Origin of the sequence: Myxococcus llanfairpwllgwyngyllgogerychwyrndrobwllllantysiliogogogochensis (genome assembly GCF_006636215.1) — a bacterium.
GTDB lineage: Bacteria > Myxococcota > Myxococcia > Myxococcales > Myxococcaceae > Myxococcus > Myxococcus llanfairpwllgwyngyllgogerychwyrndrobwllllantysiliogogogochensis.
Genome location: NZ_VIFM01000017.1, coordinates 1 through 57,671, shown reverse-complemented (window position 1 = coordinate 57,671; position 57,671 = coordinate 1). Strand labels below are relative to the sequence as shown.

At 67.9% G+C, this 57,671-nt stretch carries 42 protein-coding genes, 1 pseudogene and 1 riboswitch (1 of these 44 running past the window's edge); of the genes and pseudogenes, 20 read left to right on the top strand and 23 right to left on the bottom strand.

Annotation, left to right across the window (positions count from 1 at the left end; all coding sequences use genetic code 11):
• Positions 1-1,102: the 3' portion of a hypothetical protein gene (locus tag FJV41_RS06535; protein ID WP_141641544.1), read on the top strand. It extends 239 nt beyond the left edge of the window; 1,102 of the gene's 1,341 nt are visible here — the last part of the coding sequence; its start codon lies off the left edge, out of view; it ends in the stop codon at positions 1,100-1,102.
• Between the two features lie 62 nt (positions 1,103-1,164).
• On the opposite strand, the gene FJV41_RS06530 is transcribed toward FJV41_RS06535, so the two are convergent.
• Positions 1,165-1,704: a hypothetical protein gene (locus tag FJV41_RS06530; protein WP_141641543.1), complete on the bottom strand. Its 540-nt coding sequence runs from the start codon at positions 1,702-1,704 to the stop codon at positions 1,165-1,167.
• A 228-nt stretch (positions 1,705-1,932) separates the two neighbouring features.
• A riboswitch (S-adenosyl-L-homocysteine riboswitch) is annotated at positions 1,933-2,002 on the top strand.
• 87 nt (positions 2,003-2,089) lie between these two features.
• On the opposite strand from FJV41_RS06530, the gene ahcY reads away from it, so the two are divergent.
• From ahcY to FJV41_RS06510, 4 genes are all read left to right on the top strand, one after another.
• A complete protein-coding gene (ahcY, locus tag FJV41_RS06525; protein WP_141641542.1) occupies positions 2,090-3,520 on the top strand; it encodes an adenosylhomocysteinase in 1,431 nt (476 codons plus the stop codon).
• A 216-nt stretch (positions 3,521-3,736) separates the two neighbouring features.
• Positions 3,737-6,094, top strand: coding sequence for a patatin-like phospholipase family protein (locus FJV41_RS06520; protein ID WP_246137041.1), 2,358 nt, complete (start codon positions 3,737-3,739; stop codon positions 6,092-6,094).
• A 34-nt stretch (positions 6,095-6,128) separates the two neighbouring features.
• A complete protein-coding gene (locus FJV41_RS06515; RefSeq protein ID WP_141641540.1) occupies positions 6,129-7,337 on the top strand; it encodes an extracellular solute-binding protein in 1,209 nt (402 codons plus the stop codon).
• An 80-nt stretch (positions 7,338-7,417) separates the two neighbouring features.
• A complete protein-coding gene (locus FJV41_RS06510; protein WP_141641539.1) occupies positions 7,418-7,732 on the top strand; it encodes a hypothetical protein in 315 nt (104 codons plus the stop codon).
• 83 nt (positions 7,733-7,815) lie between these two features.
• Here FJV41_RS06510 and FJV41_RS06505 read toward each other — a convergent pair whose 3' ends face one another.
• Both FJV41_RS06505 and FJV41_RS06500 read right to left on the bottom strand, forming a co-directional pair.
• Positions 7,816-7,917 (bottom strand): hypothetical protein, encoded by a 102-nt coding sequence (locus tag FJV41_RS06505; protein ID WP_141641538.1) that lies wholly within the window; start codon positions 7,915-7,917, stop codon positions 7,816-7,818.
• A gap of 3 nt (positions 7,918-7,920) precedes the next feature.
• Positions 7,921-9,483: a hypothetical protein gene (locus FJV41_RS06500; protein ID WP_141641537.1), complete on the bottom strand. Its 1,563-nt coding sequence runs from the start codon at positions 9,481-9,483 to the stop codon at positions 7,921-7,923.
• Between the two features lie 333 nt (positions 9,484-9,816).
• Here FJV41_RS06500 and FJV41_RS06495 point away from each other — a divergent pair, with 333 nt between their 5' ends.
• From FJV41_RS06495 to FJV41_RS06480, 4 genes are all read left to right on the top strand, one after another.
• A complete protein-coding gene (locus tag FJV41_RS06495; protein ID WP_141641536.1) occupies positions 9,817-11,199 on the top strand; it encodes a hypothetical protein in 1,383 nt (460 codons plus the stop codon).
• A gap of 87 nt (positions 11,200-11,286) precedes the next feature.
• Positions 11,287-12,231 (top strand): type 1 glutamine amidotransferase domain-containing protein, encoded by a 945-nt coding sequence (locus FJV41_RS06490; RefSeq protein WP_246137040.1) that lies wholly within the window; start codon positions 11,287-11,289, stop codon positions 12,229-12,231.
• A 34-nt stretch (positions 12,232-12,265) separates the two neighbouring features.
• Positions 12,266-13,198 (top strand): helix-turn-helix transcriptional regulator, encoded by a 933-nt coding sequence (locus FJV41_RS06485; protein ID WP_246137039.1) that lies wholly within the window; start codon positions 12,266-12,268, stop codon positions 13,196-13,198.
• Positions 13,199-13,266: 68 nt separating this feature from the next.
• Positions 13,267-13,890 carry a hypothetical protein gene (locus FJV41_RS06480; protein ID WP_141641534.1) on the top strand — a complete coding sequence of 208 codons (624 nt, stop codon included), beginning with the start codon at positions 13,267-13,269 and terminating at the stop codon, positions 13,888-13,890.
• A gap of 604 nt (positions 13,891-14,494) precedes the next feature.
• Here FJV41_RS06480 and FJV41_RS06475 read toward each other — a convergent pair.
• Together FJV41_RS06475 and FJV41_RS06470 are read right to left on the bottom strand one after the other, a co-directional pair.
• Positions 14,495-15,808, bottom strand: coding sequence for a M91 family zinc metallopeptidase (locus tag FJV41_RS06475; protein WP_246137038.1), 1,314 nt, complete (start codon positions 15,806-15,808; stop codon positions 14,495-14,497).
• 70 nt (positions 15,809-15,878) lie between these two features.
• Positions 15,879-16,148 carry a hypothetical protein gene (locus tag FJV41_RS06470; RefSeq protein ID WP_141641532.1) on the bottom strand — a complete coding sequence of 90 codons (270 nt, stop codon included), beginning with the start codon at positions 16,146-16,148 and terminating at the stop codon, positions 15,879-15,881.
• 33 nt (positions 16,149-16,181) lie between these two features.
• Between FJV41_RS06470 and FJV41_RS52100 the strand changes: the two genes are divergently transcribed.
• Complete coding sequence (locus FJV41_RS52100; protein ID WP_181790444.1) at positions 16,182-16,322, top strand: hypothetical protein; 141 nt, start codon at positions 16,182-16,184, stop codon at positions 16,320-16,322.
• On the opposite strand, the gene FJV41_RS06465 is transcribed toward FJV41_RS52100, so the two are convergent.
• The 5 genes from FJV41_RS06465 to FJV41_RS06445 form a co-directional block, all read right to left on the bottom strand.
• On the bottom strand, positions 16,307-16,588 hold the full coding sequence (locus FJV41_RS06465; RefSeq protein ID WP_141641531.1) for a hypothetical protein: 282 nt from the start codon (positions 16,586-16,588) through the stop codon (positions 16,307-16,309). The genes FJV41_RS52100 and FJV41_RS06465 overlap by 16 nt on opposite strands.
• A gap of 159 nt (positions 16,589-16,747) precedes the next feature.
• On the bottom strand, positions 16,748-17,194 hold the full coding sequence (locus FJV41_RS06460) for a lipocalin-like domain-containing protein (RefSeq protein ID WP_141641530.1): 447 nt from the start codon (positions 17,192-17,194) through the stop codon (positions 16,748-16,750).
• Positions 17,195-17,250: 56 nt separating this feature from the next.
• Positions 17,251-18,093, bottom strand: a complete 843-nt coding sequence (locus tag FJV41_RS06455; RefSeq protein WP_141641529.1) for a hypothetical protein — start codon at positions 18,091-18,093, stop codon at positions 17,251-17,253.
• A 193-nt stretch (positions 18,094-18,286) separates the two neighbouring features.
• On the bottom strand, positions 18,287-19,546 hold the full coding sequence (locus tag FJV41_RS52095; RefSeq protein ID WP_181790442.1) for a PKD domain-containing protein: 1,260 nt from the start codon (positions 19,544-19,546) through the stop codon (positions 18,287-18,289).
• Between the two features lie 18 nt (positions 19,547-19,564).
• Positions 19,565-20,413, bottom strand: coding sequence for a hypothetical protein (locus tag FJV41_RS06445; protein WP_246137037.1), 849 nt, complete (start codon positions 20,411-20,413; stop codon positions 19,565-19,567).
• A 106-nt stretch (positions 20,414-20,519) separates the two neighbouring features.
• On the opposite strand from FJV41_RS06445, the gene FJV41_RS06440 reads away from it, so the two are divergent.
• From FJV41_RS06440 to FJV41_RS06425, 4 genes are all read left to right on the top strand, one after another.
• Positions 20,520-21,590 carry a hypothetical protein gene (locus FJV41_RS06440; protein ID WP_246137036.1) on the top strand — a complete coding sequence of 357 codons (1,071 nt, stop codon included), beginning with the start codon at positions 20,520-20,522 and terminating at the stop codon, positions 21,588-21,590.
• 82 nt (positions 21,591-21,672) lie between these two features.
• On the top strand, positions 21,673-22,032 hold the full coding sequence (locus FJV41_RS06435) for a hypothetical protein (protein WP_141641527.1): 360 nt from the start codon (positions 21,673-21,675) through the stop codon (positions 22,030-22,032).
• 135 nt (positions 22,033-22,167) lie between these two features.
• Entirely contained in the window at positions 22,168-23,181 is a 1,014-nt protein-coding gene (locus tag FJV41_RS06430; RefSeq protein WP_174489485.1) for a glycoside hydrolase family 16 protein, read from the top strand.
• Positions 23,182-23,408: 227 nt separating this feature from the next.
• Positions 23,409-25,022, top strand: a complete 1,614-nt coding sequence (locus tag FJV41_RS06425) for a cell division protein FtsK (protein WP_141641525.1) — start codon at positions 23,409-23,411, stop codon at positions 25,020-25,022.
• Positions 25,023-25,068: 46 nt separating this feature from the next.
• Here the strand turns inward: FJV41_RS06425 and FJV41_RS06420 are convergent, their stop codons facing one another.
• The 10 genes from FJV41_RS06420 to FJV41_RS06375 form a co-directional block, all read right to left on the bottom strand.
• Complete coding sequence (locus FJV41_RS06420; RefSeq protein WP_141641524.1) at positions 25,069-26,310, bottom strand: hypothetical protein; 1,242 nt, start codon at positions 26,308-26,310, stop codon at positions 25,069-25,071.
• A 96-nt stretch (positions 26,311-26,406) separates the two neighbouring features.
• Positions 26,407-29,877 (bottom strand): TolB-like translocation protein, encoded by a 3,471-nt coding sequence (locus FJV41_RS06415; RefSeq protein WP_141641523.1) that lies wholly within the window; start codon positions 29,875-29,877, stop codon positions 26,407-26,409.
• Positions 29,871-30,410 carry a DUF1318 domain-containing protein gene (locus tag FJV41_RS06410; protein ID WP_141641522.1) on the bottom strand — a complete coding sequence of 180 codons (540 nt, stop codon included), beginning with the start codon at positions 30,408-30,410 and terminating at the stop codon, positions 29,871-29,873. The genes FJV41_RS06415 and FJV41_RS06410 overlap by 7 nt, the downstream gene beginning before the upstream one ends.
• Positions 30,407-34,096 carry a translocation/assembly module TamB domain-containing protein gene (locus tag FJV41_RS06405; RefSeq protein WP_141641521.1) on the bottom strand — a complete coding sequence of 1,230 codons (3,690 nt, stop codon included), beginning with the start codon at positions 34,094-34,096 and terminating at the stop codon, positions 30,407-30,409. The genes FJV41_RS06410 and FJV41_RS06405 overlap by 4 nt, the downstream gene beginning before the upstream one ends.
• Before the next feature lie 188 nt (positions 34,097-34,284).
• Positions 34,285-34,914 (bottom strand): hypothetical protein, encoded by a 630-nt coding sequence (locus FJV41_RS06400; protein WP_141641520.1) that lies wholly within the window; start codon positions 34,912-34,914, stop codon positions 34,285-34,287.
• Positions 34,907-42,001 (bottom strand): polymorphic toxin-type HINT domain-containing protein, encoded by a 7,095-nt coding sequence (locus tag FJV41_RS06395; protein WP_141641519.1) that lies wholly within the window; start codon positions 41,999-42,001, stop codon positions 34,907-34,909. Before FJV41_RS06395 ends, FJV41_RS06400 begins: the two co-directional genes overlap by 8 nt.
• Positions 42,002-42,108: 107 nt before the next feature.
• Positions 42,109-43,182: a hypothetical protein gene (locus FJV41_RS06390; protein ID WP_141641518.1), complete on the bottom strand. Its 1,074-nt coding sequence runs from the start codon at positions 43,180-43,182 to the stop codon at positions 42,109-42,111.
• 140 nt (positions 43,183-43,322) lie between these two features.
• The gene (locus tag FJV41_RS06385; RefSeq protein ID WP_141641517.1) at positions 43,323-43,973 is read right to left on the bottom strand and encodes a hypothetical protein; all 651 of its coding nucleotides are present in this window, start codon (positions 43,971-43,973) and stop codon (positions 43,323-43,325) included.
• Between the two features lie 123 nt (positions 43,974-44,096).
• A complete protein-coding gene (locus FJV41_RS06380; protein WP_246137035.1) occupies positions 44,097-44,780 on the bottom strand; it encodes a hypothetical protein in 684 nt (227 codons plus the stop codon).
• A gap of 2 nt (positions 44,781-44,782) precedes the next feature.
• Complete coding sequence (locus FJV41_RS06375) at positions 44,783-45,307, bottom strand: RNA polymerase sigma factor (protein WP_141641515.1); 525 nt, start codon at positions 45,305-45,307, stop codon at positions 44,783-44,785.
• Between the two features lie 217 nt (positions 45,308-45,524).
• On the opposite strand from FJV41_RS06375, the gene FJV41_RS06370 reads away from it, so the two are divergent.
• The 5 genes from FJV41_RS06370 (at position 45,525) to FJV41_RS06350 (ending at position 52,302) form a co-directional block, all read left to right on the top strand.
• The gene (locus FJV41_RS06370) at positions 45,525-46,787 is read left to right on the top strand and encodes a DEAD/DEAH box helicase (protein ID WP_141641514.1); all 1,263 of its coding nucleotides are present in this window, start codon (positions 45,525-45,527) and stop codon (positions 46,785-46,787) included.
• A gap of 71 nt (positions 46,788-46,858) precedes the next feature.
• Positions 46,859-49,453, top strand: a complete 2,595-nt coding sequence (locus tag FJV41_RS06365; protein ID WP_141641513.1) for an exonuclease/endonuclease/phosphatase family protein — start codon at positions 46,859-46,861, stop codon at positions 49,451-49,453.
• Positions 49,450-50,289: a hypothetical protein gene (locus FJV41_RS06360; protein ID WP_141641512.1), complete on the top strand. Its 840-nt coding sequence runs from the start codon at positions 49,450-49,452 to the stop codon at positions 50,287-50,289. Before FJV41_RS06365 ends, FJV41_RS06360 begins: the two co-directional genes overlap by 4 nt.
• A 207-nt stretch (positions 50,290-50,496) precedes the next feature.
• Positions 50,497-51,450 (top strand): Ig-like domain-containing protein, encoded by a 954-nt coding sequence (locus FJV41_RS06355; RefSeq protein WP_246137034.1) that lies wholly within the window; start codon positions 50,497-50,499, stop codon positions 51,448-51,450.
• Between the two features lie 153 nt (positions 51,451-51,603).
• Complete coding sequence (locus FJV41_RS06350) at positions 51,604-52,302, top strand: hypothetical protein (protein WP_217446514.1); 699 nt, start codon at positions 51,604-51,606, stop codon at positions 52,300-52,302.
• Between the two features lie 33 nt (positions 52,303-52,335).
• On the opposite strand, the gene FJV41_RS06345 is transcribed toward FJV41_RS06350, so the two are convergent.
• Positions 52,336-53,979, bottom strand: a complete 1,644-nt coding sequence (locus FJV41_RS06345) for a serine hydrolase (protein WP_181790436.1) — start codon at positions 53,977-53,979, stop codon at positions 52,336-52,338.
• A 251-nt stretch (positions 53,980-54,230) separates the two neighbouring features.
• Positions 54,231-55,694, bottom strand: a complete 1,464-nt coding sequence (locus FJV41_RS06340; protein ID WP_141641509.1) for a hypothetical protein — start codon at positions 55,692-55,694, stop codon at positions 54,231-54,233.
• Between the two features lie 298 nt (positions 55,695-55,992).
• Here FJV41_RS06340 and FJV41_RS06335 point away from each other — a divergent pair, with 298 nt between their 5' ends.
• Positions 55,993-57,405, top strand: a complete 1,413-nt coding sequence (locus FJV41_RS06335) for an amidohydrolase family protein (RefSeq protein WP_141641508.1) — start codon at positions 55,993-55,995, stop codon at positions 57,403-57,405.
• A 74-nt stretch (positions 57,406-57,479) separates the two neighbouring features.
• Here FJV41_RS06335 and FJV41_RS53105 read toward each other — a convergent pair.
• A pseudogene (locus tag FJV41_RS53105) lies at positions 57,480-57,671 on the bottom strand (IS630 family transposase); the annotation flags it as partial.

The window sequence follows — 57,671 nt, the reverse complement described above, 5'->3', positions numbered from 1 at the left end:
GGACGCCGTGTTCGTGCGCGGGTTCGTGGACCGCGTCACCGTGGACGCAAGCCGCGCCTGTGGCGTCTACGCACGGCTCATCCGGATGGAGCCCGTTCGCGCCTTGAGTCTGCGCGTGGACCTTGGAGGCTCTGAAGCAGAGCTCTCCCTCGTCCTCGAGGAAATCCGTCGAGCCGGCCTCCCTCCGTCGCTGGAGCAGCTCACCATCGACCGGAAGAACTCCTGGGAGGACATCCATGACGATGCGCTCGAGCGTCGACGCCAGGACACGCGGACGCTCGGGCTCTCGTTGGACCTCCACGACTTCACCCGCCCCGACGCGGGGCTCGCGCTGCTGAGCATCGCGCTCACCTCCCCTGACACAGCGTCGCTCGAGTCACTCGGCATCAAGCTCACGGGCCTCGGGGCGAATCCGCTGGAAGAGCTCCTCGATGCCTTGGAGCGCGCGGGCCCTCGACCGTCGCTGCGTGAGTGGTCCCTGGAGTTCTCCAGTCCCAACGGGAAGGAGCGCATTCGCTGGGTCCAGCTGCACTCGCTCGCGCGCCTGCTGGCCCTGTACCCGAGGCTCCAGACCCTCGTGCTGCCCATGACGGAGCTTCACGCCGAGCACGTCGAGCATCCCGAGCTGCGTGAGCTCTCACTTCACTGGCTGGGGCACACACCCTGTGGCCCCTCGGACCTGTCGCAGTGGAAGCACGCGCCCGTTCCCAAGGGCACCGGGCTCCAGTTCCTGCGGGAGGCACGACTCCCGAAGCTCGAGCGACTGCACATCGATTTTCAGTACGAGTGGTACATCGCGTGGACCCCCGAGGACCTGGCGCCCCTCTTCGAGGCGAAGGGACTTGCCGCCCTCCGTCGGCTCGAGCTGCACAACTGCCACTTCGGCGATGTGTTGTGCCGCGAGCTGGTCCGCATCAAGCACGTCCAGTCGCTCGAGGTGCTCGACCTGACGGGAGCCATCCTGACCGACGAGGGCGCCGAAGCGCTCGCTCGCAACCGGGCCCACTTCCCGCACCTGACGCAGCTGGTCTGCGGTCCCTGGGGGCTCTCCGAGCCCGCCTGGAAGGACCTGGTGAAGCACTACCCCGTCGTCTCGCCCTGAAGCCCCGCGGGCCGCCAGGACCTCGTGTCGGTCCTGGAGCCCGTGAGGACGGCTGACGAGGGTCAGTCCCCCGTCGCCCGCACCGTGCCACCGCTCGCCCAGTGGTCCACGGCGGCGCGCGCGGCGGTCTTGTCGAGCAGCTCCTCGAGCAGCTTGGGGCGCGCGATTTCGTCCGGCTCGAAGACACCCAGCAGCGCCAGCTCCGGCTTGGCGTCGCCGTAGTGCTCCTCGCCCACGGTGAGGAAGCTCGGGGTGTAGCTCGCGCCAATCAGGCCGCTCACCAGCGGGGCGATCTTCAGCGACGCGCCGTGGGCATGCACCGGCCCGGCGGGAACGCCGTTGCCCTTGACGAGGCCAATGTCGTGCCCCAGGAACCGGACCTCGTACGCCCGCGAGTCATCCCAGTGGGGGACCTGCTCGATGACGAGCGTCAGGGTGCCCTCGGACTTGGGGCCGGCGTCCTGGTTCGCCTTCTGGATCTGCCCCTTCAGGGCCTCGAAGACCTCGGGAGCGAGGGCCGCCCAGCGGTCGCGCCGGGCATAGGCGGCCCGGATGTTCTCGTTGATGGCCTTCAGAGATGCTCCAGCGCTTTTCGACGGCATTGCGGCCCCTCGGGGTTGTTGGGAGGCGGCGATGGTGCCTCCCTGCTGGCGGCCCTGTCCAGAATCTCACGATTCCAGGAGGTCCACGCACCCACATGGAAGCGGGGTCCACCCCTTCAAGCCGCCTGGAGCCCTCCAGTGAAGGCGGCCGCGAGGAGGTCGCCGGCCTGCCCACCGGGGCGGCAATCTCCCTTTGAAATTCGCGGCGGCTTCTCGTAGTTTCCCCGCGACTTCGAGGAGTGTTGCGAGGCCTCTGGCCCCAGGCTCGAAGCGGAATACCCAACGGCACTCACCTGGACGCGTTGCTTGCGAGGGTGGGTCCGCTTTCAGCGGCTCGGCAGGTCCTCGCCAGCACGATTCGCAACCATCAGCAGGAGCCATTCTCATGACCGCCATTCCCCAGACCCAGAAGCAGGACCACGCCGTCGCCGACCTGTCGCTCGCCGCGTGGGGCCGCAAGGAAATCCGGATCGCCGAGAGCGAGATGCCCGCCCTCATGGCCATCCGCGAGGAGTACGCCAGGCAGCAGCCGCTCAAGGGCGCTCGCGTCACGGGCTCGTTGCACATGACCATCCAGACAGCGGTGCTGGTGGAGACGCTGCAGGCGCTGGGCGCCGAGGTGCGCTGGGCGTCGTGCAACATCTTCTCCACGCAGGACCACGCCGCCGCCGCGCTCGTCGCCGCGGGCACGCCCGTGTTCGCCCACAAGGGCGAGACGCTGAAGGAGTACTGGGACTTCACCCACCGCATCTTCGAGTTCGGGCCCGCGGGCAGCGACCACGAGGGTCCGAACATGATTCTGGACGACGGTGGTGACGCGACGCTGCTGATGCACCTGGGCAAGCGCGCGGAGAAGGACGCGAGCGTCCTCGCCTCGCCCCAGAGCGAGGAGGAGCGCGAGCTGTACGCCTCCATCAAGGCGAAGCTGGCCCAGGACTCGACCTGGTACTCGCGCAAGGCGGCGAAGATCCTCGGCGTCACCGAGGAGACGACGACGGGCGTGCACCGCCTCCAGGAGATGTCCGTGAAGGGCACCCTCCTGTTCCGCGCCATCAACGTCAACGACAGCGTGACGAAGAGCAAGTTCGACAACCTGTACGGCTGCCGCGAGTCGCTGGTGGACGGCATCAAGCGCGCCACGGACGTGATGGTGGCCGGGAAGATCGCCGTCGTCGCCGGCTACGGAGACGTGGGCAAGGGCTCCGCGCAGGCGCTGCGCGCGCTGTCCGCCCAGGTGTGGGTCACCGAAATCGACCCCATCTGCGCGCTCCAGGCCGCCATGGAAGGCTACCGCGTCGTCACCATGGACTACGCCGCGGACAAGGCGGACATCTTCGTCACCGCGACGGGCAACAAGAGCGTCATCACCCACGACCACATGGCGAAGATGAAGGACCAGGCCATCGTCTGCAACATCGGCCACTTCGACAATGAAATCGAGGTCGCCTCCCTGGAGAAGTACCAGTGGGAGGAGATCAAGCCGCAGGTGGACCACGTCATCTTCCCGAACAACAAGCGCATCATCCTGCTCGCCAAGGGCCGGTTGGTGAACCTGGGCTGCGGCACCGGTCACCCCAGCTACGTGATGTCCAGCTCGTTCGCGAACCAGACCATCGCGCAGATCGAGCTGTACTCGCACAGCGACAAGTACCAGGTGGGCAAGGTCTACGTGCTGCCCAAGCACCTGGATGAGAAGGTCGCCCGGCTGCAGCTGAAGAAGCTCAACGCGCAGCTCACCGAGCTGACCCCGGAGCAGGCCTCGTACATCGGCGTGGAGAAGAGCGGTCCGTACAAGCAGGACACCTACCGCTACTAATCCTCCGACCGGAGGACTCCTGCTGGAGCACGAACCCGTCCGGGTTTGAGCTCCAGCAGGCCGGTGTCCCGTCGAACACGTGCGCGGTCATGTGCCGCCGCGGGTTGAACGACCTCCGCTGGCGCAGCACCCCTTCGCGCCAGTGAAGTCGACGATGTGGCACCCCGTCAGGAAGCCAGATGCGCCCGGGACAGGGCGGGTCTACGTTGCCGGGCCATGGGTTCCGTCGCCGCCAGCGAGGCACGCGCCGCACCGGCCGTCGCCAGGCCCTCCCCGCCCATCCGCCCTTCCATGCGCTTCCCGCTCTCTTCGTCTCCGCTCGCCCTCGCGTGCGCGCTGCTCCTCGCTACCGCGCCGGCGAAGTCCCAGCCGATGGACCCGGAGGCCGCGCCCCCTTCGGCCGTCTCCCTCACCGTGAGCGGAGGCGTGTCCCTGGGTGTGTATGAAGCGGGCTTCCTGTACTACGCGCTCGCCTCGTCCCGGGGCAGTCAGCGCGTGGACCTCCGGCTGCTCACGGGCGCGTCCGCTGGCAGCCTGAACTCGCTGCTGGCGGTGCTGGCCGCCTGTGGCGTCGAGGCGCCCTCCCCCGAGAAGTCGCTGTTCTGGCGCACCTGGATTCCCATCGGGTTCGACCGCCTCTTCCTCCCGTCCTCGACGACGCCGCTCGGGATGTTCTCGCGGGAGTGGCTGGAGCGAGGAGCGGCCGGCATCGAAGAGGCCTGGAACCAGGGAGTCAGTCCCTCGTGCGACGTGGTGCTCGGCGTGTCCACCACGCGCGCGGAGCCTCGGGTCCTCTGGGCCGCGAATGGGCGCCTGTCGCTGCCACGCATCGAGGAGAAGTTCGCCATCCGCATCCAGGGCCGAGGCCCCGGAAAGGCCCCTCGCGCCACCAACTACACGACGCCCGGAAGTCGTCGCCTGGAGCCGCTGCTCGTCACCGATGCCCAGGGCGAAATCCCCTTCGAGCACCTGCGAAACCTCATCCTCGCCTCCATGTCGTTCCCGGTGGCATTCCCTCCGCACTCGCTGCCCACCTGCGAGTCGAACTCGTCCACCACCACGCCCGCGGTCTGCCCGCTGTCGGAGGCGAAGACCGCCCGGTTCATCGACGGAGGCATCTTCGACAATGCGCCGCTGCGGCTGGCCGTGGGGCTCGCGCGCGACGGGCTGCGGCCTGTCGACGGCAAGCTGAAGTGGCGCGATGTCCCCACGCCGGGGGTGCGCGACACCCCGAAGGGCATCGCCTTCGCGTTCGTCGACCCCGATGCCACCGAGTACCCCGTCCAGCTTCCCGCCGAGTCCCAGGCCGAGGCGGAGTCCCTGCCGGCCGAGTTGGCCGGGCTCGTCGCCGCCCTCGTGGACACGGCGCGCTCGAAAGAACTCTCGATGCTGCTCGAAGAAGAGCCCGAAATCGCCAGGCACCTCGTCGTGCCACGTCGGCACTTCCCCGCCGCGAGCGCGCCCCTCTTCGCCTTCCTGGGCTTCTTCGAGACCGAGTTCCGCACGTTCGACTTCTACCTGGGCATGTACGACGCCCGCAGGATGCTGGAGGACGTGAGCGCCGGCACGGCGCGCTTCGCGGACCCTCTTGGCGAGCCGACGGAAGAGCCCGGCGGGTGGGCGCCGTTCACCTGCATGCGCGCCGTCTATGACGGAGCCTCGGACGCCACGCGGGCGTGCCAGGGTGACGCCATGGCGGACTTCCGCGCGCTGCTGCAGGTGTCCCTGGACCAGCTCTACTTCGCGTGCAGCACCGCCCGGAAGCAAGCCGAGGGCACCACCTGGCGCAACCCGCACTGCGACCGCGCCATGGCGGGGCAGCCTCCGCCCCACGTCCCCGGCATCGCGCCGAGCCGTTGGCCGGACTGGAAGAAGGGCGCCACGGAGCCGGAGCTGGACTACTCGATGCGGCTGCTGGGTGCCTATGGGTTCCAGTTTCGCGACCTCGGCGTGGAGCCGGGGCGTGGAGACCTCGCCATCGTGCGCATCCGGGAGTCCATCGGGCGGGCCCTCCACCGGCTCACGTCCGCGCAGCCCGGCGCCGACAAGCAGGTGGTTGGCTTCGCGGGCAAGCTCGCCGCGGACAGCGTGGCCTTCGCCCCGCCGGACACCGTGCTGCATTTCACCATGGGCCCCACGCAGAGCGAGGTCGGCCTGAGCCTGGGGGCCTTCGCGTCGAGACTCCCCACGGGCCTCCGGTTCGCGAGCGCCGTCGGCTTCCGGGGCCTCGAGGACGTCTTCTCGTCGGGAGGAGGCGAGTCCTTCTCGGTGGCCCTCGTTGGAGGACTTGAGTACCGGCCCCGCACGGACCAGTCCTTCCTCGCGCAGAGCCGCTTCGGGCTGCGTGGCGGGTGGATGTTCAGCGCCAATGACAACTATGGGACCTCCGACTGCGAGGACCGCGGTGCCAGCCGGGTGACGGCCTGCTCGCGGCCCGTCGTCCAGGCCCTGGCGGGTATGGCCTTCCTGGAGCGGTTCCGCGTCCAGCTCGTCGGTGAGTGGTACCCGGGGTCCACGAACCGGAAGACGCTCTGGTCGATAGCCCCTGGCCTCGGTGTGGAAGTCGCGCTCTGATCTCTCCCTCACAGCGCCCAAAGGAAGCCACGCCATGCATTGGAGAGCCCTGCTCTGCCCTGTCGTCCTCGTCCTCGGTGCGTGCTCGGAATCACCCGACCCCACGCCCACCCCGCCTCGTCCGCTGAAGGCCGTCCTCTTCCCCTACATCCCAGACGCCGCCGGAGATGGCTTCGCGAGCCTCAAGCAGCGGCTCGAAGCCGACTTCGAGCGGGCGAACTCGGACATCGACCTGGACATCGTGTTCGACTCACAACTGGACCTCTATGACCTGGATGAAGGCGGCGCGCTGAACCAGCTCCTCGGCCCGGGCACGGGCGCCGCCCAGGTGGTGGAGGTGGACACGTTGATTCTCGGCTCGCTCGCGTCGAAGGGCTGGATTCAGCCAGTCCCCATGCAGCCGGGCGTCTCACATCCCGCCGCCGAGGAGGCCGTGCGCATCTCCGGTGAGGACTATGGCGTCCCCACCTATCTGTGCACCTACGTCGTCTATTCGCGCAGCCCCCAACTCCAGACGGCCACGGATGGAGCGTCGCTCGTCCAGATTCTGGGCGAGGTGTCCCCTGGCAAGCGCCCGCTCGCCGTGAACTTCGACGGGAGCTGGACGCTGCCCTCCTCGTACCTGGATGCCTGGGCGGACACGCACCCTGGCACCGCGCTCGCGAGCGCCATCACCCTGCCGCTGGACTCGCCCTCCGTGGCGTCCTTCAAGACGGTCGTCGACAGCTGCGCGCTCGAGCAGGGTGTCAATCCGTGTCTGGATGGCACCTACGACTCGAACACCGTGGCGGAAGAGGCCTTCGCGACGGAGCAGGCCAATGGCTTCATGGGCTACACCGAGCGGCTGTTCTTCATTCGCCAGGCCCGGCCCTCCCAGCCGCTCCCGCAGGTCATCTCCGTGCCGCTCGGCACCGGCTCGGCTCCGGCGGTCTTCGTGGACGCGCTGGTGCTCAACGCGAACTGCACCGGGACTTGCGCACAGGATGCCCACGCCTTCACCGAGTTCATGAGCGACCCCGAGGTTCGCCGCCTGATTGCCTTCAGCGAGGACGCTCCCGCAGGCACCTCTCCGCGCTACCTGCTCCAGGCCAACCGCGCCTTCTACCAGCAGGAGCCCGCGCGCTCCGACCCCATGTATCAGAAGTTCGAGCCGCTCCTCAGCGGGGCCCGGCCCTACCCCAACCAGGGCTTCCCGGAGAACAGGAAGGCGCTTCAGACAGCGTTGCTGGAAGACTTGCGGTAGCACGCGAAACGGGAGGAGAAGGTGCCCGTTTCACCTTCGCCTGTCGTATTCTCGTGGACCCCTTCTTCTCCGAGTCCCCCATGCGACTGACTGTTCTGAGCTTGCTCTGCCTCATGTTCACCCCTGGCTGCGGGTCCGACGTCCCGAAGTCCTCGCTCGCGGCCTGCTCGTTCACCGACAAGTGCGCGAGCGCCGAGGAGGTTTGCTACGTCAGCCAGGTCTGTGGCCCGCCCGCCTCGAACGGGGAGTCGCTGTGCCAGCAGGAGACGGGCGACCGCAAGTGTCACCGCCGCTGCCAGGACGATGACGCCTGCGGGTCTGGCGAGTCCTGCGAGACGGTCCGCTGGGTCCAGCGGACGGACATACTGACCGACACCACCCTCTGCATCAAATAGCAGGAGGCGCGACGTCTCACTTTTGGTGAGCGACAGAGGGGCTGAGGACTCAGGTCCCCAGCCCCTCAACTGCTCACGGCCACTCAGGGCTGGCCGAGGTTCGTCCAGGTGTTGGTGGCGGGGTTGTACCGCTCGATGGAGTCGTTGAGGTTCGTGGCGAGGAGGTAGCCGCTCCAGCGCCCCACCCCTCAGGGGCCGCAGGGCGATTGCATGTCCAATCCCATGTCCAGGTAGGCGCGGGCACCGCTGTTCCAGAACTTCTTCATGACGTGCTCCGCGTTGGGCATGGAGTGGCCCACTCCACACACATCCACCTTGATGGCCCCTGAGTTGGAATTGAAGTCAGCCTGGTCCAGGAAGTCCAGGTTGGGGTCCGTGGAGGACATGTGGCAGGTGCGGCAGTAGGGCTTCACGACGCCCCGATAGAGCCCCAGCCCCTTCTGCTTGGTGTTCTTCCAGTTCGGAGGCACGTAGGTGTCGTTGGCCACCGCCGTCACATCCCAGACGGGCTTGGGCTCGTAGGTGCCCTCGATGAACTCGCGGATGCCGTCGGTGGGCCCCGTCAGGGTCACCAGATGGTTGAGGCGCCGCAGGGCATCCGCCTGGGCCGCGTGGGTGAAACCCGCGGCCGTGGAGTAGCGGAAGCTGAAGACATCGAACGGGAGGAACTGCGCCTGTCCCACCACGGAGTTGGTGGCCGCGTTGTAGTTCGCCTTGATGCCATGGCAGGACAAACAGTTGCCGGGCACGAAGGTGTTGAACCCGGTGTTGTCGAGCTGCGCCGCGGGCGTCAGGAAGCCCGCGGCGTCGTAGACCATGAACTTCACGCTGTTGGGGGAGCCAGCCGGAGGCGTGAAGGTCATGGCCACGGTGGCGAACGAGTTCGTCCGGGCCACGGCGTCCTGAAGGGCGGACGCGGAGCTGCCGCCGAAGACCGGCTGGCCATTGAGCACCCCGTAGTTCTTCACATAGCAGGCAAGGCCCACCATGGACGGGGGGACGCCGAACGACTTGCAGTGCATCTCACGACCCAGCCCCAGGTCACCATCGTTGTAGTAGGTGGCCGTGACGTCGCCGCTGGCGAAGCCAAACGTGGCGCGAAAGGCATCCAGCGTCTCCGGCGCTTGGATCTGGTCGTAGTACTCCTCCGTCTCGGCGGTGCCCAGCCCGGGCGACTTGCGGCCCAGGAATTGGGGCCGCTCCGCGACAGGCCTGTCGACGGGATTGAGCCGCGTGGACACCAGCGCGGAGCGGTTGATGCCCAGGCCCTGGCACTCGGTGCCGATGGTCGACCAGGGCTGGGTGGCGTTCTGGGCGAAGCAGTCCGGGTAGGTGATGTCGTCGAACGTGTAGAGGACCGTCTGCCCATCCGGGTCCATGGCGATGGCGCGCACCTTCACCAGTCCTCCCGAGGGCCAGCGTGGCGCGAAGAGGAAGTTGGGGACGGGCGCGGCCGTGACACTCCAGTGGAAGAGCGGCTCGGGCCGGTTGACGTGGGTGGGCGTGGTGGTGGTGATGGCCGTGGCGAACTGCTGCCAGTGGGACTCCACCGCCGGGTCCAGGTCCGGGGCCCTCAAGACCTGGAGGGAGATGGGCGTGCTCGGCTCGGGGTAGTAGCCCTCGAACAGGAACGTCTCTCCAATCACCGAGTCCCCGGTGGTGGTTCCATTGTGAGGGCCCGTCATACAGCCCGAGGTGGCCAGCAGCGTCAGACAGGACAACACGAGGCGCCGGAACGAGAGCGGCGGCATGGTCGGAGCTCCTTCGCGGGAAGGCGCCCGAAATGGGGCACTTCCCCCCGAGGAGAACGGCCACCCTCCGAAAATCCCCTCACCCCGGCGGAGCGATTTCTCACGAAGGCGCCAGCGCGCCCCTCCACGTCCTGACTCGCGTACCTCCAGGACGCGTCCGCGTCCACGTCGAACGCGGCCTGCGGGGACACGGGGGTCTTGCCGACACCCCACGAGCGACACCGCTCGGAGCGTGGCCCTGGCGGACTCCCGGCACGGTGGCTGCAATCGAGGCTTCCGTGACGCACCCACCCGGGCACGGGGCTCCCCCACGCTCGACGATTGTGAGCCCGCATGATCATCAAGTGCAAAAGGTGTCATGAGAACACCTTCGTCTTCGAGTTCGAGAGCAAGAAGATGTGCAGGAGATGCATCCGCCTCGTCGCCCGGGGCCAACCCACGAAGGGCAAGTTCAAATACGCGGACAACAAGCTCGATCACCACAAGCAACGGGTCCAGAAGGTCGACATGCGGGTCAGCGGCATCTCGAAGACCCGGCACACGCTCCGGCGCACCCAGTCCGCCATGACGTTGTCAGAGGTCTCGGGGTCGGGCTCCGGGCAGGGGATGATTGAGGAGCCCACCACCGTCGACGACACGGCGCCGTATATCCCGCCCAGCGTCATGCGACTGCAATGCATGACGCTCTTCATCCCCTTCGACGCGGGGAACAACTTCTACAAAACCAATGCGAAGAAAGGGACCTTCCAGGCGGACTTCATCCCCCAGCGAGACAACCACTTCGCATCGACGTCGGCTCCGACGACCTCCAGGGCCCTCTCCTCCCTCAACACCAGTGTCTATCCCGGTCAGCAGGTCTTCGAGGCCAGGTCGACTCCCATGACGCCCACGCAGATCGAGGGCAGCTACGACAACATCGTCCTCAAGCACATCATGGCCTGCACGAACTCGTCGGAATGGAAGCGGGTCCATTCCGCCAGTCCCATCGACCTGCATGTCCAGTTGAGCAGGCTCTGTCCCGAGGTCATCTTCCTCTCGGAGGAGCTCAAGGACGCCCCATTCCCCAAGGTCCTTCAGCCCTGCCCGGAGCTCAGGTACCGGAAGATCGGCAGCATCAAGGACATCCTCGGTCCCGACGCCGGCGTCGACGCGAAGAACGAGATTGCCGCCTACGCCCTGGTGGACGAGAAGTTCATGTCACATGTCCTGTACGATGCGAAGGTCCTCTTCCGACAAGGCGTCAAACACAAGGAGAAGTGGCTCTGCGTCCAGAAGATCAGTCCCGAGTTCCAGGTCCATATCGATATCGCGGGCGTCCACCTGGATGCCGGATACACGGGCTTCACCTCCGACACCAAGAAGCAGCAGGCCCTCGCGGCGGTAGGCGAGTTCGCGCGCCAGAACGATATCGACGCGCTGCTGGGTGACCTGAACATGGACTCATTCGAGCTGAACGGAGGGTTCTTCCCGAATCAGTTCAACTTCACGACGCTCGCGGACAACACCGTCAAGCCCACCTACACCCTGTCGCATTCCAATACCAATTCGCAGAACAACTACATGGGTGGGTTGATCGCCAACACCGATCAGGTTGAAACCGAAGCCATGAACCTGAGAGGCGAAGACACGGTGTCGCTGTCCCGAACGCTGGATGGGAAGTTCTATTCAGACCACCCGGCCATCATGGCGAACTACTTCAAGTCCTTCCACGGCTGAGGCAGGCCGCGGATTGGCGCATTCGTTCAAGCCCGCTCGCGCTCGCGCTCCTACCCTGGCGATGAAGTTGTCACCAGGAGGACCCGCATGGCAGCGCCCGGCCCAATCCAGACTCCCGCCTTCCGCGTTGGAAGGACCTCGACGTGGTGGCTCGCAATCCTCTCGCTCGCGGTCGTCGGCGGGGCGTGTGGCTGCGCGACGACGCCCACGCGCCACCTCGTCTTCCCCTCCACCCCCCTCTCGCCAGCAGAGGTCCGCGCACCTGGGACGGTGCTGATGGTCCTCTCCGCCGCGTCCGAGCAGCAGCTCGCGGACGGCTCCAGGCGTCAGACGGGGGTGTTCTTGAACGAGTTCTACGAGCCCTATCGGGCGCTCGTCGACGCGGGCTACACGGTGGTGCTCGCGACGCCGGGGGGACGGACGCCCGCGTTCGACCCGGAGGGACAGAAGCCGTCGTACTGGAAGGAACGTCCCGAGGCGCTCGCTGAAGCGCAGGCCCTGGTGGCGAAACTTCCAGAACTGCTCGCACCGCTCCCGCTGTCCGAGGTCCGCACTCGCGCGGAGGCGTTTCAGGCCATCCTCGTGCCGGGAGGACAGGGCGTCATGGTGGACCTGCTCCACGACACGGACCTGCACGGACTGCTCGTCGACTTCGGGGCCACCGCCCGTCCCGTGGGGCTCGTCTGCCATGCGCCCGCGCTCCTCTCGCGCCTGCCGGCCGGGCAGAGCCCCTTCGCGGGGCGGCGCGTCACCTCCGTGTCCGGCTTCGAAGAGTGGTACATCGAGACGTTCGTCATGGGCGCACGCGCACAGGTCCGAGGCATCGGAGAGCAACTCGACGACGCCGGCTATCACCATGAGACGGCGTTCCCGGGCCGCTCGCGCGCCGTGCGCGACTGCAACCTGGTGACCAGCCAGAACCCCTTCTCTGGCGGGGACTTCAACACGCTCTTCCTCGCCGCGCTCAGTGACTGGCGCAACGCGGGGCGGTGCGAGCTGGCGACGAGCGTGGCTCCGGACACTTCTCCATGACCCGGGGCCGCTGACGATGGAGGACCAAGGCGTCATGACGAGCCCGGCCCTGAGCGCCGTGCTGAAGGCGGCCGTCGCTCGTGACTACCCGGAGATCGCCACGCAAGGGCGGGACAAGGTCGACATCCTCCAGGCCGTCATGGATGCCCATGGGTGGCGCCCGGTGCTGGAGCTGGGCCGCGAGCTTCGGACGCTCTCATCGCACCCCGTCTTGCGAGCCCTGGGCGCGGGGCAGACGCCCCGACACACCGTGGAACGATGGAGCACGCTCGAGCGCTTCATGCACTCCCGGCACCGCACGCGGCTCGTCGAGCATGACCAGGCCCGTGCGCGAATGACGCTGCGACACGTGGCCATCGACGGCGGGAAGATTCGCGTCGTCAACGACCTGTTCATCTGGGGCGTCCTCGTCGCCATCCTGGAGACCGCGGGCTTCACGGGGCTGACCGTGTCCCTCGAGTCCGTCGTCATTTACGGAGGGGCCTCACGCCCCAGGATGCTGCCCGAGGTGACGGACCTGGCGACCTTCTCGTGGAAGCCCACCCGACAGGCCCCGCCACCCGCCAGCGAGGCGCCGGGGACGGCGGAGCCACAGGAGGTTCGCGGCCGGCTCCAGAAGCTCATGGGCGAAGACCTGCTGCATCCCTGGACACTCGAGGAGAGCGCGCAGCGACTCACCCTGTCCCGTCGCACACTTCAACGCGCCTTGCGGCAGGAAGGCACGACGTTCTCGGAGATGCTGCAACGCTCCCGGGTCGACGCCGCGCATGCGCTGCTGGGAGATTCGGGGCTGACGCTCACGGACGTCGCGTTCTGTACGGGCTTCTCCGACCAGGCGCACTTCTCGCGGACGTTTCGCAAGTACAACGACGTTCCTCCCTCGGCGCTGCGCGAGCTGGTGCGCTCCACCGGCTCCACGGCACGAGGCAAGTCCCTGGTCCTCGCGCGCCAGCGCTCACCGCGCTGATGTCATGGGTGCGTCCAGGGATGCGTCCGGACGGGCGCATTCCCCACCGACACCCAAGGAGCCACGCCATGACCGACCATCTGCGACCTGAACCCGGGTCCTTCTCCCAGACTTCATCATCGTCCTATGAATCGGAGCTCGCGCGCCTCCTGATTCCGAACACCTCCTGGACGCTGCTCCTGGTGAGGATGCCTTCGTTTACTCCCGAGGAGGCGGTCTACATCCACGAGAAGTGGCCCGGTCCTCGCGTCATCGCGACCCGGATGGAGTCGATGCTCTGGCCCATCGTGAGAGACGCTTCGCGAGACACGGGAGGAACGCGGGCCTTGCCTTCGGTCGAGGTGGTCAGCGCTCCCATCGAGCCTCCACTGCTCGAGGCCCTGAAGCGACTCTGGAACGCCGCGCTCCTCAGGACGCGCTTCCCGCCCAAGGCCCATGTCTATCTGGACGGAACCAGCTACCACCTCGGCGCTTTCTGCCGCGGGGTGGGGAGCTTGACCGGACGGACCTGGAGCCCGCCGCCCGCCTCCCGCATGGCGGGACTGGTCGACATCGGAGAGAAGCTGACGCGCTACGCGCGGGGGCCCGAGGAACAGCGCGCGAGCATCGCCGACGCGCTCATTGAAGAGAGCGCCGACCTGCTCCAACGGTTCGAATCCGAGGATGCCTTTGGGGGCCCGGCGCGGGGATAAGGAGGCGGTTGAACGGACAGGCCCCTGGGGCCAGTTGTCAGGGATGGCCCAATGATGATTCGTTGCGGCCCGGGTCGCCCGTGCGCCCCACAGGGGGAGTCCATGATGCGTGGCAGCCAGGTGCGTTGCGTCCTTGAAATGGGCTGTTGTGTCTGGTGTTGCTGATGAGTTGCTCCGGGCCGGTCCCCGAGCCCGGCCCCGTGCTCCCCGCCACGCTCGACGGTCATCAGCGAGACCGCGGCGCCCCACTGCGCCATTTCACGCGTGCGCGTTCGCAAGGACGACCGCTTCCCCACGGAGTGCCAGTCCTCTCCATCGGGAGCGGAGATCTCCTACTCCTACTCCGTCGCCTCGGACTGCAGGCTGTGCGGTGAAGGGGGCTGCCAATCGAATCCCGCGCCCACCTGGCTGGGCGTGCCATTCGCGGTCGGGCAGAGCGAGGCGGTGGTGGACCTCTCACCCTCCAGAGGAGCTCAGCTCTGCTGGAAGGCGACGGTTCGCAGTCCGAACTTCTCGTGCCAACCGGAGATCTTCAACGTGGACGTGGCTACGAGGTCAGCCTCGTGCCCTGAGCCACGGCCTCCTCCGCGTGACGCCTCGCCCGTCAGTACTCCGGGCGGGGCGTCAGCCCGAGCTGCTCCCTGAGCTTGTTCTCGGTGGGGTGCGAGGGCCGGATGTCGGGCGTGCTGGCGTCGCCGTCGTGGTCATAGGGCAGCCCCACCGCGGCCAGCTCGCGGTTGTTCACGCCGTCCGTCTCTCCCGGTGCGCGCGTCCCCGTGGCGTAATTGTAGCCATGCACCAGCTCGTGGAAGAGCGTGGTGACGGGGGGCTTCACCTGCCAGGACTCGTCCCCCTCGTAGTACTCCGTGTCGGTGGGATTGTATCTGATGGTCGCGTCCGAGCCCGGCCCCGGCGTCCCATCGGGCCTCAACCACGAGTCGTCGTCGTTGGTCGGAGAGGCCGAGTCTCCACCCGAGGTCTCCCGGATGGTGGTCGACCTGCCACTGGCATCCAGCCCCGAGAGCAGCTCCCGTCCCACCGGGAGGGATTCCAACGCCTCCAGGTCCGACTGCACACGCGCCTGGAAGTTCGCATCCCCCTTCACCGTCACCGACGTGCCCACGTCCTCGCTCAGGTCCACCGTGGTGACGGTGTCCTGGCGCGAGCGCGCCACGGTGTCGTTCTTCTGCGAATAGACCTCATCGCGCCCGGAGCCGCCGTCAATGGCATCCTTGCCGGCCCCTCCCGCGAGCACATCGCTCCCCGAACCGCCGGCCAGCGTGTCATTGCCCCGCCCGCCAATCACCTGGTCCTTGCCAGAGTCGCCCTTGAGGCTGTCATCGCCACGGCCGCCATCCAGGTAGTCCCGCCCCGCCCCGCCGCTCACGGCATCATTGCCGCCCAGGCCATACACCACGTCCCGGCCATCTCCGCCCCGGATGGAGTCATCACCCGAGCCACCCTGGAGATAGTCATCTCCCTTTCCGCCATGGATGGCCACGCCCGTCGTCACGTTGACGTCCACGGTAATCTTGTCGTTTCCGTCGCCGCCCTTGATGACCACATTCTCGGCCTGCTCCGCCGTGAGCTGGATGGTCGAGCTCCCGCTGGTGATGGTCAGCCCGCCCTTGGGGCCCTGGGAGACGGTCGCCGTGTCGTCCCCCGCGCCAAGGTTCACCACCGTCCGTCCGGACCTGTCCTCGCTGACGGTCGGCGGGGTCGCGCTCGATTTCGCGCGAGGCGCGCCCGTCAGGTCCGGGCCAGACCTCCGCTGCGCCGCATCAAAGGAGTCTCGCGCGAAGGAACTCGCCGGCTTCGCGGCCTGAGGGAGGACCGGCTTCGGCTTCGCCAACTCGGCCTTCGGCGAGGACAAGAACGGCTTGGCGAGGACCTTCGCGGCGACCTTGGTACCGGACATGGAGGTGCTCCTCGGGGACGGAGAGACCTCTCCTACGGCGCGAGCATGAAAGCGGTTACACCCACGCACTTCAGGGGTGGCGGGTCCAGGGGTAGATGCGATAGCCCTGCCCGCGCGGAAGCTGCTCGATGGTGACGACATGGTCCTCCGTGCCCGTGTGACGCACGCGGTAGATGACCGTCTCGTCGCGTCCCGCGTGGTGCTGGAAGACCCCTTGGAGTTCGTCGCCATGGACGACCCGGTAGCCGGCCCTGGAGCCGTCGATACCGTCGTCGAACTTGTATTCGGAAGACTGTCGTTCGAGGCCCTCAAACACCTCGGTGACCCAGGCGCGAGTCATCCCGCAAGCGTACCCGGCTGGAGAGCACGGGTCATGCGCGGCGAGACGCCGGACGTGCTCGTAGCAGGAGTCTCCCGCGAGGGGCGGCGTGAGGGGCTCCTGCTCGGCGTGACACGCGAGCAGGAGCAGGCACAGCGGAAGGAGCGCGGCGCGCCGGCTCAAGGAGCGCAGTAGGCGATGCGCTCCTGGGTGTAGCGGCCCCGCTGCTCGCCGAACTTGTTGAGGATATCGGGGCAGTCGCAGTACTCGCGGCCGACCTCGATGTTGTTCACATACCAGTAGCGGTTGAAGGCGCGCGTCCCGTCACACGCCCAGATGAGGGCCTGCTCGGTCGACTCGATGACCTCCGACCCGTCCACGGACAACTCCTCGGGTGCACCACCACAACCACTCAGGACCAGCGCGACGACACAAGCCAACTTCGCGGGCTGCTTGAACATTTTTCGGCTCCCATCCAGTGAAGGTATCGCCGAACGCATCTATCACAGGAGCAACTGGATTTCGAGCCAGTCCTGTTATCCCCGCGTGAAACATATCCAGGCTCACGCGACGACAAAGCCGCCAGGGCAGGAATCCCTGGGGCTCCGCCGCCACGGGGCTCAGGTGGACGAGGGCGTCAACCTGCGCCATTCCAGGACGACCACGGCCTGGCGGCCCCCAAACGCGAGAGGCTCGGTGCGCAGGAAGAGCCGATGGCCATCCAGGACGGCCTTGCGTCGCTGCACGGTCCCCATCCAGTTCGGAAAGAGGCTGCCCTGGATGTGGTGAGAGACCGTGTCCGTCTCCTCGTCGACCTCGTAGGTCCCGAAGTACACGGCGGCTCCGTCCAGCGCGGCCTTCGCTTCCTTCTCCTGGCTCCCCAGCAGGTCCGCGGACTGGAAGCGGGCGCGGTCGCCCCGCATCAACTGCACCGACATGTTTCCATGTTTGTCATACATCAACATCCCCAGGAACTGATGCCCGAAGGGATGGGCCCTGCTGCCATCGGGGAGGAGGCTCGCCAGGGATACGAGCTGCCAGGTGCCGACAAGTCCATCCTTGAGCATCGGTTCATCTCCTGCGGGGAAGGTTGAACGGCCATGCGGGCTGATTCAGCGGCGCCTCATCCATGCGAGTCGGGTCGCGCCTCGAGATGAAATGCAGCCAGGTGCTTGCCCTGGCCATTCTCCGCGGTGAGCTTGAACTGGCCGGCCGCTTCGGCGATGCAGTTGAACAGCATGGGCTCCCCCGGGAGCGGCACGTCCTTGCAGGTGGCCAGACACTTGCTGATTCGATAGGCATCGAAGCCAGGGAAGTGACGCAGCAATGAGAACGCATTCCCCGCCAGGAGGGACAAGGGACAGAGCGCCCGCACATCGAAGTGGCCAGCGAAGTCCTCGCGGGGAAACCCCTCCAGCCAGGCCCGCAGCACCTCACCGGGCTTCGTCCATTCCAACTTCATCGGCCTCACGGGGTCCCTGTAGGGACTGGGCTGACCAGGGGCCCGCGCGGCCACCGGTGCCGTATCAGCCCCCTTGATGGCCACGAACGCCGACTCGGGAAGGGCAATGCACTCCCCATCCATGACCGCGTAGCGCTCGCCATTCTCCGTGAAGCACGTCGTGGTCGCCTTGAAGTAGGGGAACTGCTTGCGCTGTTCAATCCGCTCCACGCGCCCCACGCAGTGAAAGGAGCCCGACGTGGTCGCCTGGATGGGGAGCACCTGGAGGTCCGCCCTGGCGGCGAGATAGTAGTGCCTGCCCTGACTGGGATTCGCCGCGGCACAGGTCAGCACTCCGTGGACCGCCAGGGTGCGAAGCGCCTCCGAACAGCTCATCAACGTCGTTTCGCCGTATCGCTGCTGCTCCGGCTTGAAGCGGCTGTGCAGCACGCCATTGTCCACGACCAGGTCGTGGACATGGACATACGGCGCGGATTCCCCAATGAGGTCGAGTAGATTCGCCATCGAGTCCAGCCTTTCGTGTTCACACCCTGTCATTGGCAACATGTCCAGGAGGTGCATCTCAAGCCAATTGGACCCAGGTCGAATGCGACATCATTCCCAGACAAGCCCACCACCCGCACCCTGCGGGCAAGCGAATGCCACGCATTGGCCCGCATCGACAAACACGCCTACGGGACAACGCGTATGCTGTCCGCTACTTGAGGGGAAGCCGCGCCTCGACGGAGGGCGCCATGGGCGCGGCCTCTCGTTTGAAGGAGGCCCACGACAAGGAGACCGCCTTACCGGCTTCGTCGCGTCCGTGGAGGACATCGACGACCCGTTTCACGGTCACCGCCAGCTCGGATGGGCGCACCGTGACGAAGCCCCGGAGGCCGCCACGGCCCGTCTCCGCCTCCACCGTGATGACCTCTCGCCACGGGAGCGTGTAGGCATCCACCTGGTCGTTCCAGTGAATCATCGAGCGCTCCACACGCTCCCAGGTGACGACGCCTGGCTCCGGGACTTCGACGGACACCTCGCTCCGCCACTCCTCCGCGTCCGCACGAGCGCGTGACAACGCGAGCGTCGCCGGCAGCGGCTCATCGGAAGGCGGCTGCCCGCGCACACTCACGAAGGCGGTGGCGCTCAGCGCGGCCCCTTCGCCCCGCCCGGCCAGGAGCCTCACCGTGAAGGTCCGGACGTCCAGCGCACGGGTGTCATAGGCATGAGTGACTTCGGGCCCCGACGTGAACGCGGTGCTGCCGTCACCGAAGTCCCAGGCATGACCGGACAGCGACTCGGACCCCGCTGAGACAGCACGGAAGAGGAAGGCCCCATTGGCGCGCTGGATGATGTCGACCCGCAGCCGGCCCTCCTCTCGCGCGGCGCCGTCGTCGTCACAGTCACGGACCTCGATTCGGAGCAGTTCCTCGGCCAGGACGCCCACACGCCGTCCGCCCAGGTCCTTGCACACCTGGAAGCGCACGAAATAGGTGCCCGGCTCAGCGGGCGCACGCCACTGGAGTCGAGCCCCTGGATGCAGCTCCGCCGCCGCATCCCTTCCCGGCCACACCCAGCGGGAGAGGGCACCTGACTCCGGCGCGCCCCCCACCCTGCCCGCCAGGGAGACCTGCCCGCCCGCACAAGCCCAGGGCCGGTCCATCTCCAGGCGCTCGATGAAGGTGCTGGAGGCGAGCACCACCCGCTCCTCGTTCAGCGCCGCCGACAGGGCCTCTCCGGAGACATTGGCGGGAATGGGCGCCGAAGCCGCACGCGCTTCGCGGACCTCGGGAGCCCGAGGTGCCACCACCGGCGCGCTCGGAACCTCCGGCACCGCCGACTCCGGGCGCCGGACCTCCTCCACCCCACCGTCACGCGCGGGGAGCACCACCGCCAGGGCAAGCAACAGCACGGCGAAGCCCGTGACGACGGCCACGCGCGTCCGAGAGCGGACTCGAGGAGGTTCGAGCGACATGCGTCGACTTCCCGGTGGCTAGAAGCCGAAGTCGTTGAGGTGCCGGAAGTACCCCTTCGAGTTCGGCCGGTACCACTGGTCATCCCAGCCCTTGAAGTCGACGTCGTCGAGCAACCGCTCCGTCTTTCCGTTCAACACCACGGAGTTGATGAGCGGAACCCCTGTCGACCCCACGTTGCGGGACACCAGCGGCGCGGACGCCGTGTCCAGGTACTGGGCCACGTGACGACTGCAGTAATCCTGGGCGAAGCAGCCGCTGTCACAAGTGGCGAGGTTGTTGTACGTCGCGTGTTTGTCCTCGGCGACGTACAGCACGGGCCAGCCCCGGTAGGCATTGCGCGCGTCGCGCGTGTCGTATTCGAGCTGCTCGTACGAATACCAGGCGGACGACTCACACACGCTCTTGCGGTGCGCCGACAGATAGACCCAGTCGAGATACCAGCGGCCCCCGGAGTAATGGACCTCGAAGATCTGGAACTCGGGGTCGCCGTCGTGGCCGGTGGTGACGCCCGTGTCCTCGAAGAAGGTGTCCAGATAGAAGATGCGCAGCGTCCGCGTCGCGAAGCCCTCGCTCTTCACCGCGAAGTAGGGACGGCGCTCGGAGCCACTCTCTCCCGTGTCGAACCAGAACAGCGGCATGAACCAGCGCGCGACCTGCTGCTCACAGTCGTCATTCAGGCCATCCCGGTCCGCGTCCGTCCCCGTCCCCCAGCAGTTGTCGCCGTAGGGAATGACGGACAACCCATCCGCGCGCGCCCCCGTGGACGCGAAGGCGAGCAACAGGCCCAACGACACGGCGACGCAGCGCGCCGCACGAGCACCCGGGCGGCCTGCCCCACGTCGTTCTCGCGAAGGACTTCGAAGCATTCTCTGCCCACCTGGAAAGATATGAAAGACTCACTTCATACCCTTCCAGGAGGCGGTGCAACACATGGTTCTCACCCCAGGGATTTCTCGTCGTGTCTTCTCATGGATGAATCGGGTCCTGCTGCTCGGAGGCGTCCTCGCGGGCTGTGGCGGCCCTCTGGAGTCCGACGGCGCGCTGGAGGCCCAGGCCCAGGCATTGGCCTATCCCAGCGGCGCCAGCAGGACGGTGGTGTCGCGGCGCGTCGTCTACAAGAACGCCTCGGGTGCCTATCAGGCGGCGGCCGGCTTCGAGCACTTCCGAGCGGCGGGCGCCTCCGACGGCACGCTCCACGACATCCGCATCGCGGAGGCGGATGCACCTGGCGTGCGAGAAGCGCTCGTCGTCATGTCGGCGGGCCAGAAGATTTCGAGCAGCGGCCACTCCAGTGGCGTCACGGGGCAGTCGTCGAACTGGGACGCGTCCTGCGACAGCGTCTCCTGCCCCAACGTGAGTCTGGACGGCCGCTCACTGGCGATGAAGCTGGACACCCTGGGATGGTTTCCTCGAGGGAAGACCTGGCTGGCCCTGGTCAATGACAGCAACTTCAACCACCTGGACGACAGCGACACGAAGCAGCGCATCGTCAACGGCTTCGTGGGCTGGCTGCAGGCCCAGGTCCGTCCGGAGACGCGCTCCATCTACCTGGCGGGCAGCTCGCGGGGCGGATGTCTGGTGATGCGCCTGGCCCAGGCGCTTCGCGCGAACACGGCGCTCGACGGCATCAACATCTATGTGTCGTCGTTCGACGGAGTGTGTCGCAACAGCCAGGATGAACTGGGGACCTTCGACAGCAAGATCAACAACCCCGTGCGGCCCTGGGGCACCTTCTATGGAGCGTGGGCCACGAACCTGACCGCCCAGTTCCCTCGTCGCGACCGGCTCCACATCTTCCATGTGGTGGGAGGCCAGGAGGTCGCCCCCGCCACGGGCATCCGCGCCTTCTCCGGGTACGCCAGCGCCACGCCGCCGTCAACGGGAACGAACCTCGACTGGGGTTGGTACAAGCAGACCTGGGTGAAGTGGAAGCACAAGGAGATTGGCAACCCATACACCGAGCCTGGTGCATCCGAGCAAGCACAAGTCGTATCGGAGACCATCGACGCGCACCTGACGTGGCTCGACGCACGCATCCCCTGAGTCGCCGCCCCGCACCACCATGGACACGAGCCTCTTCAAATGGCACCCTGCCAAAAGCACACTCACATCCAAGAGGCTCATCATGAAGGCAGCTTCTCTGTCATCACTCATCGCCACAGGCCTGCTCGCGACCTTGTTTACGGGCGAAGCGATGGCAACGCAGACCACGGCGACAGTCCATAGCATTCAAGTCGATGCCAATGGGAATTTCAGCCTGGTGCTCACGGGGCCACTCACCCTCTGCTCCAATGGAAACCAGGGCAATCAGCGCGGAGCCGTGGTGGTCGGCGTCCGTGGCGTGACGGCGGACGGCGCCAAGGCGATGTACTCGGCGGTCTTGGCGGCCTTCATGGCCGGCAAGCACGTGACTGTCCACACGGATGAGACCGTCACCACCACGGGCTGGGGTTGTACCGTGTATGCGCTGGACATCTCGCCGTAGCCCGGGATGACAGCAATGTCGACTCCCACTCGGGGGAACTCCCCCCATGTCGTTCTGGGCCTCGCGCTCTTCGTCGTCTTTCTTTCGCCGATGCGTGCCCACGCCACCCCCCAATGGGTGCCCCTCCCGGGGGAGGTGCCCGTCTTCATCCAGGTGGATGCACCTGACCCGAACGGTACGTGTCAGGCCGGCTGCGCGGCGGGGAAGACCTGCGTCTCCGGTGCGTGCATGAGCTGCGGCGGGTACGGTGAGCCGTGCTGTGCTGGCTCATGCCTGGCGGGCGCCACCTGCCTTGGCGGCTGCTGCGGCCGGCATACCTTCTACGACGACTTCTCCCAGGGGCTCGACACTGGGAAGTGGATCGTCCTGAATTCCGAACCGAACACGGATTCCTATTGGCGTGGCGTAAATACCACCGTGGATTCCGGGATGTTGAAGCTCACCGCCAAGGTCGACCCCACGGGGTTCAATGGCTATTCGTCCGGGAGCATCGCGACCCATCAGTGGTTTGGCTATGGGCGTTACCGGATCACCGCGAAGGTGACGGCCCAGCCGGGCCTCGTGCCGGCATTCTGGTTCTCGGGCCACAACTGCAGCGAGATTGACGTGTTCGAAGGCGGTGGCCTCTGTGGATACAACCCCGCGAAGATGTTCTTCGGCCACTACCCGCAAACACAGCCCGAGCCCGGCGAGACGACTTGCAAGCCGGCTCGCCAGGTGGATTACGAGCACACGGCCGCGGTCCCCTATGCACTGAGCTTCCGCGTCTATGAACTCGACTGGAGCCCGAATCGCATCCTCATCAGCATTGATGGTGTGCCGATGTACTCGGCGACGGCCAACATCCCGCCGCCACCGATGCAGTTGCTCCTGAACCTCAATGTCGAGGCAGGCGGCTTGGGCTGGCCCGAGAATCAGGTGGGCACCGGGACCCAGTTCCCGTCGACCTTCCTCATCGACAAGGTGGAAGGATGGACACCGGCGCTGACGTGTCCCGTCGTCAGCAATGCAGGAGCGTGGTCGGCGGAATCCGAGCCGTCGAGAACCTGGCCGCTTTGTTGTCATCCAGGGACAGACGGCTGCCCCGAGCTGCCAGGGGAACTTCAGAGCAAGGCGGCCTGTGTCACAAGGCCTCGTGACACTCGCTGAGCACGTGCACCGGTAGGGCCTGTCGCCCGAGCACCGGGTCCCCCCGCTCCAACAAGACCCCATGGATGGTCCCGTTGGAGCGGGGGTGGCAACAGGGCGGGCAGCGAGTCCCAGGAGTCCGCCCGGCACCAGATGCACGGGTAACCATCGAGGCGTAAGGTGCAGGGCCCGGAGCAAGGCCCAGGTGTTCCGAGTGGCGTCGGGCTCGAAGTCCTGAGGGAGGCGTCATGCGCCGTTCTCCAATCGAGGTGACTTTGCTGGGCCTGATGACCTGGAGCCTCCTCTCCATCAGCGTGGGATGCTCCGCCCTCGCGGCCACCGAGGAGGACGGCGCCCTGGACGACTCCAGCATCGCCATCGCGGGCGGCACCATCCTCTTCGTGGGCAACAGCTTCACCCACGGGCACGAGGAGCCGGCCTATTCGTACAACAAGGCCGCGGTCACCGACACGAACGGCTCCGGCGTGGGAGGAATCCCTGGCATCTTCAAGAAGCTGACCGTGCAGGCGGGCCTCTCGTTCAATGTCAGCGTTGAAACGGCCAGTGGCCAGACGCTCGGCTGGCATGCCTCCAACAGGGCCGCCATCATCGGCCAGCCGACCTGGACCACCGTCATCTTGCAGGAGCAGAGCACGACGCCACTGCCCACCGCGCGAGGCGGCGCCCCCACGGCCTTCACGGACGCCGCGCGCACCCTGCGCGCACTGGTGCTCTCCAAGAACCCGGCCGCGAACCTGTTCCTGTACGAGACCTGGGCCTCACCCACGGGCGTGGGCACGCAGGGCTACCCGAGCGGCACCTCGGGGCTGCAGGCGATGCAGACAGACCTGCGAGATTCGTACTTCAAGGCCTCCCGGGACCTGGGCTTCACGGGCGTCGCCCGCGTGGGGGAAGGCTTCCTGCGCGCGGTGGACCAGGGGCTGGCCGACCCGAACCCCGCGGATGGCATCTCCCCGGGCATGTTCAATCTGTGGAGCGCGCAGGACAATCGTCACTCGAGCAAGTACGGCAGCTACCTGTCCGCGGCGGTGCTGTTCGCCAGGGTGACGCAGGACGACCCCCGAAGTCTGGCCACGGGCGCGGGCAGCGCGGCGGACGAGCTGGGCATCAGCGCCACCGACGCGGGCAACCTCCACCGCATCGCCCATGAAATCACGACCCAGGCCGAGCCTCCCGTCGGAGGAGGCCCCACGCGCCTTCCCGCTACCCGCGCCACCTTCACGGGCGCGGTGACGGCGGGCACTCCGGCCGTCCTCACCGGTGTGGCGCAGTTGGCGTCGCTCACCACGGCGGAGGGCACCTTCACCCAGCTCGTGGGTGCGACGGCCCAGGGAATCACCGGCGGAAACACGCCGAGCGCCGTGGGCACCGCGCCCGCCAACGCCAACGTGGCCGCCTCCGGACTGGGCATCCACGACGGCGCGAACAACGTGGGCACGGGCCACTTCCAGTTCGGCACCGCGTTCACCGCGAAGACGCGCTTCTTCATCGTCGACAGCACGACGACTTCCACCACCCTGGGCGACAGCGTCACCGTCACGCTGGTCAACGCGTCCAACCAGCCCGTGGGCGGCTACTCACTGGCGCTGCTCGCGAGCGACTTCACCCCTTCCGCCGCGGGCACCACGTCCACCGCCCTGGCGACTGTCTCGTACACGAGCGGCGTGGGCAGCATCACCGGCACCCCGCCCGGCACGGTGCAGTCCAAGCTGGGAGCGGTGTCGTTCTCCCTGACGGACCTGGGCGTGAGTGACGTCACGAGCGTCAGCGCCGCCACGGGCCTGCGGCTCTCCAGCGCCACGCTGGACCCGAACATCGTCGGGCTCTACTCCGTGCCTTGAGCAATGAAAGCTCCCGGCGTTCCTCCAACCCGCCGTCACCTCCGCCTCAAGAGCCCCACACGAGGTGGAAGAGTGCCTGGCGAGGAGCCCGCGTGGAGTCGAGCGCGGCTTCCAGTGGAAGGAGCGCCTCCTCGGCGAAGGGGTCCTCCTGGTGGATGAACCCCAGGTCCAGGTCCTCCAGCTCCAACAGCGTCTCCACGGCCTCGGCGAGAGCATCAGGTGAGTCGAACGCGCGGACCTCGTGCTCATCGGCTGGAACCAGCGTGTCGATGAGGAAGCGGCGATAGCTCACCAGCGTGTCCTGGACGCGTTTGTCGAGAGGGACGCGCGAGAGACACTGTTCGAGCCAGGGGAGATGGCTGCGCAGGCTGCCGATAAGCACCTGGTCATGTTCCCCTGTCCGCCGACGCGCCTCGGCCCAGAGAAACCAACGGCCGAAGTCGAGCTGCGCGGCGGGGAGCCGAGGAGAACGGAGGGGCTCCAGGTTGCGCTGGACACGCCCCGCCGTCGTCAGCCTGACAAGAGGGCCATCCATCGTGACGAGTCCAGCGGAGCGCAGACGCGCGAGCAGCGCGGCCAGGGAACCCGCCTCTGTGAAGAACCCGTCGTAGGACTCCTGGAGCCGGCCGCAGTCAGGCTGCTCGTGGACCGCGTCGAGTGCGAGCTCCACCTCCGCGTCCTCCACCCAGGGGCCGCGACGACCTTCCGCGTGAGGACAGCCACGCACTTCGACTCCTTCCGGAACGGCGAGGGTGTTTCGTCGGGCGGGGAGGTGCTCCTGTCCCACGGACACGTGGCGCACGGAGGGATGGGGAAAGGCGTCGAACGGAGGACGTGCCCCCAGCAGGTGAAGCTCCTGGAGATGGGGCGTCGCGGCGATGAGTGCATCCCGCACCGTGTCGCTGACCTGCACACCGGGGCCGCTGGGGATGAAGGTGAGCTGAACCAGCCAGGGCCGTGGACGGCTCGCCAGTCGCGCCAGCGCCTGTTCATCACCGCGCACCGTGTAGCGCCGCACGAAGGTCCCCAGCGGACTGTCGAGCAGACCCGGAGGATGGAAGCGGTCATCGCGAAGCGCGTGGATGAAGCCATGCTGGACGAGGTTTCCCGCGCGGACCGCGAGCGGCTCGCCCAGCCATTCCGCGAGCAGCGCCTGTCGTCGGTGCCGCCAGCCCCGGTCCTCGGGCGTGGGGTTCAGGTCCAGGGCCATCAGCTCGCCGCGGGGGTCTCCGCGTTGCTGGAGGAGGTCGGCATGGACGGCCAGGGTCTCCAGGCGCCAGGACGTCACGAGTGACTGCTCGAGCTCGCTCCATTCACTGTCGGATGGCGGTGCCGGAGAGGTGCCATGACGAGTCATGCCTTCAGTCTCGCATGGGGACGTCGATTACGGCTGGGCGGGCACCACCTGTGCGTCGCGGACCTCCGCGGGCGGGTGGGCGTTGAGCGCCATGTAGATTTCGAACCACGCCAGATACGCGCGCCAGGACGGGTCGCGCTGGTCGATGAGGGAGCGCCGCGCCTTGCCCAGGCGCTCGGGCACATCGAAGGGCATCCGTGTGCTCCCATTCGCCTGCAACTGCGCCGCGAACCAGAGCACGTCCAGTTGTCCCGCATCGACGGGTGCATGGGTGCGAGCCACCAGCGCATCCGCGTGCTCCAGCGCCTTGCCCAACCACCGGGCCGCCAGCGCCGGGTCCTGGCGGTCCACGGCATTCTCGGCCAGCCGCATCTCCGCCAGCGTCACCGCGCGGACGTCCTCGTCCCGGTCCAACTGGTCGAACTGCTCCAGGAACAGTTCTCGCCGCTGTTCGAGCGAACGGGCGGCGGCATCCAGTCGCCCGAGCCGGGTCTCCGCGTTCGCACGCAGGCCCGCGACGATGATGCGATAGGTGCGCAGCACGTGCTCCGGCGTGGAGCGTGCCCACTTCAGCGAGGCCCTCACCTCCGGAGCTGACAGGTCGCGCTCCACCTGGTCCAGGTCCGCCAACGTCCGCTCGGGCTGTCCCATCCCCAGCGACGAGGCGCAGCGGGCCAGCCTCACCACCAGCCGGTTGCGCAGCCCCTCCTCGTCACGAGGGCTCGCTTCAACGATGGGCAGCTCTCGGTCATAGAGCGCCAACGCACGCTCGAACTTGCCAGCAGCGAGGTTGTAGAGCGCCGCGCGGTCCACCGCGAGCGGGGTGAACCGGGCCAGCCTCGGGGTGGCATCCACCATGGCCAGGGCCTGGTCCGCCGCCTTCGCGGCCTCCTCGTCACGCCCGACATGCAGGAGCACTCGCGCCCGCGCCAGGGAGACGGCCAGCCCCGCCCAGTTGTCCACGTAGGGCAGCTTGTCCCGCTGGTCGAGGTAGCCCAGGGCGATGTGGTAGTTGCCCACCTGGGTGTGCAGCATCCCCAACGCCCCGAGAATCATCGCCTTGTAGCGGACGTTGTTGCGCATCAGGTCCAGGGCGACCATGTAGTGCCGGTTGGCGCGCTCGGCGGCGGCGGGGGCGCGGCTGCGCAGGAAGTCCTCGTGGTGAATGGCTCCCAGGAGGGCCTGCACCGCGCGCTGGTTCTTGAGCTCCGGCCACGCCATGCGCAGCTCCTGCACGGCCGCCTTCACCGCCAGGGAGTGGGCCTTGTCATCCAGCTTGGGGAGCTGGCGCGCCATGACGTAGGCCTTCACGAAGTGCGTGAGCGGCCTGGCCATGCTTGGGGACGTGGTGGTGACCTCCTTCTCCACGACCTCGGGGCTGACGTCGGCGCGCAGGCGCAAGCTCACCGATTCGACAGCGCTCTCCAGAAAGCCCGTCCGCTTCGTCACGAGGTCGAAGTCGGCGCGGGCCTCGTCCTTTCGCTGCCTCGCCAACCGGCGATAGGCGCGGCCCATCAGCGCGCGGCGGAACAGCCGCTCGGCCCGGCGACGCTCCTCGGTGCCGGGAGGGGCGTCGTCGACGTACACCGTCGCCAGGGCCTCCAGCACGCCGTCCGCGCCGAGCCCCGACGCACGCTCGACCGCATCCTGCACCACCGCGCGTCGGCGCAAGGGGTCCTGCTGCTGGCGATAGAACGCCATCAACGCATCCCGCACGGGGCGAGGAGGCCGCTCGTCGTGCACCGCGTTGACGTGTCGCCCCAGCTCCAGGGCGAACGCGTAGGCGGAGCCAGCCGGGGCGGAGGCCAGGGCCTGGGCCATGGCGGCATCCGCCTCCGCATAGGGGCGCCCCCGGTACAGGGCGCTGACGGCGGCGCGCGCGAAGTCCAGCTGGTCATCCGCCGGGAAGACCTTGTGCATGGAGAGCCGGCGTCCCGCTTCGACCAGGGCCTCCCGGTCATCGAGCTTGCGGTACAGCGCGTCCGCCTGGGCGTACCAGGCCTCCAGCACCCCGCGGGGCGTGGTGTCGACAATCCGCGCCTGGGCCGACTCCAGCTCCTGACGGGCCAGCGAGAAGTCCCCCGCGGACTCCGCCAGCTCACTGCGCACGACGTGCTGGAGGACCTCGGTGGGCGGACTGGGCGCGACGGCTGGCGCCAGCGCGGCCATGCGTTTGCGTTCCGCGTCGCTCAGCTCCTCCACCATGCGACCGCGCTCGCGCTCCTTCAGCGCGCGCCGATGGTCGATGAGGATTCGCAGCGGCTCCTCCAGGCCCGTGGTGGCGGGGTCACTCACCCGCCGCATCTGGTCGGCGTAGAACTCCGCCGCGCCAAAGTCCTCGGAGTCCAGATGGAGCCGGCTCAAGCGCATCATCAACAAACGGCGCACCTTGGGCCGGGCCTCGAGCAACAGGCGGTGGCGGTAGAGCAGGAGCTGGTCGGCGCGCCTGCCGACCATCTTCAGCTCCTCGTTGAGCTGAGGCACATCCCATGTGCTGGGGACCTGCCCATCCAGTGGCAGTTGATACACATCCAGCGACTGCGCGCGTGAACAGGTCGCGATGAGGGACGCGGACGCGGGCGCGGGGTACTGGCAGTTCCAGGACGCGCTGGTGAGCTGGGTCGGACTGGCGGCGGCGGCCAGCGCGGGCGCGTCATCGCGCTCCACCTCGAACGGCACCCGGAACAGCACCCCGGTGTCGCTGGCATCAATCATCCCATCCCCGGTGGAGTCGGTGAAGAACTGCACCACGTACAGGAAGCGCCCATCGCGCGAGAACACCGGCTGCCCGGTCTGTCCCGGCAGGTCCAGGTCCATCGCGATGGGAGTCGCGCCTGGGACGTCCAACCGCAGCGCCTCCAGGTGGGTGGCGGCGCGCGCGGCGAAGCCAGGGCCCACCTGCGTCACGGAGCGCTCGACGGGGACATACACCAGCCAGCGCCCATCGGGCGTGAGCGTGGGGCTGGTCAGGTTGCGCTCGAGCAGCGTCTTCACGCTCCACTCGCGCCCCAGCTCCACCCGCGACAACCGCAGGTCTCCCTGGATGGTGGCGCGGCTCACCAGCGCGATGTGTGACGAATCAATCCACTCCGCCTGCAGCGCGTTGGCCTCTTCGTCGAGGCAGCGGCGCTCCTCCGTGCCGGGCAAATCCCGCACACACAACTGGCCGCCGGCCTGATTCCGGAACGAGATGTAGAGCAGCTGTTTCCCGTCGGGGCTGACGCGCGGCCACGTCACCTCGGCGCCTTCGTCGAAGAGGCGGCGCTCGCGGCCCTTCTCCAGGTCTTGCGTGTAGAGCTCGGTCGCGATGTTGCGGTTGGACGCGAAGATCAACGTGTTCTCATCGGGCCCCAACTGCCCGAGGAACTGGTCACCCACGCCCACGGTGAGCCGCGTCGGCATGCGCACACCGCCGTCGTTCTCGTCATCCTGCGCGCTCGCGCCGCTCGCGACGAGCAGGGCCAGCACCAGCAAGCACCGCCCCTGGGGCGTCAGCACTTCTTCTCTCCCCAGGTACCGTCAGCGGCCTCCACCCAGCCACCACAGACCACGCCCTCCGCGTGCATCTGATGCCAGCTCTGGCGCAGCGCCTCTTCTGTCACCGCCGGGCGCACGGTCCGCATCCACTTCCAGAGCTGGAGCCGAGACCGGTTCACCCGCTCCATCAGCGCGACGTCGTCGGACGTCAGACGCCCCGCCTGACAGCGACGACGGGTGTCCACGAGGAGCCCGTCCTTCCCCTCCCCCACGCAGTGGCGCCGCAGCAACTCGTCGACGCGGTCCGCCTGCGTCCTGCCCAGGTTCTCCACCAGGGGCGTGGGCTGGATGCCCAGCTCCTCCAGTTGGTTGGGCGTGAGCGGCACCGGCGTCGGACTCATGCCCGCGCGCGCGAGCCGCTGCTCCACGTCCTTGAACGAGCCCGAGGCCTGCTCCTCGAGCGCCGTCGCGCGGTCCACCATGACGATTTCCGGGGCGCTGATGCACCCGGGAGCGGCCAGCGCGGCCACCAGCAGCAACCCGCGGTGTTTCATGGCGTGGCCTCCAGGGAGGGAACGGATTTGATGAGCTGATCGACGATGGGCCCCATCGGAATGCCCCGGATGTCGTTGATGCTGAGCAGCTTGGCCAGACCGCCCATGGTGATGCTCAGGCTGCCAAAGCCGTGGTTGAAGCTCACGCGCACGTGCTCCGGATAGCCCAGGCTCAAGGCATAGCGGACCCGGTTGGTGGCGGGGTCCACGTGGCGAGGGTCCTCCAGGTCGAGCAGGTCGAGCAGGTGCCGGTTGCCGATGCGCAGGATTTCCGCGCGGCCGTTGATGCTGCGGTCCTTGGCGGAGATGACCATGGCGGCATTTCCGTCGAAGGGCTCGCCGTGCGAGGACTTCACGCCAGTGGCCCGCACGCGCGCCTCCAGCGTCGACTGCGCTCCCTGCCAGTCCAGGAGCCACTGTCCGGTGATGCGCCCGCCGCGCACGCCCATCTCCAATTGGGTCATGGAGACCACGTGCTGGTTGATGGCCAGGTTGCCCGCCAGCGGTGAGATGGAGACCTGCGGCGTGGTGATGCTGGCCACCGACACGAACCCGCTGCGCGAGAGCAAGGGGTGCTGGTCGGCGAACCGCAGCATCGGGTACGGGTTCACGTCGATGTCGTCCAGGAGCCGCACCTGGCCCTCGGTGAACTGGAAGTTCTCCGTGAGCGGGACGTTGCCATCGAGCGCCTCGACGGCGATTCCCTGCTCGGGCAATCGGACATTCACGTTCTGGAACAGCAGGCTGGAGAAGGTCCGGAAGGCCACGAGGTCGGGAGACGCCACCCGGAACTCGACCGCGACCTTGCCGCTGCTCTCCAGGCGACCGGGCTGAGCGAGCTTGGACAGGTCCTGCGACAGTTGTCCCCGCAGCGCCAGGCGTCGGCGCTCCTCGCTGAGGTCCAGCCTGCCTCTCACCTTGAGCTCGGTGCTCGTCCCACCATTGGACAGGAACAGGTCGGGGACATGGATGACGCCCGAGGCCTTGCGGCGCGCGGTGAACGACAACGTCAGGTCCTGCACCGGATAGGGCAGCGCCGGCTTCTGCTCGAGCGTGCGCGCCTTCAGGTTCTGCTTCACCTCGATTTCGTCCGCCTCCCACTGGTCGGAGAAGGTGAAGGTGGCGTCGTGGGACAGGTCCGCGAAGGTGAACCGACGGTCCCGCAGGCCGACCGTGAGCTTCTCCGCGGTCAGGTCGCCGTGGACGCTCCGGCGAGGTCCATCGATGCGCGACTCGACGACCCAGCGCGCCGCGGGAAGGTTGATGGAGAGGGCATCCTCTCGCCAGCGGATGCCGAGCGCGTCCACCACGGCCTTCCCCTCGAAGCCCACGCCCCGCAGCGGAGGAGGCATCAGCCGCACCTCTCCCTCGGAGGTGATGTCCTTGAAGACGCCGAACAGGGTGCCGTGCACGTCGAGCTTCAGCGCGAACTTCGAGGCATCCACCGCCGCGGGCACATGGAACCGGGCCAGGAGCTTTGACAGGGGACCCAGGGGCGGAAGGTCCGCCGTCACATCGCCGCGAAGCGCACGGGCCTTCCGGTCGAAGGACAGTGCGACATCCGCCCCGCCCTTGAGCCCTTCCTTGCTGGTGACGACCAACCGGAGCGCCGGCTTCCGGCGGTCCAGGTCCAGGGTCATGAACTGGTGCCGGGTCCCCACCTCGAGCTCACCGGCGCGCAGCCCTTCGACCCGCGCGTCCAGTTCGCCCTTGTGTCGCCACGCATCTCCCCGCGAGTTGAGCACGAGGGCGATGTTGCTGGCCGTCACGTCGTCCCAGACCGGCCGCTGCACGCGCAGCTCCGTCCGGTGGTCCAGGCGAGGCGAGGGAGAAAAGAGCGCCGTCACCGTGCCCTTGGACGTCAGGTCCACGCCCAGGTCCTTCCACCCCAGACGCGCGGCGATGTCGTTGGGGATGAAGGGCCGCGCGATGACGAGGTCCGGCGTCTTGAGGGCCAGGGTGTACGCCACATCGTCCGTTCCCTTGGTGGCATCCAGGGACGCATGCACCGCACCGACATCGAGCGTCACGCGGGCACGGGCCCGGCTGCGCCCCGGCTCGTCGGGCAGCGGGAACACCTCCGACGCGTCCAGCTTCAGGTGCACGGGGCCGTTCAGCACCTCGCGGCCATCCGCCATGACGACCTGGAGCGCGCCCACGGGCAGGTCCGCGCTCAACGCGAAGGGCGGCTCTTTGGCCAACGGGGCTCGGAGCTGGAAGCCCATCCGTTCGGCCTTCGCGTGGACACCCGAGGCACGGACGTCCAGCGCATCCACCGTGGCGGACAGCGTCGCGTCCCCCGCGACCATGAGCGGAGACGAGGGCTCCGGCCGCAGTTGGTGTCCCTTCAGCTCGCCCTGGGCCTTCGGGACTCGCAACGTGGTGGGCCCGTCGACCGCCAGCCCCCGCAGCGCGAAGGTCAGTTGAGCGGACAGCCCCTGCTTCGAATCGGGCGTCGCGACCAGGGAGACGCGTCCATCTCCGAGCGCCACGTGAAGCGCGTCCTGGGCCATCCGGAGCGAGGTGACGTCGACGTCGAGCCCGAGCTTGCCCTGGGTGCCCAGGGTCGGCATCGCGCCCAGCGTGACGTCCCGCGCATCCAGGTGTGCCTTGCCGCGTTCGAGGGTGGCGGGTCGCCACTCGGCGGGAATCGCCTGCGACAACCGTCCGAGGTCCACATCCGCCAGGGCCCGCGTCACGACCACGGGCAGGTCCGCCGCATCCGGCAGCACCGCCAGGACTTCCACCTGCGCGCTGTCGGTCAGTCGGGTGCGCTCCAACTCGATGATGCTGTGCCGCTTCTCGGCATCGAACCGCGCCGACACCGCGCCATGCAGCAGGGTGCGAACGGTGAACCGTGAATCGAAGGTCTGCCGCGTGACATCCAGGTCCACCTGGGCGCGAGCGGCCTCGGCCCCTGCCTCCACCGACAGGGCCAGCTCCAGCGCGGCCACACCCGTGGGAGCGGCGGGGCCTTCACGGCTCAACTCCAGGGGCAGCGGAGCACCGGCCTCGCCCAGCTTCGCGAAGACCTTCCATCTTCCGTCCTGCTCATTCAGGTCGAGCACGGCCGCGAGCCCGCGCAAGGACCAACGGTCCACGACCTCGCCGCTCCTGACGCGGACATAGGTCACGGACACGCCCGACACCTCGACCTTCGCGACGGGAGGCGCCGAAGCCAGGAAGGAAGCGAGCTGTTGGGAGGTTCCGAGGGGTGCTTCAGTGGGCAGGGGCTCCGGGGTTGCCTCGGGCTGCGTCAGGAGCGTGAGGGACGTGGGTCCCGCGTCGTCAGCCACCAGGACGACGGCCACGTCCCGCAGGGCCACCCGCTCCACCAGGGTCTTCCCACCGAGGAGCGAGCCCGGCGACCACCGCGCCTCCAGCGTGCCGACGCGCAGCAGCTCGGGCGCCAGGCCTTGAAACGGCGCCGGCGTCCGCACCACCAATCCTTCGAGTCGCAGCCCCGACAGGATGGCGACGTGGGCCGTCTGGTAGTCCAGTTGCAACCCCGTGGCCGCTTCCACCCTGGGGAGGAGGCGCTGCTTCACCCAGGGGCGGTCGAGGTTGTGCAGCACCACCCACGCCGTGAGCAGCGCGAGCGCGGGGAGCACGATGAGCAGCAGGAGCGCGCCCGCGACGATTCGAGCCCACCGCCGACGAGGCCTTTCAGCTCTGGGGGATTCCATGGTGCTCGATGAGGGCGAGCGGCCATCATCTCGGGGAGCCTGGGCGAAGTCGAGCACCCGTTACGGGCAGGCGAGCGGGCACGGGGAGGCAGGGAGGGCCGCTGACGGGCCCCTCGGACAGAGCGCGGAGAGGGTGCACCGCCGTACGGTCCCGCACCTTCGTGGAGGAGCCCCCTGCCGCGAGGGCCTCAGGGCCCCGGAGGGAAGACTTCCTCCAGGACCTCTGGGTCCTTCACCGCGCCCCGGAAGGACTGCTCCAGCGCATCCGTGAACCACTCCGGCTTCAGGGCGAGCACCAGGTAGCTGAAGCACGCCCGCGCCGGCGTCAGCCCCGTCCCGAGCGGCGTCAGCCACCGCAGGTCGACGGGCATCCCTCGGCGCTGCCGGATCAACAGGGCGCGGACGACATCACGGATGAACCGGACGCCCACCACGGTGAGCGGAAACGAGGGCACGTCACACATCCGCCACAGCGCCAGCAGGAAGTCATCGCAGGTGCCCCCGGGAACGGCGAGCACCGCGTCGAGGACCTTGTCGAGCAGCCCGCTGGACCAGCGCGGAGTGCCCGTGTCCACGTACATCGCCAGCAACGCCAACCTGCACGCGCCCTGGCGCTCCGACGCCCCGGGAAGGCCCCGCACCCCACCTTCCTCGGACAGGGGCGGGCTTCCCAGTGCGACCAGAACCGGGCCATAGGCCGCCCTGAGCGCGGGCGGCCAATCAGCGATCCGCGCGCGGAGGTCGTCCAGGTGGCCCGAATCACGGGCCCCCAGCAGCTCGGCCTCCGCGCCGTTCTTCAGTGAGGCGAGGTCAGTCATGAAGCAGGACTTTGACCATGGTTCCAGGGTCCATTTCACCACTCTGCACGCGCCGGATGATTTCCTCCGTCCGGTGGTGGCCACCCGACAGGCTCAATCCACCCTTCGCCCCGCTGGCGCTGATGGGGTCGTCGAGCCGGAACATGATCAGGTCGTCGTTGCTCATCTTCAGGATGCCCCCCCGCTGGATGTCATTCGTCGGGTGCAGTCGCGTGGCGATGCGCCCCGACAGCTCCCCGGCGGACAGCTCGTAGATTCGGGGATTGAACTCCGCGAGCGTGGGCGGGCGCGGATTCCTGGGGCTGCCGAAACCGCCCTTGGAGATGCGGTACAGGACGCTCTCGGGCAGCTCGTTGAGGGCCACCCGGCTGGCGGCAATCGACGAGATGTTGTGAACCCAGGTGGACAGCTCGCCCACGAAGTAGGTGTGCGCGTGCTCGACCTCGAAGTTGTAGACGGTCTCCGGCCCCGGCAGCGACTGGAGCGAGTGGACCCGGATGGGATTGCCCGCCACCGTCTGCAGCGCGTCCCCCGGCGCCAGCATCTGCGCCTGGGTCCAGCCCCGGCCCTGGACCCAGAAGGGATGCTCGGCGGTGACGCCCAGCGCCTCCAGCGACCCGGCGTCCTCGGAGATGAGCTCCAGCAGCAGCACGGCCCGGTCCGGCTTGACGAAGGTGCGTGACACCTGGTGCCAGCCGGGCTCCTGCGTCTCCTCGTCCCATGCCCAGACCCAGTCTCCCTCTCGGACCTCCTCGATGGGCACCGGCCCCGCGAGCGCGAGCACCGGTGTGCCCGCGACGAAGCAGCCTCCGCCCAACATGATGGCCCGGGCATAGGAGGTCGTGCTGGAGCCAGCCATCCGCAGCGCCATGGCTCCGTCGACGATGGCGGCCCGGAAGGCGAACTTCGCCACCCGACCCACGCCGCGCGTCAGCAGGTCCACGGCCACGAACTCCAGGCCGACCTTCACCACCTCGCCTGTCATGCGCCGGTAGTGCTCGAACCGCGCCATCTGCCATTCGTGCTCGGTGCCGTAGTACGTCCCCAGCGTGGGCTGGGACAGACCGTGCTGGGCCATGTAGCGCGGCAGGTTGCCGGGCTGCTGCCGGACCAGGGCCTTGTGCTGTGCCTCCAGGCTGCTGGTGCCGTTCTGGTCCGCGGAACGAGACAGCTCCGCCGGAGGCCCCCCCCACTCCGCCGCGCCCGCGCCCGCCTCCAGGTTCGGCGGCTGGTATCGCGGCGCCCGGACAATCGTCTCGCCTCCATCCGGCAGGTCATCCCCCTGCGCCTGGAAGCCCGTCGGGTCCGTCCACCGGAGCGGGTTGTTCAGCGTGTAGGCGTAGCGGTTGTAGGACTGACCGTCATGCGGGAACTGGACGAAGGGGTCCGGCGTGAGGAAGCGCGCCGTCTCCGGGTCGTAGATACGCCCGCCCATGTTCACCAGGCCGAACTCGTCATCGGCCTCGTGTCCCGTGAAGCCCTTCTTCACCGAGCTGGTTCCCACCGACGCCGCCACGGGCAGCGCGTGCGGCATCCGTCCGGCGCCAAAGGGCTCGAACTTCATCCGCTCCCCGTCGAGCACGTTGCCCAGGGCATCCACCACGCGCTCGGTGGAGCCCAGGTGGTCGCCCAGCAGGTACAGCGTCTGGTCCGCGCCGCCGTCCGTCCAGACGACCTGCGCGACGGTGCGCGGGCCGCCCGACACATGGAAGACATGCTGCGTCTGGCCGCCCTGCTGACGCTTCTCGTAGAGGCCCCCCACGTACGTCGTGACACCGCCCAGGCTGCTGCGCTTGAGCACGCGCCCCTGGCCACCGTCGTACTTGAAGCTCACCTCGCGGCCCGCGCCAGTGATGCGCCGGGGCAGGTCGAACGCGGTGTAGGTCACCGCCCGGCTCGGCGCGCTCACCTGGTTGCCGTTCGCGTCGTAACCGTAGGCTCCCGCCTGCGTCTGCTTCACCGCGTGGGGCCCCGCTCCCGGGCCGGTATACGTGCTGGTGGTCGCCGTCCCGGTGCCTTCCAGCACGCGGCGCTCCAGCAGGTTGCCCAGGTCGTCGTAGTGGTACTCCAGGGCGGAGCGGCGGCAGTTCTGGAACACGGTCCACTTCTTGAGCCGGTCCAGGGTGTCGTACTCGAAGTCCTCCGTCGTCCTGGAGAGCACGTCGTTGCGGTTGAGGAGGTTGCCCTCCAGGTCCCACTCGTAGGCCAGGCCCTGGAGCGCGGTGGCGCCGCGCTTCGAGTCGATGAAGCGCAGCCGGCCCCTGGGGTCGTGACGGCGGTGCGTCACCACGTCGTTGCCCAACTGCTCCTGCGTGAGCTGCCCCAGGTCGTCGTACCCCTGCGCCGTCCAGTACGCCTTGGGCTCGGTGGGGGAACGGACCTCCTTCAGGAAGCCGTAGTCCGAATAGGAATGGACCACGGAGAGGCGCCGGGCGCCCGCCTGCGGGTACTGCACCGTGGCCAGCCGCCCGTTCGCGTCATAGGTGCGGTTGACGGCGTAGGCGGAGCCCTCGATGTTCCAGGTGCTCTGCTCCAGCTGGCCCTTGACGTTGTAGAGGTGCGCGACGGTGACACCGTCCGGGCTGGTGGAGCTGGTAATCGCCCCCTTGAGCGAGGTGTCCCACTCCAGGGCGTACTGGCCATCCGGCGTCGTCACCCGCTTCTGGCGTCCCAGCGCGTCGTACTCGTCATAGACCGTCTGTCCGCCCTTCCCATCCGTCTCCAGACGCGGGTCGCCGAAGGCGTTGTAGAGGGTGGTGCTCACGCCCGAGTCGGGGTCCGTCACCTGCGTCCTGCGGCCCAGCACGTCGTGCTCGAGCACGACCGAGTTGCCCGCGGAGTCGGTCACCTGGCGAAGCACGCCGAAGGGGCCGAAGGCATACGTCGTCCGCAGCTCCCGTCCGGTGGCTTCATAGGCACTGCTGGCCACGAGCTGACCGATGGCGTTGGACTCCGTGGTCGTCTTGTTGTTTCGCTCGTCCAGGCGCGTCGTCTTGCGGCCGTCGTACGTATAGGTGACGGCGCCCCCTTCCGGCGCGGTGAGGCTCAGCGGACGGTCCATCAGGTCATACGTGGCCACCGAGTAGCGCACCGGGGCCACCCCGGAGTACGGCCTCGACACGTTCACCTTGCGGCCCAGCGCGTCGTAGCTGCTCAGCACGGTGACGATGCGGTTGTCGAAGCCCCGCGTGTCACGGCGAATCTCGCGGCCGAGGTTGTCGGCGGTGACGGCCGTCTGCTGACCGCCCACCACCTGCGTGGTGACCTTCAGCCAGCCCAGGGAGTCCGCGCCGTAGTTGACGAGCTCCGTCTCACCCGACGGCGCGACGGTGCTGCGAAGCCGTCCGAAGCCGTCGTAGCGGTGATGGGTGAGCAACCCGTTGGAGTCCTCGATGACCAGCGGAATCCCAAGCCCGGGGTGATAGGCCATGCGATTGCGGTGCCCCTGGGCGTTGAAGGTGGTGGCCGGAAGCAGGTGCTCCACCGCGTCGTAATGCGTGCGCTCCACACGCGTCGTGCCCGAACCGGTGCGCGACACCTGCTCCACCAGTCCGAAGGCATCCCGTCCGTACAGGGTGGTCAACGTCACGTCCGCGCCGCCCGTCGGCTCCATCACGGTCTGCAGCAGCAGGCCCCGGCTGTCGTACTCGTGCGTCAGCACCCGCGTCTGGGTGCGCAGGTCGGCGGTGGTGCTCGTCACCACCACCCGGCGAGGCAGGCCCATGAGCCAGTTCGCCACGAGGTTGTCGATGATGGGCACCTCCGTCTTGGTGTGCCAGGAGCGCCCGGTGAGCGCCCCCGCCAGCACCTCGTCATCGAACTGGTCGGTCGTGGTGGCGTTGCCGTGCGCGTCCTGCGCTTGCAGCTGCCGGCTGCGGCGCGTCAGGGGCAGCGTCGTCCCCGTGCCTTCCCGATACTCGTCCGTCACCTGGTTCGCGTAGAGGAAGGGCCGGCCTCCCGCGCTGGTCGCCACCGTGTAGAGGTGGCCGCGCTGGTGCTCGTGCCGGACGCCCGTGGCGAGCGTCAGCGCCGTCGCCTCCGTCGCGGGAATGAACGAGCGCAGGTACAGGCCGCTGGTCCGCGACTGGTTGTCATAGGTGGTCACCGTCGTGGCGTTCGTCTGCCGGTTGATGAGCGTGCGCTTGCCGAAGCCCTGCCAGCCATGGCCCTGGACGTCCGTGCGAGCGGCCTCATAGGCGTAGAAGAACTTGTTGAAGTTGCTGGTGCGCGTCCCGTCGTCGACGCCCGACTCGACGACGACCCACATGTTGCGCGGACACTGCTGCGGGTAGACGCAGGTGCCGGGGGTGTGGATGCGCGGCTGTCCCGACGCGGCCGGCTGCTGCAGGAAGTGCTGGTAGCGCGCCGTCACGGCCTTGCCATGCTTGCCCACCCGGACGGCCGTCAGCGCGTCCGGCAGCTCGCCCTGGCGCAGGTACACGCGGAGCACGCCGTAGGCCTTCTGCTGCGCCACGGGGACCGAGAGGTCGTCCTCCACCTGGATGATGTCGGCGAGGCCGTCTCCGTTCGCGTCGAAGACCTGGGAGAAGCGCTGCCCGTAGCCGAAGGGCTTCGCGACGGAGGTGCCTCCCGTCGAGTGGCCCACGGGGATGTCCAGCTCCCGCGGCTCGAAGTGGTCATCCCGGCCCAGCAGCACCCACACCTTCGCGCGGGTCTCCGTTCGGCCGCTGTAGTCCCCCGCGTCCGTCACCAGCAGGTCCTGCCGACCGTCGCGGTCGAAGTCCATCACCCGCACGCCGGGGTCCAGGCCGCGAGGATTGGGGCGAATCCACGAGGGGCTCAGCTCGTGCCTCGCGTCCAGGTTCTGCGCCACGGGCGGCATGAAGCCGTTGCCCGTGTTGATGGAGATGAGCAGGTCGCCGTAGAGCGTCCCGTGCGAGTCGGTGTCGCGGTCCCTCCGGCTGCTCACCGCATCCGCGAGGCCGTCGCCGTTGATGTCCACGAACCAGGTCCTGTTGTAGTGCCAGCGCCAGTTGAGCGAAGGCGAGGACGCCACCGGCACCGCGGACAGCCCGGCGTCGGCGTACCGGTATGCAGCCGCCGCCCCCACGCCCACCGCGAGGTACTGCGCGGAGAAGTCGTCGTCCGTACGGGTGTCGGCGGTGCGCACCAGCACCTCGGTGCTGCCATCGCCGTCCACGTCGACGGTGTAACCCGCGTGGTCCACGCCCGAGCGCAGCGGCACCTGCGTGTACGCCGACAGCACGAACCCGCCCTGGTTCATCCGGTAGCCCCAGTCAAAGGGCTGCGGGGACTTGGTGGAGCGGAACAGCTCCGGCAGGCCGTCACCGTTCATGTCCGCAACCTGCATCACCGGGACGCGGACGGGGGTCGTGGACGTCGCGGCCTCCCACCAGAACTGGAACGTCTCCGCCGCCTGGATGTTGGCCGCCTCGAACGCCGAGCCGTTGAAGCGATACAACTGGTAGTAGCCGTTCTGTCCGCTGGCGTCCGCGCGCTGGAGCGCGACGACCTCCGACACGCCGTCGCCGTTCATGTCGACGATGCGCAGGTCGTCGTCGCCATTGCCCGTCTTGGACAGGGGGAGCTGGGCGTTGATGGGGGGGCCGAAGACGCCCGCGCTGGCGGCCAGACGGTAGTACCAGACAGAGTCACCCAGGCTGACCGTGTTGCCATAAACGGGGTCCGAGATGATGCGGGCCTGGTCGTTGCGGCGGTAGAGCAGGTCATCCCGTCCGTCGCCGTTGATATCCAGCGTGTGGAGCGTCCAGAAGTCCTGGACGCCCGGAATGATCTGCCCACCCAGGGTGGCGTCCGGAGCCCCCAGCGTCTTGACGTCGCGGATGGGGACGTAGTTGCCACCCACGAGCTCCGTGGCCGTCACGGCCTGGAAGTCACGCAACTGGACGACGGGGTCATCACAGTCGTTGTCCGGGCTGGCGCTGCAGTCCACGCCCTCCGTGTAGCTGAGCTCCACCGGGTCCCGGCAGATGCCCTGGCCGTCACATTCGAACACGCGATCAAGCAAGCTCCTGCGGGTGACGCGGGCGACGCGGTAGCTCAGCTCGTAGGCGCGAAGCAGCACGTCATTGCGCGTCGTGGGCGTCGAGGCCAGGCCAGGTCCATACATCTCGATGCGCGACAGCCGCTTGGACGCGCGCAGCTTCAAGCCCGACACGAAGCGCACCTCCGAGTCCGGACGGGCCGCCACCGGATAGACGAAGCGCACGCTGCGACGGCGGAGGTTGTCCGTGGTGTCGCTCGCGTGGCCCGTGTAGTCGATGCGGTCGGGCACGTGCTCGTAGCCACTGCTCGCGTTGCCATCCAGCACGTAGCGGATGCGCAAATCATTGCCGGCGCGGTCGCGGACCTCGGACAACGCCCAGCTCAACCGGACGGTGGTGTCGGGGCCCTGAGACACCACCCCGGTCGCCGGGTCCGTCGTGAAGCTCATCCGCTGCCCCTCCAGACGGGAGAAGGTGGTGGCGTGCTTGCCGTAGGACAGGATGCGACCATCCTTCGAGTACACCTCGAAGTAGTCGGGAGCCCCCGTGCCATCGATGTGGGCGAGCACCTTGGAGAACGACTCCACCTCCGTCCGGTACTCGATGAGCGAGCCGCTGCTGGCGACAACCACCAGTCGCTTGCCATCCAGACAGAAGGCGTCCTCCGGGAGGAAGCGCACCGGGGCCGTCAGCCCGTCCTGGGCAAAGGTCTTCCGGCAGCGCATGACCTGCGAGAAGCCGTTGACCGCCCAGCCCACGCCCACCAGCCCATTGCCCGCGCGGCTGTGGTAACCGAGCGACAACTTCGGCTCAAGGCCCGCGCGGCCCTGAGGCACCCAGAGCGGGAAGCCATAGGACGCCGCGCCGTCCGAGGTGACGTTGAAGTTCGCGTCCACCTGCCCTGGCGTGGTGCCGGTGGACTTCGTCTCCGTGTGCATCATGGAGAAGGGCGGAATGACGAGCGGGTCATCATTGAGCACCCGCTCTCGCGACTGTCCCAGCTCGGCTTCCGAGGCAGGGCTCTGCTGGGATGACCCACAACCTCCCGCGCCGTGGAGCAGGGAGACGCTCAACACAAGCATCGACGTGAAGCGCTTCATTGCCACTTCCTTGCGAGTCCTTTGGACCCGGATTGGACCTACGGCCTGAATGGTCTGGAACACGTTGAAGGCAGCCTGAATCCGCGCGTCTTCCGACGCGGGTTCCGCTACCCGCCCTGGCTCATCCCGCAGGGGCCGCAATCCAGCGTCCCACCGCAAGTGTCCGTGATGACGCCGCAGTCCACGGCCTGCTGAGCACACGTCCTGGGCGCGCACGCCCCCACGCACACGTTGTTGTTGCAGATCTGCCCGGCGCCGCAGGCACCGCAGCTCAGCGTCCCGCCGCAGCCATCCGGGATGGAGCCGCAGTTCCTGCCCTGGACCGCGCAGCTCGTCGGCGTGCAGGAGCAGGAGCCCAGGTCACTGCGGCAGATGTTGCTCTCGTCGATGGTCCCATCACAGTCATCGTCCAGGCCGTTGCACGCCTCGGGAGGGGCATTGCAGACGCCGGACCAGGAGCCCGTCGCACAGGCCTCCGTGGAACCAGGGCACGCGCCTCCGGGGCCCACACATTCACGCGTGAGGGTGTTCGTACCCTGGCCGGGGGCATTGTTGACGACGCCGTCCTGGTCATCGTCACATCCGTTGCAGAGCTCCGCGGTGGGCGTGTCACGAGTACAGGGCCCCACGGTGCCATTCTCCCGGCACCACCGCTTCGCCGAGTAGCCGCTGCAGTCATCCGCGCAGGAGAGATACTGGGTCCCCACCTGGACCTTGCAGACGAGCTGTCCGCTCACGCAGTGGAGCTTGCCGAAGCACCCGTTCTGCTGGGCGTCACAGAGGATGGTGGGGACATAGTCTTCGTCAATCTGTCCGTCGCCGTCGTCGTCACACCCGTTGCAGATGTCGTCCTGGGCCCGATAGGCCGTGCAGGAGGTCCCGATGACATTGCCGGTTTCGGAGCAGAAACGAGTGCCCGAGCGTCCACACACGGAGCAGGCGGTGGTGGACGAACCGTCGTATTCGCACGGCCCCCAGTAGTCGTCACAGGTACGGGTGCCCTGGCAGGTCCCCTTGCTGCACTCCTGGGTCGCTCCAGACGGATAACACGTGGCCCACGCCTCGGCGGGGACCAGTCCCAGGAGGAGCGCGAAGCCGCTCAGGAGGAGAGGGAGATACCGCCGGAGGATGCCCTCGGCCCCGAGAGACTGGCGTGGGCCGGGAACCGCTTCACGGGACAACGGAGGCAGCACTCCGCTCACAGCAGGAGATGGGAAGGTACGCATGGTGTACCTGTCATACGAAGGGCTCCCGGTTTTCTGGTCGTCCCTCCCGCGCGGCGCACCTCCAGCGCCACTCGAAGACCTTTCAGCCCGTCCCGCTATTCCTCGGCGTCGTTGGCGAGCAGCGCGTCAGGGTCCGTGAACAACTCATCCGCCCGTTCAGACAGCGCCAGGCGCTGCAATCCCTCGTTGGCGCCCTCACCCGCGAAGGCACAGGGCGTGTCGCGCAGCAGGAAGGCCTTCTCGGAGGACCTGACCGTTTCGGGCAGCTCGCCGTGGGTGTAGTACGTGTGGCTGGGGATGCTGATGGGTTCGTTGGTGTTCTGATACCGGTCCGTCACCCGCGGCAACACCTGCTCGGAATCAGCGCTCCTCCGACCGTAGGCGGCCTCCGTCATGTCGAAGCGGAGGAAGCACTGGTCCTCGCGTGTCGGCAGGAGGAGCTCCGCGAAGCCGTAGGGGACGTCGACGGAGTAGTGGATGACGGTGCCGGACGTGGGGTCCGTCAGCTTCACCTTGTGAGGGCCGCGACTGACCTCGAAGACGAGGTGGTCATCGTCCTTGCTCAGCTCCGGCGTCGGCTTCCCGTCCACGGCGAGCTCCACGGCGCTGCCTGCCACCGTCAAGACGTGCAGCCTGCCGACGCCGAGCGCCTGGTTGAGCACGGACGCGAGGCCCGCGCCGACGAACCCGACGACCACGACCACCACGGCGATGATCTGCACCTTGCGCACCGCGACGACCCCCATTCCGGGTCGACCGACGACCCGTGCGCGCGGGACGATAATCCACTCCCCGGGCGCCCGTGGAAAAGGAGGAGCGCTCGCCGTGCGACCTGTCGCCCCTGTGGGCAGTGCGCACAGGAGACCCGGCTACTTCTCGATGCTTCGCGGCGACGCCTCGAAGGCCGCGAGGCGGGCGAGTTGCTCGCGCGCCACGTTCAGGTTCGTCCCCGCGACGGCATGGGCCAGTCGCTGGAGCCACGCGGCCCCCGTGTGCCGCTTCGTGAGCCATCGACTGCCCACCACCATGATGGCCAGGAACACGAGCCCGAAGAGCACGTTCGCCGCCAGATAGCCTGTCCCCAGCACCCGATAGGCGTCCACCCCGACAAGCCCTCGCAGCCCGACGATGAGCAGCGGCGTCCACAGGAGCGGCGACAGCCACAGCACCCACTGTGTCGTGCGGACCGTGGAAGCCCTCAACGATTCCACGCCGGCCTGGAGCTGGGTGATGGGCGCGGCGTAGTCGAGCGCGCCCACGCGCAGCCACTGGCGGGCCGAGACGGCCGTGAGGACGAGCGCCACGCCATGAACCAGGAGCGCGGGGACGACGAACCGGGGCTCGCGCACGTTCGCCGCGATGAAGGCCCCCAGCGCGACCAGACTGACCAGCCCCATCACCAGCTCGAATCCCAGTGACCATCGCAGCCGCCCCATCATGGTCCGCGTCCCCTCCAGCTCCGTCGCGCGCAGCAGCCGTCGGTTGAGGCGAATCACCTCGTCCAGCCGCGCGTCATTCGCCTGCCAGCACTTCTGGAAGTCATCGAGTTCCATCGTCAGGTCTCCTTCGTCGTGTCGGTTGAGAGGCTGCGCATGTCCGTGCGCAGCCGGTCCTTCAGGCGGCCGATGCGCGTCGAGACATTGGTGGTGCTGATGCCGAGCACCTCGGCGATGTCCGCGTGGTCGTGGCCATCCAGGTACAGCATCGCCAGGGCCTTGCTCAGGTCATCGAGCCGGGCGATGCACTGGTACAGGAGCGCGAGGTCCTCCGACGGAGGCCCCTCCACGTCCCGAGCCACCTCCAGCATCTCCTGGCTCTCGGGCGCGAGATGTCGCTTCCGCGTCCCCTCCCTCCGCTGGAAGGAGATGGCCACGTTGAGCGCCACCCGATACATCCAGGTCGAGAACCGGAGCCGGTCGTCGTAGCGGGGAAACGACTGCCAGAGCTGGGCGATGGTCTCCTGGACCAGGTCGTCTGGCTCCACCCCAGGGCCGCCGTAGACGCGGGCGACCTTGTAGAGGATCCGCCGGTGCGCCTCCAGGAGGGCGAGGAAGCGGGAATGTCGGTCAGGTTCGGCCATCGAGGGTCCAGAGGTTGCGAGGGCGCGAGTGACGCGTCCATCGCCTTCACCCCATGGTTCGCGCCAGGAAGCGGAATCTCACACCGGCCCCTCTCTTTTCCGCTTGCGGTGGGCACGCCAGCACCGCCAGCCAGGGCGGCTGCCGCTGTGCCACCTCGCCTCCTTTGACGCCCTTTCGGACGGGTGCGTTCCCAACGGTGGGATAGGGTGCGCCGCCATGACCTTCTCCACCCTCGGTCTCTCGGACGCGCTCGTCCGCGCGATGAGCGACCTCGACTGCCTCGACCCGACCCCTGTGCAACGCGCGGCCATCCCGGCGGTGCTGCGCGGCGGTGACGTGTGGGCGTCGGCACCGACGGGCTCGGGGAAGACCGCCGCCTTCGTACTGCCGCTCCTGGAGGCCCTGGCCCAGAGCCCTGGCGGCAATCCCCGGCGGACCCGCGCCCTCATCGTCGTCCCCACCCGCGAGCTCGCCGCGCAAATCGCCGATGCCGTCGAGCAACTCGGCCGCCATCTGCCCCGGCGCCTGAAGACGTGCCTCGCGGTCGGCGGCGTCTCCATCAACCCCCAGATGCTGGCGCTGCGCGGAGGCGCGGACCTCGTCGTGGCCACGCCGGGCCGCGCGCTGGACCTGGTGGACCAGAACGCGCTCCGGCTCTCCACCGTGGAGACCCTGGTCCTCGACGAGGCCGACCAGCTCCTCTCGCTGGGCTTCGCCGACGAGCTCACGCGCCTGCTCGCCCTGCTCCCCAAGCGCCGCCAGAATCTACTGTTCTCCGCCACCTTTCCGCCCGCGGTGGGGAAGCTCGCCGAGCAGTTGCTGCACGAGCCCACCCGCATCGACATCCAGCCAGAAGCCCTGCCCGGCGCGGACCTCGTCGTCCAGCGCGCCATCGAGGTCGACGCGGGCCGGCGGACGATGCTGCTGCGTCACCTGCTGGAAACGCACGCCTGGTCCCACGTCCTGACCTTCGTGGCCAGCCGCTATGGGTCGGAGCACGTGGCGATGAAGCTCAACCGCGCCGGCATCACCGCGGCGCCCCTTCACGGAGAGCTCAGCCAGGGAGCACGCACGCGCGCGCTCGCGGACTTCAAGGCGAAGCGCGTGCAGGTCCTCGTCGCCACGGATGTCGCCGCGCGCGGCATCGACATCGTGCAGCTCCCCGCGGTCGTGAACTACGACCTGCCGCGCTCGCCCGTGGACTACGTGCACCGGATTGGCCGCACGGGCCGCGCCGGCGAGCCGGGCATGGCCATCAGCTTCATCAGCGCGGACACGCAGGCTCACTTCCGGCTCATCGAGCGGCGCCACCAGCTGCGCCTCGCGCGCGAGCAGCTCCCCGGGTTCGAGCCCGTCGACGTCCCCACCCCGCCCCTGGACGTGAATGGCGGCGTGAAGGGGAAGCGCAAGAGCAAGAAGGACAAGCTGCGAGAGGCCGCCGCCGAGGCCGCGAGCCGCCCGCCGTCGCGCCGCAAATAACGGGGCCGTGAATCGAAGGCGGGAAGATCCGCGAACGCCTTCGTTCCTCTGGGGCACAACCCGGAGGTTTCATGCAACGCGGTGCATTCCTGTTGGCTCTCGCCAGTCTCGTCCCCACATGGGCCCTGGCGGCGCCCCACGTCACGAGGCTTCCTCCCCAGAACGCCGCGGTCCACTGCGCCCCCGGCGCGACGTGCACCCAGCCCACGGTGGACGGCTGGGTTCCGCCGATGGAGTACGCCGACGGCAAGAAGTTCCCGTTGCAGGACTACGTGAACGGTGGCCCCAACGGCGAGCTCTACCTGTTCGTCAGCGACAACGCTGAATACACCTCGGACGAGTGCAACTTCGGAGTCCCCAATGCCGGGGGAATTCCCTCGGTCCAGACGAACCCCTGCCACTCGCAGACGCTGTTCATCGGCATGCGCCTGCCCCGACCCAAGGACGCCAACGGGAACTTCCTGGACGCCTCCGGCATCATCGACGTCTGGCTCGACGCCCAGCGCGACGCCACCATCAACCAGGTCGCCGGGGCGAACATGCCCCGCTCCGAGGACCGTCACCTCCAGCTTCGCTACTCCACCGGCCCGAACGGAAACACCACGCTCTCGCAGCGGATGGGCAACAACGCGAATGGATGGATGGCGCTGACGGCCCCCAACCAGGCCTGGGCCACCAGCGTCACGGTGGCGACCCCGGGCGCGCAGCCGTCCCGCGTACACATCGAGTTCGCCGTGAAGCTGCGCTCGAGCGTGCCGCCCATCGTCGGCAGCGAGCCGCTGTCGGCGCTCGTCCGCAAGCTGGGCCTCGGCCTCCAGAGCACCGTCTTCTCGGTGGCCGGCGCCACGCAGAAGGTGGGAGGCGGCACCTTCCCCAACGTGAAGAACCAGCCGCCCGTCAACTTCATGCCCTCCACCTGGGAGACGCTCGAGCTCAAGGAGCCCGTCTCCATCCCCCTGAGCTTCACGATGTGGAACGTGGGGCAGATGCCCGATGCGACCTTCTGGGTCAGCGACGGGGGCTCGGGAGAAATCGACACCGTCGCCGCGAAGATTTTCAGGAAGGAGGTCGCCTGCATCTCCGAAATCTGGATGTCCCATGAGCGCGGCGAGCTCATCGAGAAGGTCAACGCGCTGCGCGCCATCGAGTCGCTGCCGCCCATGCAGGCCGTCACGGAGCTGAACGACGACGTCCTCAAGCTGGCCACCGAGAGCACGGGCCTGGTGCTGTTGTCCTCGCGGCAGATTCTCGAGGGAGGCGTGCACCACTTCCCCTCGCACATGTGCACCGGCAATGACTGCCTCCAGGACAAGGGCGTCATCTGGGCTCGCATCGCCACCCCCGCCGCGACCGAGCCGGTCATCGTCATGGAAGAGACCGGCGCATCCAGGGTCTCCACCGCGACGGACTACGGCGAGTTCGTCGACGTGTTCTGCACCCACGTCAACGCGGGAGAGAACGTCCCCGGCCCCGACACCGATGCCCGCGAGGACCAGCTCTTCGACATCAAGGCCTACGTTCAGCAGGTGCGGAAGGGCGGGCCCCTGCACGCCAACACCTTCCCGTACCTGCTCGGCGACGACGACATCTTCCCCCAGGGCACCTGGCCGAGCGGCCTGGACCGCCCCGCCTTCTTGCTCGGGGACATGAACACCCTGGGGCCCAAGGCCACCCAGGCCGACTCCAACTTCCCGGCCTATCAAGACATGGTGGGCCCCAGCTTCCTGGCCATCAACCAGCGCACCGAGTTCGAGAAGGCAAACACCCTGTTCTCCGAAGCCCGGGACCTGGCCCGCACCTCGTCCGGCCCGGACCCGATGGCGACCGGGACGTGGCTGAGCAGCCAGTGCACGGACCTGGTGACGGACGAGCTGGGCTCCAAGGACCGCCTCGACTACGTGCTGGTGTTCCCCGCCGAGGACACGCTGGAGTTCCCCGCCTATGCCCTGCTCAAGGAGCCCACGGCGGACGTGAAGCCGCACTTCGACCCCGACTCCGGCTTCCTCCTGGAGAGCCCTCAGCAGTTCTTCCAGCAATGCCTGTCGGACCACGCGATGGTGGACGTGAGCGTGGCGTTGACGCGGGTGAAGGATGTCGTGAAGTACAACCCCGCCAAGCCGCACCGGATGGAGTACGCGGTGAAGCAGGTCACGGATTTGGAGACGGAGAGCGGCTGCTGCGCGGACTGGTTCACGCCCCGCGTACACATGACGGCGAATGGCTTCTTCCGGGAGAACGCCTTCCTGAACGTCGTCGAGGACCAGACCATCTACCCGAACTGGCTGGTGCACACCGGCCCTGACAATCCCACGCAGTTCCCTGACCTGCCGGCGAACTTCACGGGGGTGGTGAACATGACGTCGGCCATCTGGGAAGAGGATGTCGGCCCCAATGACCACTACGACTCCATCCCCGAGGGGGGCGCCGGGACGACGGTGGACGAGCGGGACGGCCACTTCAGCTTCTTCGCGGGGTCGGGAATGGTCCGCCGGGTGAAGGGTGAGACGAATCCCAATGATTGGTTCATGGGGCTCGAGCTGATGGGGAGCTTCCTCAATGGCTATGAGAACGGAATGACCCTGGAGACCGAAGGCAAGGACCTGGACACGGGCGACAACGCCCGGGTCCGCCACTACATCCAACTGAAGGAGCTCGAGTCCCCATGAGCGCAATGAATCTGAAGTCCGCGGTGCTCGCGCTGCTCCTCGGGGGCACGGCGACCGCCCACGCCGTCGAGCCGATGGTGCCCTACGACAACTTCAACCCGACGGAGTCCAACCCGCCTCGCGCGACGAAGGTGCGCGGCATCGACCCGGCCCGGTGGGCCAGCCAGGAGAGCGGAAGCCGGCAGCAGGCCCTTCGTGAGCTGGCCTTCACCCGCCTGCGGCTGATGAGCCGCTCCAACACGGGCGCCGGACGGTACGGACTGCGCTTCACCCAGCCGTCGGCGGTGACGGCCATCGAGGCGAAGGTTCGCGTGAACAACGCCAGAAGCACGGGTTGCTCGGTCTCCAGACTCGGAGTCGCCCACGGCACGGCGGAGCTGTCCGGCCACTTCTTCAATGCCTCCACTCCGGGCAGGGGCAGTGCGCGCGATGACATCACAGCCGCCATCCGCATTGTCTCCCGGTCGACAGACCCCGTGGGCTCGCAGGAGCTGCGGGTGGAGGCGGCCATCGAGCGGTGCAGGGACGCGTCCTGCACGGAGCGCAGCTCGCTCTTCACCGCGGACCTGGGGCTGATTCACCAGGGCGAACAGGTGAGGCTTCGGGTCCAATGGGACGCGGTGAATGACCGCTTCGTGTTCCAGCGGGACACCCAGCCGGAGGTGCATGGCGCCTACACCGTCGCGGACACCCAGGCTCCCGGAGTCTCGAACAAGGAGTTGGTGGTGACCCATGCCCTGCCCACCTGCGCGAGCGGCAGTCCCAGTCCGCTGGGGTATGTGAATGCATACTTCCATGATGTCCTGGTGAACGAAGCGGCCGCCCCCGCGCCTTGAGGGAGCCCGGGACTGGGGGGGCATGCTTTGAGCCCCCAGCACCCGTCCTTCCTTGTCAAGGCCCCCTTCGAGGCGGGCTGTTTGATATGTCGATGCCGTGGTTGCTCCCAATCCATGCGAGCGCCACACCCCGAAGGGGGAATCCACATGGGCATCGTTTCGAGAAGTGGCCGGGGCCTGGTCGCCGCACTGGTCGGGGTGGGCGCAATGGCTTCCATCAATTGTGGTGAGGGTCAGGACCTGCCGGAGAATACCCAGGCACCGGTCCAGCAGGAGCGTGCGCCCCTGGACTGCGCCTCCTCCAACGCGTGCGCCAGCCTCACGGCCCCCACCGTGGAGCTCACCGCTCCGGCTCCGGGCAGCTTCCTGCGTGGCACTGTCACGCTCACGGCGGACGCCTCGGATGACGTGGGCGTCACGCGCGTGGACTTCTTCGACGGGGCCACGCTCATCGGCTCCGCCACCCAGGCCCCCTTCAGTGTGAGCTGGAATACGACGACGGCCTCCGGCCCACGCACGCTGACGGCCCAGGCCTTCGACGCGAATGACGAGTCGGGCACCTCCAGCCCGGTGAGCGTCCTGGTGGACAACTTCGTCCCCATCATCCTGACCGGCTCCCCCCCGTACACGCCCCAGACCCTGAACTACGTGCGCGGCATCGTCAATCTGGGCTGGACGGTGACGGACCAGAACCTCTCGGGCGTCGCCCTGGCGGAGTTCCTCCTGAACGGAAACTTCGTGGCCTCACAGCCCGGCTACTCGGGCTTCACCTACAACTTCACGTGGGATACGCGGGTGCTGGGCAACACCTCCTACAGCCTGACACTGCGTGCGACCGACCACGCGGGCAACGTCCAGACGAACACCCGGACCCTCATCGTCGACAACGCCCTGCCCTCGTCGTTCCTCTCCGCGCCGGCCAACGGCTCGGTGGTCAGTGGCGTCGTCACGCTGTCCGCCAATGCCTCCGACAGCCAGGCCTTGCTCTATGTTGTCTTTGAAATCGACGGAGTCATACAGACGCCCTATTCAACCACCGCGCCGTTCACGAGGGCGTGGGACACGACGGGCAAATCAGGCACGCATGTGATTGTCGCCATCGCCTATGACCGGGCTGGCAACGGCCGACGCAGCAACGCCGCGACAGTCACGGTGCCCTGAGCCGCCCGCACCGGGGCGGGCCACGGGCGCAGGCGTGGCCCGCCCCGGTGCCATGAGGTGGGCCGCGCCTTGACGCACACTCGCCGTCATGTTCTCGTTGTAAACATGCCAATCATTCATGACGGAGTTGCTCTTCGGCGAGTGACGATTGCGATGACCGCACTCGTCTTCTTGCTCATTCCCGCAGCCGATGCTTCGGCGCAGCCCACCTTGACTTATTTGTCCGCGGCAGCGCCGGGCAAAACGGTCCGCGCCTGGGATTGTTGCAAGGCAAGCGGTTCATGGACTGGGAAGGCCGCGGTCAACGCTCCGGTCAAGTCTTGCGCCAAGGATGGCGTAACAGTGCTCAATGCGAGCACGCAAAGCGCCTGCAATGGCGGCTCCAGCTACGCGTGCAATAACAACCAGCCATGGGCCGTGACCCCGACCTTCTCCTATGGATTTGCCAGGGCGGACTTGCCTGGCAAGACCGAGAGTGACACGAGCTGCGCCTGTTACGCGTTGCAGTTCACCAGCACGACCGTGAAGGGCAAGACGCACGTGGTCCAGGTGGTCGGCCAGGGGCCAAGCACCGGGTCGAACTTTTTCGAACTGCTGATACCTGGCGGCGGGGTGGGTCTTTTCAACGGGTGTGCGCCTCAATGGGGTGCTCCAAGCTCTGGTTGGGGGGCACAATACGGCGGCATCAGCACCAAGGCCCAATGCGCCCAATTGCCGACTCAACTGCAGCCGGGCTGCAACTGGCGATTCGATTGGTTTCAGAACGCGGACAACCCCGAGATGACCTTCCGTCGGGTCAAATGCCCGGCGGAGCTCACCAACAAATCGGGGTGCATCCGCAAGGATGGCTGAGAAGAGAGGACAAAGACGCGCTGTTCCGAGCGACTAACGGCGGGTGAACACGCCCAGCTTGTCGCGGTTCCACGCATTGATGGTCAGCGAGAGGACCTTCGTTCGTGGAGCCGCGAAGAGCGCCCCTGAGAACCCGCTCGCGTTCTCACCCGTGGTCTGGAAGTAGAACTCGTCACCGCTGTAGTGGGTGAGCGGGAATCGCTTGCCGGCGGGGCCGACGGTGAAGGACAGCGCACCGTCTCGAAGCGACACGGTGAGGTCACCGTAGACGCGATTCGGATAGGTTCCGACGTAGGCGCCAAGGTTCCGCGCGGGGGTCGGGTTCACCGCGGGCTTGGAGTACTTCGTCTGGTCCGGGGTGATGGGCTCGGCGACGATGGGCGCGAGGAAGGCCAGCCAGTCTCGCGTCGACGCATTGTAGCGGACGATGTCCACGAACTCGGCGGCGATGGCCTCCGGAACCCCCCGGGGGTCCGAGTTCGTCAGCACGGCGATGGCCAGCTTCTTGGACGGATAGACGGTGATGACCGTGGACGCTCCGCGCCCGAAGCCTCCCGAGTGGCCGAGCCTCAGCTCCCCTGTGTCCTCGTAGTCGACGTTCCAGCCCAGCCCGTAGAAGCTCGCCCTCCCCCCCAGCTCCTCCGGACCATGGGTGACATTGTTGGGCTTCCAGACGGTCTGCAGCCCTGGTACGTCGACCACGGGGGTCTGAAGCCCCGGGAAGCCGCCCCCCGAAATCAACATCGTCAGCCACCGGGCCAGGTCGCGCACCGACGAGTTCGCGCCACCGGCGGGCGCCTGACCGTCATTGTTGGCGCCGAGGTCCGGCGTCCATTGGCCATTCACCAGCGTGTGCAGCGCCGCCCGGTTCTTGCTCGCCTGAAGGTCCGCGAAGGAATAGGAGGTGCTGCTCATGCCGAGCGGAGCGAAAATCATCTCCCGCGACAGGTCCTGCCAGGAGCGCCCAGTCGCCGTGGCGAACGCCTGCGCTCCGGCCGTCAGGCCATAGTTGGTATAGGCATAGTTGTCGCGAAACCGCGCCAGGGGATACAGCGCCAGCTTCGAGATGATCTGCTCACCAGTGTAGCCGAGGTCCTCGAGCAGGTCTCCCGCATGGTCGGGCAAGCCACTGCGATGCGAGAACATGTCGGCGACCGTGACGTGCTGCCCCACCCACGCGTCGGCGAGCGTGAAGCCCGGACGGAAGGTCTGGAGCGTGTCGTTCCAGTCCACCTTGGCCAACCGCCGCGTCAGCGCGGCGGCAATCACCGTGGAGCTCAGCGGCTTGGAGACCGAGGCGAGCTGAAACACCGTGTCCACATCGACGTCCCCCACCACGCCCGCCTGGCGTTCGCCCAGGCCCTTGAGGTACCGGACCTGGCCCTCGTACACCACGGCGACCGCGATGCCGGGCACGGAGGTGGCCGCCTTGTCCTTCTTGACGATGTCGTCGAGCACCGCCAGGGCTCGCGTCACTCCCTCGGCGGTGATCTGCCCGGAGGCCGTGGACGTCGCGGAGGCCACGGCCCTGGGGCCCGGTGCTGGCGCGGCCGCCGTCGAACCCGTCCCGGTGATGGCCGCCCCGACTCCCGCCGCGCCCAGGCCCCGCAGCAGCGTCCTGCGTGCCATTCCCGTCGCCGCCGTCGGTGCTGAACCCTGCCCATCGTCGTGCGCCATGACTCCCCCCGGAAGCCTCACGTCGAAACGGTTTCGACGCACCCGCGGAGCGCAGCCTGAGAGGCCCGTGGAGGCACTCGCAAGAGACCCAGGTCCCATTGTGCCGCCGAGTCAACGCACCCGTTTCCCAGGAGCCCCGCGTCGTCGCCGGAGCCAGCCGCGTCGCGGCGGACCGTCCTGGCGCCACGAAAAAGAGCCGCGCCCACCCTTGGAGTGGGGCGCGGCTCTCGGACATCAACACTGACAGCGGGCTACTGGCAGCCACCCGCCTGCAGGTAGTCGACCAGCGAACCACCGCCGCTCGAGTTCTCACGGCTCACCAGGCACTGGCCCGCGCCGACGGTCACGCTCGAGTCACCCGCGGTGAGCGACAGCTCGCCCGTCACCACCTGCACGCCGCCCTTGAAGCCGGTGGCGGCGTTGGCCCGCACCGGACGCAGGCTCGGGCCGCCCGTTCCACCCGTGAGGCGCACGCGATACGTCGCCTCTTCGTACGCCGACGGGACTTCCATCTCGGCGTCCGCCTTGAGCGGAGCCAGGAAGAAGCGCGCCACCAGGTCCACCTCCGGCTGCACGCGCACCAGCGGCAGCCCGTCATCCCCACGCGACAGCGTCAGGTCGAAGTGGCGGCCGGACTGGCTGTTCAGGTCCAGGGTGAAGAGCTTGTCGGCACCCAGGCTCAAGAAGCTCTGCGCGTCGCCGAGCCCCACGTGGGCCACGGTGAAGTCCTTCTGGTTCTCCGTCGCCTCCAGGGTGAACGACAGGCCCGACAGGGACACCGTCCAGTCCTTGCCGCGCAGCGCCGGCGCCAGGCCCGCGTACGGCAGGCGCACCTCGGTGGTGTTCAGGTCCAGCAGGAAGCGCGCGCGCTTCGCCGCGCCATCCGCCTCCAGCTCCACCAGCGGAGCGGCGCGCTCCGAAGAGATGGCGATGGTGCCATCCTCGCCCGTCAGCTCCAGACGCAGCGCCTGGAGGATGGAGCCGCTGACAATCCAGTGCTGTTCCCCCGCCTTCGTCACCTTCAGCTCCACCTGCCCCACCATCACCGTGGGCAGCGCCGCGGCCGCCTCCGCGTCGAGCTGCTGCACCGCGCTCTTCACGCCCCCCAGGTCCACCACCAGGGAGGTGGCCTTCGGCAGGAAGCGCAGCGACACGGGCTGGGCACGCTTGGACCCGATGAGGAACGTCAGCTCCAGCCCGTCATCATCCAGGGTCGTCGCGCGCACGCGCAGCTCGGACTGGTTCACGAACTTCACGCAGTCGGCGTCCGCCAGCACGCTGCCATCGGTGCAGACCTTCTCGCCCTTGAGCAGGAAGATGGTGGAGTCACCCTCCGTCGACTCCACGTGCTCCGCGATGAAGACGCGCTCGCGCAGGTACTTCTCCAGTCGCGCGGACTGGGCATTCGTCTTGGCCTCGTCGGAGAAGTCGGGAAGCGACGAGCCCCCCTCCTCATCCTCCTGACTCGGGAGCGCCGGCAGGGGCACGCCGTCAAAGCCCGCGCTGAAGACGGAGAGGGCCTCCTCCAGGCTGTCGACCGCGGGCAGGCCGTTCATCGTCCGCACGCTCGCGCTGACACCGCGCACCATCTCCGCCGAACGGCTGGCGGTGACATCCGCGACCTTCTGCGCATCGGGCGGGTTCTCGCTGTCGCATCCGGTGGCGACCAGGGCGAACACCGCGACGCCGGCAAGCCAGGACCTGGCGTTTCTCATGAGCTGCTCCTTGGAAAGGGTGTGAGTGCGTGCCCCCTCTTGAGCAATGCATGGGCCAACCGGGACTCCAGGTGTTTCCAGTGGTTACCACCACGACTGGGGGTGTAGCGCGCTGCACACCGCGACATCACTGTCACGAAGGCTACGCACCTCGCATCCCCGGCGCGCGCGCCCTGCTACGGATTGGACGCACCGCGCGAGGCGGCTGGTTTGACTTAATATACACCGTACACTAATCAGGCAGGCCTTGATTCCGGCGGAGCGTGAGCGCTGCACGTCCGGACAAAAGGAGCGACAGATGGCGGAGCGTTGGCTTCTCCAGGGCGCCACCGTGGTGACGGGAGACCGGGAGCACGAAGACCTTCCGTGCGGCGATATCCTCATCGAGGACGGGCTCATCACCGCGATGGGCCGGGAGCTGCGCGTGGAGGGCTGCCGCGTGCTCCCTCTCGCGGGGAAGCTCGTGATGCCGGGGCTCATCGATACCCATCGGCACACGTGGCAGACGCCGTTGCGTGGGTTGGGGGGTGACTGGACGGTGCTCGACTACCTCGCGGCCGTCCGGGTGAAGCTCTCCCCTGCCTTCCGCCCGGAGGATGTCCATGCGGGCACACTCGCGGGTGCACTCGAGGCGCTCGACGCGGGCATCACGACGCTCGTCGACCACGCCCACTGCATCGCGTCACCGGCACATGCGGACGCGGCCCTCCAGGGGCTCCAGGAGTCGGACATCCAGGCACTCTTCGCCTATGGCTACGCTGCGGGCTCCGAGCCGAGTCCCTCCTTCCCCACCCCCGAGCACCGCTTCGCCGATGCACGACGGCTCCGCGAAGGCCCGCTCTCCTCCGACAGCGGACGGGTGCGCCTGGGCATCGCGCTCACGGAGATGCAGATTCCTTGGGAGCAGAGCCGAGCGGAGGTCTGCTCGGCGCGTGAGCTCGGCGTGCCCATCACCCTGCATTGCTCGGCATGGCCCGTGACGGGGCCGAGCGAAGTCGAGCAACTGGAGCGTGAGGGCCTGCTCGGCCCGGACCTCCTCTTCGTGCACTGCACATTCAGCGGTGACGACGACCTGGCACGAATCGCGGGCAGTGGCGGCTCCATCTGCGCCACCCCGGAGTCGGAGCTTCAGATGGGCATGGGGTTCCCCGTCATCGGACGTGCCCTGCGCGCGGGGGTTCGGACGACGCTCGGCTGTGATGTCGTGGCGAGCAACGGAGGCGAGCTGTTCACCGCCATGCGGCTCGCGCTCCAGTCCGAGCGGGGCCGCGCGAATGCACGGGCGGGCCTGCCCAGGAGGCTCGACCTCAAGGCGGGCCAGATGCTCCGCATGGTGACGCAGGACGCGGCCGATGCCATCGGGCTCGGGGCCGTCACGGGCTCCCTGCGTCCCGGGAAACAGGCGGACCTGATTGTCCTCGCCGCCGACGCCCTGAACATGACTCCGCTGGGCCATCCGCGCGATGCGGTGGTGCTGCAGGCCCACGCGGGGAACGTCGAGTCGGTGATGGTTCGCGGCGAGCTCGTGAAGCACCAGGGGCGCCTCATCGGGACGGACGTGGCCGCCGTCCGCCAGAAGGCCCTGCGAGCGCGCGATGCGGTGCTGGAGCGCGTCGGAGGGCTGTCCGCGCTCCTCGCCGACCACGCGAAGCTGGAGGAGCATTGGGACCTTGGGAACGGGCGTGCAAGCGCCACCTCAGGGACGCGCTGACGACATGGCGTGAAGTACCCGTTTGCGTGCCTCGCGGAGCCCACTAGTACCTCGGCACAGAGGTTTTGAAGGGTTCAGGCCGCAGCGGCCACTGCTGCTTGGGCCTGGGGGTATGCTCGCCCGAGCTTGGTGCGGGCGCTGTCTATAGTGAAGCGCCAGCGGACGCGGGCGCCCTCCTTGTTGCGCATCCTCTCCCATCGGGCCACCTCCCGTTTCAAGGTGAGCTTGTTGCCAATTCGCCTGTCCAGGCATTGGCGGGTGAGCAC

Coding starts and splice junctions, on each gene's coding strand:
- FJV41_RS06440 (WP_246137036.1), top strand. CDS start 20,520: ATGAATCGGGTCCTGCTGCTCGGAGGCGTCCTCGCGGGCTGTGGCGGC.
- FJV41_RS06495 (WP_141641536.1), top strand. CDS start 9,817: ATGATCATCAAGTGCAAAAGGTGTCATGAGAACACCTTCGTCTTCGAG.
- FJV41_RS06380 (WP_246137035.1), bottom strand. CDS start 44,780: ATGGAACTCGATGACTTCCAGAAGTGCTGGCAGGCGAATGACGCGCGG.
- FJV41_RS06365 (WP_141641513.1), top strand. CDS start 46,859: ATGCAACGCGGTGCATTCCTGTTGGCTCTCGCCAGTCTCGTCCCCACA.
- FJV41_RS06410 (WP_141641522.1), bottom strand. CDS start 30,410: ATGAAACACCGCGGGTTGCTGCTGGTGGCCGCGCTGGCCGCTCCCGGG.
- FJV41_RS06340 (WP_141641509.1), bottom strand. CDS start 55,694: ATGAGAAACGCCAGGTCCTGGCTTGCCGGCGTCGCGGTGTTCGCCCTG.
- FJV41_RS06435 (WP_141641527.1), top strand. CDS start 21,673: ATGAAGGCAGCTTCTCTGTCATCACTCATCGCCACAGGCCTGCTCGCG.
- FJV41_RS06490 (WP_246137040.1), top strand. CDS start 11,287: ATGGCAGCGCCCGGCCCAATCCAGACTCCCGCCTTCCGCGTTGGAAGG.
- FJV41_RS06425 (WP_141641525.1), top strand. CDS start 23,409: ATGCGCCGTTCTCCAATCGAGGTGACTTTGCTGGGCCTGATGACCTGG.
- ahcY (WP_141641542.1), top strand. CDS start 2,090: ATGACCGCCATTCCCCAGACCCAGAAGCAGGACCACGCCGTCGCCGAC.
- FJV41_RS52095 (WP_181790442.1), bottom strand. CDS start 19,546: ATGTCGCTCGAACCTCCTCGAGTCCGCTCTCGGACGCGCGTGGCCGTC.
- FJV41_RS06475 (WP_246137038.1), bottom strand. CDS start 15,808: ATGTCCGGTACCAAGGTCGCCGCGAAGGTCCTCGCCAAGCCGTTCTTG.
- FJV41_RS06500 (WP_141641537.1), bottom strand. CDS start 9,483: ATGCCGCCGCTCTCGTTCCGGCGCCTCGTGTTGTCCTGTCTGACGCTG.
- FJV41_RS06480 (WP_141641534.1), top strand. CDS start 13,267: ATGACCGACCATCTGCGACCTGAACCCGGGTCCTTCTCCCAGACTTCA.
- FJV41_RS06395 (WP_141641519.1), bottom strand. CDS start 42,001: ATGAAGCGCTTCACGTCGATGCTTGTGTTGAGCGTCTCCCTGCTCCAC.
- FJV41_RS06360 (WP_141641512.1), top strand. CDS start 49,450: ATGAGCGCAATGAATCTGAAGTCCGCGGTGCTCGCGCTGCTCCTCGGG.
- FJV41_RS06345 (WP_181790436.1), bottom strand. CDS start 53,979: ATGGCGCACGACGATGGGCAGGGTTCAGCACCGACGGCGGCGACGGGA.
- FJV41_RS06515 (WP_141641540.1), top strand. CDS start 6,129: ATGCATTGGAGAGCCCTGCTCTGCCCTGTCGTCCTCGTCCTCGGTGCG.
- FJV41_RS06485 (WP_246137039.1), top strand. CDS start 12,266: ATGACGAGCCCGGCCCTGAGCGCCGTGCTGAAGGCGGCCGTCGCTCGT.
- FJV41_RS06460 (WP_141641530.1), bottom strand. CDS start 17,194: ATGCTCAAGGATGGACTTGTCGGCACCTGGCAGCTCGTATCCCTGGCG.
- FJV41_RS06335 (WP_141641508.1), top strand. CDS start 55,993: ATGGCGGAGCGTTGGCTTCTCCAGGGCGCCACCGTGGTGACGGGAGAC.
- FJV41_RS06400 (WP_141641520.1), bottom strand. CDS start 34,914: ATGACTGACCTCGCCTCACTGAAGAACGGCGCGGAGGCCGAGCTGCTG.
- FJV41_RS06465 (WP_141641531.1), bottom strand. CDS start 16,588: ATGTTCAAGCAGCCCGCGAAGTTGGCTTGTGTCGTCGCGCTGGTCCTG.
- FJV41_RS06385 (WP_141641517.1), bottom strand. CDS start 43,973: ATGGGGGTCGTCGCGGTGCGCAAGGTGCAGATCATCGCCGTGGTGGTC.
- FJV41_RS06520 (WP_246137041.1), top strand. CDS start 3,737: ATGGGTTCCGTCGCCGCCAGCGAGGCACGCGCCGCACCGGCCGTCGCC.
- FJV41_RS06530 (WP_141641543.1), bottom strand. CDS start 1,704: ATGCCGTCGAAAAGCGCTGGAGCATCTCTGAAGGCCATCAACGAGAAC.
- FJV41_RS06455 (WP_141641529.1), bottom strand. CDS start 18,093: ATGGCGAATCTACTCGACCTCATTGGGGAATCCGCGCCGTATGTCCAT.
- FJV41_RS06445 (WP_246137037.1), bottom strand. CDS start 20,413: ATGCTTCGAAGTCCTTCGCGAGAACGACGTGGGGCAGGCCGCCCGGGT.
- FJV41_RS06470 (WP_141641532.1), bottom strand. CDS start 16,148: ATGACTCGCGCCTGGGTCACCGAGGTGTTTGAGGGCCTCGAACGACAG.
- FJV41_RS06405 (WP_141641521.1), bottom strand. CDS start 34,096: ATGGAATCCCCCAGAGCTGAAAGGCCTCGTCGGCGGTGGGCTCGAATC.
- FJV41_RS06510 (WP_141641539.1), top strand. CDS start 7,418: ATGCGACTGACTGTTCTGAGCTTGCTCTGCCTCATGTTCACCCCTGGC.
- FJV41_RS06355 (WP_246137034.1), top strand. CDS start 50,497: ATGGCTTCCATCAATTGTGGTGAGGGTCAGGACCTGCCGGAGAATACC.
- FJV41_RS06375 (WP_141641515.1), bottom strand. CDS start 45,307: ATGGCCGAACCTGACCGACATTCCCGCTTCCTCGCCCTCCTGGAGGCG.
- FJV41_RS52100 (WP_181790444.1), top strand. CDS start 16,182: ATGCGCGGCGAGACGCCGGACGTGCTCGTAGCAGGAGTCTCCCGCGAG.
- FJV41_RS06350 (WP_217446514.1), top strand. CDS start 51,604: ATGACCGCACTCGTCTTCTTGCTCATTCCCGCAGCCGATGCTTCGGCG.
- FJV41_RS06370 (WP_141641514.1), top strand. CDS start 45,525: ATGACCTTCTCCACCCTCGGTCTCTCGGACGCGCTCGTCCGCGCGATG.